The following is a 57,671-nucleotide window of genomic DNA, read 5'->3' on the forward strand; positions in this document are numbered from 1 at the left end:
GTGGCGCAATCCATGTGCGCAGAAGTGCGGGATAGGTTGGCGGAGTACCGACTCCAGTCGCGTACGCTCCAGCCCAATGATCTGCATCCCAGTGTGACAGTATAATTGGCGGGCAGAGTGTAAAGCAGAAAAGCAGGGGAGTCGGCGTTGTGTGCTTGTTACGATATACCCCAGCACCAAGGTCAAAGTAGAGCGACGGCAGCGGATGACAAGTGATGTCTGAATTCGCATTGAGTAAAGCGTTTGCGTTTCCCTGCCCAACATCGTAGACAGCGAGCATGTCTGCGCGAGTTCCCTTGAGAGTAGCTTGAAGACAAGCTCTCGATATTTTTGGGAAATGCTGCAACGAAAATATTCCTGCCAGAGCATTGGCGTGAACAGGTGTCGGCATCGTTCCCTGAACAAACGCGGAAATTGGCGGGGCGAACAAGCCCGGATAGATTAGCGCAGGCGTGAAGCCTTTACGGTGGGTTGCAGACACCTCGAACTTAAACCATGCGCTCTCTAAAGCCTGCGAACCCGTGTTCGTATTTAGTCCGTCATAGTCAGGCAAGAATGGCAGTCCAAATGGGTTTGTTCTGGCATCTAATTCTACTTCAATGCGAAATAGTGGGGCGCTTTCAAAGATGCTCGGAGTTCCGGGTGTTGGGAAGCCTTTGCTCTTCCAAGCCCCAACCGCTTTTATAGGACTATTGATGTCAAATCGCGGGTCTTGTTTTGCCTGGTCGTTCAGCCACTTGACGTCAATTGCATCAACTGCAATTAGCACAATGTTGGCCGGAGGCCCTGACGTAACGACATGGTCTACCCGCCCAAATACACTTTGTGGCAATTTGACACGGTCGTCAAAGTCCCTTTTGAAATGGCGATTCATACGCCTCCCTTTTTAAGAATTGTTGAGTCATCTAACAGTGGCGGACATATTATGTTATGTGTGCCGTACGACTTCATTTGATAAATGTAAACGGGCCAGGCTTGTTGCCGCGCAATTAGCATAGGGCTGTATCAGGCAAGGTTAGCTTTAATGCCCTAGATAACGACCTCTATTGCGGCAAACGTGAAGTGTACGAACGTCCGGTACTGTTGCATAGAATAACTTCCAGTAAGCCGATATTCGCAAACGACTGGAATCGCCGCATACCTTCCTTCTAGTGGAACAATCTTAAAAACCGCAATCAGGCTGGCTCGGACATTCAGGCCTTGAATGCGAGTTCCCGTGGTTGGCGGATGTGTGACACTATGCGTTGACCATAAACCCGATTACACTCCGTTACAATGCTATTCTTGCTGCCATGCATTTCTACAAGGGTATTTTTCATGGTATTGAGTAGTGTGTGGTTTTCATGGTATTGTTTTATAATGATTTTTTATTGTTATTGGTAATTGAGTGGGAGTAAATATCCCTTCGCGTCGCTGACGCGTAGTCGACAAAACCCTCTGTTTATACAGGGGGTTTTTTGTTTTATCCGGGCGAAAAAAATACCAGATGGCGTCTGTCTGGAAATAAAGGATTAACGTTGAGCAGGCGTTTCGACAGAGAGACTGGACTGTTGCGCGTCTTTTTTGTCCTGATGATGATGCCAGGCACCGATAGAAGAGTAGACAAAGCGTCCAAAAAAGAAGATAAAGCTGATAAGCAATACGATACGGGTCATGCGACTGTTAAATCGATGTCGTTTTCGCATACTGGTTGCCTGACTCACAAAAGGTTCCTTAAGAGATGCCCATTCGGGCGATAAGTACATTAAGGCACACTGTGTCGGACGGGTCAATTACTGATTATGTAAAATTGCGTCAGTTGATTCATATCCAGGTGTTATGGAAATTAATTACATTATTTACATTAATAATGTGAAAATGATAACGCAGCGAAATAAAAGTAATAATTGATTAATGGGGACTAAAATATTTGATATACGTCAAAATTTACTTTCCGTTGATAACTAAAATCGGTGCGACATGTATGGTGAGTTTTTCATCTTAATTTGACGTCAGGTGGGATGCCTGTCTGATACACCCCCTTCAGGATTCTGGGGGGTCCGCTGAGCATCTATGCGACTGAATAAAAACTATATTGCAATCAGAGATAAGTGGTGGGGACTCCCTCTGGTTTTACCTTCCCTGTTTTTACCGCTTGTGAGCCATACGAATACCTATGCGCATGTGGCCACCGGGGACGTTATCCTTTTCTTCTTACCGTTATCACTCATGATGAGCCTGATGATTTTTTTCGGTTGGGCTGCATTACCCGGAATTATTCTGGCTATTTTTATTCGCAAATATTCCCAGGTCGGGTTGGCGGAAACGCTGCCCATTATTGTGCATTTTCTTATTGCTATTGTGCTCAGTTGGGGCGGTTACCGCGTCTTTACGCCCCGGCGTAATAACATTTCTCATGGCGAGGCGCAGCTGGTTTTCCCCCGCATTTTTTGGCAAGTTTTTTGTCCTGCGACGTTATTTTTGGTGCTTTTCCAGTTTGCCGCCTTTGTGGGGATGTATGAAAGTAAGCTGAGCTTAATGGGAGCAACACCGTTTAACATCAACGCATTAATAAACTACCAGGGCATTCTGGTGGGGAATTTGATTGGTGTGCCGCTCTTCTATTTTATTATTCGCGTCATTCGTAATCCGTTACATTTGCGCAGCTATTATTCACAGTTAAAATTACAGTTTGATGCCAAAGTCTCACAAAAAGAGGTCATTATTTGGCTGCTGGTATTGTTCGCATTAATGTCTTTGCTTTGTATGCCATTGAATGAAAATAGTTCAATATTCAGTACAAACTATACGATGTCGTTATTACTCCCGGTCATGTTATGGGGAGCAATGCGTTATGGTTATCGTTTCATATCGCTGCTGTGGGCACCGGTTTTAATTATTGCGATTCATAATTACAAAAGTTATACGCCATTTTATTCGGGTTACGATGTGCAACTGGCGATTACCTCTTCCAGTTTTCTGGTTTTTTCTTTTATTGTGAATTACATGGCGGTACTGGCGACGCGCCAGCGGATTGTGAGCGGACGTGCCCGCCGCCTTGCGTTTCTTGACCCTGTGGTCCATCTTCCCAATCTGCGCGCACTCAATCGCGCGCTGAGAAGTACACCCTGGTCAGCACTGTGCTTTCTGCGCGTTCCTGAACTGGAATTTCTTGTAAAAAATTACGGAATTATGCTGCGAATTCAGTACAAGCAGCAATTATCCCACTGGATAGCCGAAAAGTTGGGGCCAGATGAACATGTTTATCAAATGTCCGGGCCTGACCTGTTGCTGCGCTTGAATACGGAGTCGCATCAGCAACGTATTGAAGCGTTGGATGAGCATATCAAGAAGTTCCGGTTTGTCTGGGATGGTATGACGTTCCTGCCACAGGTGGGAATGAGCTATTGTTACGTGCGTTCTCCGGTCAATCACATCTACTTGTTGCTGGGTGAGTTGAGCACCATTGCTGAGTTGTCCATTATGACCAATACGCCGGAGAATTTAGAGCGTAGTGGTGCCATGAATATGCAGCGCAATCTGAGAGACAAAGTCGCGATGATGAACCGGCTGCAGCATGCGCTGGAGCATGACCGTTTTTGTCTGATGGCGCAGCCAATCGAAGGGCTTCGCGGCGATGTTTATCACGAGATTTTACTGCGATTGCTGGACGATGACGGTGGCATGATTAACCCTGACACTTTCCTGCCCGTCGCGCACGAATTTGGTCTCTCCTCCAGAATCGATCTCTGGGTTATCGAACACACGTTACGCTTTATGGCGGAGAATCGTGCGCAGATGCCCGCTCGTCGCGTTGCACTTAATTTGTCGGCGTCCTCTGTCTGTCGGGCCAGGTTTGCGCAGGACATCAGTAAACTACTGAGCAAATACCAGATCGAAGCATGGCAATTGATTTTTGAAGTGACGGAAAGTCAGGCGTTGATGAATGCCGGACAGGCGGAAACTACGCTGCAAAACCTGCAGCAGTTGGGCTGCCAGATTGCCATCGATGACTTCGGCACGGGTTACGCCAGCTATGCAAGGCTAAAAAACGTTGACGCCAATATTCTGAAGATTGACGGTAGCTTCATCCGTAATATTGTTTCGAATAGCCTCGACTATCAGATAGTAGCCTCGATCTGTCATCTGGCACGAATGAAGAAAATGCAGGTGGTCGCTGAGTTTGTCGAAAGCGAAGAGATTCGCCGCGCGGCAATTTCGCTGGGGATTGACTACATGCAGGGATATTTAATCGGCGTGCCGCAGCCGTTAAGCGAGACGTTGAAAGAGCAGGTGCCAGTTACTGGCACCTGAGTGTGCTTCACGCAGCGATTTCCGGTGAGCGTTCTTCTTCGATTTTCAAACGCCAGCCGGTCACGGCTTCCCAGTACTGCTGTTCTTTTTCCAGATCGAGCAGAACCAGCGCGTTCTGGCTGAACCAGTCATGAGGGAAACGCAGGGTCCAGTGGTTGTCGTCGGTGATGAGCGTCAGCGTGGGAGGCGTGGTTGTGGCCTGACGCTGGTTGTTCAGCAGCACGCCAAGACGTAGCAGTTGAATGAGCGGCAGGAACTGCTTCTTCTTAAACAGCGTAAAGCGCGGGAGATCGTCCAGCTTAACCGCTTTACGATGATAGCGAACCAGCGTGGCCATCATGGTTTGCTGCTCCTGATTAAAGCCGGGTAGATCGCTGTTTTGCAGAATATACGCCGAGTGGCGATGCAGGCCGCTGTGATTGATGTTCAGCCCAACCTCATGCAGCATTGCCGCCCATTTCAGCAGCGCCTCGAGCTGCGGATGCGCCAGCTTCGGCTGCTGTTCCTGCCATTGCTCATACATTTGCATGGTAGTTTCCAGCACGCGTCGAGCCTGCTCGCTGTCGATATTGTACTGATTCGCCAGGCTGCTGGCGGTGCGGCTGCGAACATCCTGATGACGGAAGCGACCTTCCATTTCGTACAACACGCCTTCGCGTAATGCACCATCGGAAAGGCGTAACTCGCGGATCGCCAGCGCATCAAAGACACCGCACAAAATTGCCAGCCCCGGAACAAAGACCGCTTTTCGCTCCTCAGATAAACCCGGCAGGCTTAGCGCCTCGAAACTACGGTGTTGCAGCAGTTCGGCAACCAGCCTGTCCAGACGCTCAGGCGTGATGAAGCCGTCTTTCTCGCCCATTGCCAGGAGCACTTCATGCGCGGCTTTGATGGTGCCGGAGGCCCCTAATGCAACGTTCCAGCCCTGAATACGGAATTGCCAGGTCAAGGTTTCAAGCTTCTGCGCCGCCGCCATTCTGGCGCGCTGGAAGTTTTCCTGGCTAATAACCCCGCCGGGGAAATAGATCTGCGCAAAGCTGACGCAGCCCATACGACGGCTTTCAACCAGCTTCGGTTCAAAGTTTTCGCCAATGACCAGTTCCGTCGAGCCGCCGCCAATGTCGATAACCAGCTTGCGGCCTTTCTCCGGTTGCGTATGCTCAACGCCCATAAAGATCAGGCGCGCCTCTTCATTGCCGGAAATGATTTCGATCGGATAAGGGATCACCTTTTCCGCGCGTTTGAGAAAATCGGTGGCGTTTTGCGCCTGACGAAGCGTATGCGTCCCGACGATACACACGCTGGAGGGGGCGAACCCCTGAAGGCGTTCAGCGAACAGCGACAGGCAGCTTAAGCCACGCTCCATCGCCTCTTCGCTCAGCATGTTGTCTTCGCCGAGACCATCCGCCAGATGCACGCGCTGCTTCAGACGGCCAATAATCTGCATGGCGCCATCCACCACACGGGCAATCACCATGTGAAAACTGTTTGAACCGAGGTCGACCGCCGCAAACTCCTGCGGTCGTGGGGTCTTATCATGTATTGGCATAGCGTTAGTCAGATTGTTCGAGTGATTTGATATAGTCGTAAATAGCCAACTGCGACTGCACTTTGCGGCGGTTTCCACGCGGCACGTAGCGATTGCTCAGTTCTTTATCGATGTAGCGGGCTTTTACCGTATCGCTGAACAGGATGTCAACAATATCCAGCACCTGCTGCTTCAGACGTGGGTCGAGCAGCGGCGTCGCTACCTCAATGCGGTAGTCGATATTACGCGTCATCCAGTCCGCGGAGGAGAGATAGACCTGCTTATCGCCGCCGTTCTCGAAGATGTACACCCGGTCATGCTCAAGATAACGGTCCACAATACTGATGACGCGGATATTATCGCTGATACCTTCCAGATTCGGAATGAGTGAGCACATGCCGCGAATCAACAGATTCACCGCCACACCGGAGCTGGATGCGGCATACAGTCGATCGACCAGCCCTTTATCCACCAGGTTATTCAGCTTCAATGTGATGCCGGAGGGCAGTCCCTGCTGGGTGTTGGCGATTTCACGATCGATCATTTCATACAGCAGGCGGCGCGAGTTCTGCGGCGAGACCAGCAGATAATCAAACGTCACCGGGCGATACGGGTTCTCGATGAAATTGAACACCCGGCGGACTTCGTTAGTGATCCGCGCATCGGCGGTCAGCAGCGAATAGTCGGTATACAGGCGGGCGGTTTTTTCGTTGAAGTTACCGGTGCCGATATGGGCGTAACGCACGACCTCTTCGCCTTCTTTACGCGAAATCAGGAACAGCTTGGCGTGAATTTTTAAGCCTGGCGCAGAGAAGATCACGTGAACGCCCGCTTCCGTCAGACGCTTCGCCCAGTGGATGTTAGCCTCTTCGTCAAAACGTGCCTGCAGTTCCACCACCACAGTGACTTTTTTACCGTTATGGGCGGCGTGGATCATGGCGTCGATAATGCGCGAGTCTTTCGCGACGCGGTAGATATTGATTTTGATCGCCAGCACGCTGGGGTCAAACGACGCCTGACGCAACAGTTCCAGTACGTGCTCAAAGGTATGATACGGATAGTAGAGCAGCACATCGCGCTCGCGAATGGCGTCAAATCCGTTACGGAATTTTTCTTTATCGAACCAGATGTGACGCAGACGCGGGAGCGGCTTATTCACCAGATTCGCTTTGCCCACATTGGGAAAATTAATGAAATCTTTAAAGTTGTGATAGCGCCCGCCGGGAACGATAGAGTCGTAGCGTGAAATCGTCAGCTTCTCGCGCAGCACTTCAACTAGCGCATTAGGCATGTCGCGCTGATAGACAAAACGCACGGGCTCGGCGGTCAGACGCTGTTTCAGACTGGAGGACATTAGCTCCATCAGGCTGGATTCCATCTCGTGGACCAGATCGTACTCGGCATCACGGGTCATTTTCATGGAATAGGCATTCAGCGCGTCATAATCAAAGAAGCCCTTAAAGATATCGTCCAGGCAGTAGCGCAGAATGTTGTCCAGCAAGATCATCGGCTTGCGGCGACGCGGGGCTTCCGGCGGCAGATTCACAAAGCGAGGAACCTTGTCAGACGGAATTTCCAGCAGCGCATAGCGAATTGTGTCACCGCGGATAATTTCGACTGCCAGATAGGTGTAATCATCCTTCAGGAACTGCACCAGATCCGTTTCGCGGTTAATTAAAATCGGGGTGATGTGCTGGCGCAGATACTGTTTGAAGTAGTGGCGCAACCAGCTTTGTTGATTGACCGACAGCTGACGCTCGTTAATCAGGAAGATCTGATTACGCGCCATCTCCAGCAGCAGTTCGTTATACAAGCCATCGAATTCCTGGTCGGCTTTCAGCACGCGGGACTGGATTTTGCCTAACAGGTGGCGAGAATGCGAATTTGAACCCTGTTCTTCACTGATAATGATGCGGCGTTTGAGTTCTGCGAAGCGAACTTTGTAGAATTCATCCAGGTTATTGGAATAGATGCCTAAGAAACGCATCCGTTCGATCAGCGGGTTTGATTTATCCGCAGCTTCCTGAAGCACACGTTCGTTGAACGCTAACCAGCTCAGCTCTTTCTCGATGTATAGCTTTTCCTGACCCATTAATACTTATACTCCGTTTTATTCACGGGACACTGCCTGATTATTATGGCGAGCATTGCGCTCAGATGTCCAACTGTGCCAGAAAAGTATGACAATAAACCGTCCGATCGCAAAGAGGAAGGGGGATTGGGGGGGTGAAGAGAACAGCAGGCCGGATAAAGGATGACGTTCGATATCCGGCTCGGTTTTATTCGTCGGCAGCGTAGCCCTGTGGCGGCAGGCGAACACCGTCCAGCCAGGCGGCGTTATCGTGCATTTTCAGTCGCCCGTCCACAAACCAACTGACCACCAGTGGATAAATGGCGTGTTCCTGTACCTGAACGCGAGCGGTGATTTCATCCTCGTCATCGCCTTCAAAGACCGGGACTTTGGACTGCAAAATGACCGGTCCGCCGTCGAGTTCGTCAGTCACAAAGTGGACCGACGTGCCGTGTTCCTCATCGCCATTTTCCAGTGCCTGACGGTGGGTGTGTAAACCGGGGTATTTGGGCAGCAGGGAAGGGTGAATATTCAGCAACCGTCCGTTGTAGTGTGCGACGAACGCCGGGCTCAGAATGCGCATGAAACCGGCCAGCACCACCACGTCAGGCGCATAAGCGTCGATCTCAAGGATCAGTTCGCGGTCAAACGCTTCACGGCTGGAAAACTGGTCAGCCGTCAGCGTATGGGCAGGGATTGCCGCTTTTCTGGCTCGCTCAAGGCCGAACGCGTCGGCCTTGTTGCTGAATACTGCCCGCAGGGTGCCGTTGATTTTCTTCGCTTTGCAGGCATCAATAATCGCCTGCAAATTGCTTCCGTTACCGGAAATAAGCACCACAATATTCATTATTCAATAACCACACGCTGCGCGGAGTCAGACGCTTTGATGACGCCGATTTTCCACGCGTCTTCACCTTTTGCTTTAAGCAGGGCAAGGGCGTTGTCCACTTCCGCCGCGGGCAGGGCAATGACCATGCCGACGCCGCAGTTAAAGGTACGATACATTTCATGCTGGCTGACGTTACCGGCCTGCTGCAGCCAGTTAAAGACCGCTGGCCACTGCCAGGAGGACTCATCGAGCACCGCCTGCGTGTTGTCCGGCAGGACGCGCGGAATGTTTTCCCAGAAGCCGCCGCCGGTCAGGTGCGCAATAGCGTGCACATCAACCTTCTCGATCAGTTCCAGAATCGATTTCACGTAGATACGGGTCGGCGCCAGCAGGTGATCGGCCAACGGTTTGCCTTCCAGATCCGTCGTTTGCGGATCGCAACCGCTGACGTCCACAATTTTACGCACCAGTGAGTAACCGTTGGAGTGCGGGCCGCTGGAACCCAGCGCAATCAGCACATCGCCATCGGTCACTTTGGAACCGTCGATGATTTCTGATTTTTCTACTACGCCGACGCAGAAACCGGCGACATCATAATCTTCACCGTGATACATCCCCGGCATTTCCGCCGTTTCCCCGCCAACCAGCGCGCAGCCGGACTGCAGACAACCTTCTGCGATACCCTGAATCACGCTGGCTGCGGTATCCACATCCAGTTTACCAGTGGCATAGTAGTCGAGGAAAAACAGCGGTTCAGCACCCTGAACCACCAGATCGTTGACGCACATCGCCACGAGATCGATGCCGATGGTATCGTGACGTTTCAGATCCATTGCCAGACGCAGTTTTGTCCCTACGCCATCAGTGCCGGAAACCAGTACCGGTTCACGATATTTTTGCGGCAATGCGCACAGCGCACCGAAGCCACCCAGACCACCCATTACTTCCGGGCGGCGAGTTTTCTTCACTACGCCTTTGATTCGATCCACCAGAGCATTACCCGCGTCAATATCAACACCGGCATCTTTGTAGCTAAGAGAGGTTTTATCGGTCACTGCCTGGTTCCCCACGTTTTCTTACGGTAAAAGTAAAATTCGGCGCAATTCTAACAGGGAAAGCAAACGTTTGCGAGCCTGCGTTACATCCGTTTTTATCTGTCGATTTTTGCTGCATTTTCTCTGCGATGGCTCGTTTTTATGACCTGACCCACGAAAATGAAACCGGGTTCAGTTTCCTCCTTGAAAGCATTGAAGGGATTGCTCAGTATCTTACTGAAACCGGTTTCTGTTTTGCCATTGCGAATCAACGAGGGAAACTATGTCTGGATTTAATGCGAATTTCATGTGGGGTGGGGCGGTTGCGGCTCACCAACTCGAGGGCGGTTGGCAGGAAGGGGGAAAAGGCGTCAGCGTTGCCGACGTCATGACGGCGGGGGCTCACGGCGTGGCGCGTGAAATCACCGATGGCGTGCTGCCAGGGAAAAACTATCCTAACCACGAGGCGATCGATTTCTATCACCGCTACAAAGAGGACATCAGGCTGTTCGCGGAAATGGGCTTTAAATGTTTTCGCACCTCCATTGCCTGGACGCGTATTTTCCCGCGCGGGGATGAAACGCAGCCAAACGAGGCCGGACTGCAATTTTATGATGACTTGTTTGATGAATGCCTGAAGTACGGCATTGAACCGGTGATTACCCTGTCGCATTTCGAAATGCCCTACCATCTGGTGACGGAGTATGGCGGCTGGCGCAACCGGAAGCTGATCGACTTTTTTGTCCGCTTCGCAAAAGTGGTCTTTACCCGCTATCAGCATAAAGTGAAGTACTGGATGACCTTCAATGAGATCAACAACCAGGCCAATTTCCATGAGGACTTTGCGCCGTTTACGAACTCTGGTCTGAAGTATCAGCCTGGCGAAGATCGTGAACCCGTGATGTACCAGGCCGCGCACTACGAGCTAGTGGCCAGTGCGCAGGCGGTGAAGGCCGCACGAGACATTAACCCGTCGTTACAGATAGGCTGCATGATTGCCATGTGCCCAATCTACCCACTGACCTGTGCGCCGAATGACATGATGATGGCGATGAATGCCATGCACCGCCGCTACTGGTTTACCGACGTGCATGTGCGGGGGAAATATCCGCAGCATATCCTCAACTATTTTGCGCGCCGCGAGTTTGACCTTGATATTACTGAGGAAGACCGCGTTGCCCTGTCTGAAGGCTGTGTGGATTACATCGGCTTCAGCTACTACATGTCGTTTGCTACCAAAGCGACGGACGATAATCCACAGCTCGATTATGACGAGAGTAAAAGCCTCGTTTCCAACCCCTACGTACAGAAATCGGACTGGGGCTGGCAGATTGATCCGGTGGGGCTGCGCTATTCGCTGAACTGGTTCTGGGATCACTACCAGCTACCGTTGTTTATCGTTGAGAACGGGTTTGGCGCGATTGATGTTCAGCAACCGGACGGCACCGTGGACGACAGTTATCGTATTGAGTACATGGCCGCGCACATTCGCGAGATGAAAAAAGCGGTCGAAGAGGATGGCGTGGACCTGATGGGTTATACCCCATGGGGATGTATCGATCTGGTCTCTGCGGGAACGGGTGAAATGAAAAAACGCTACGGGTTTATCTACGTCGATAAAAATAATGACGGTAGCGGGACGCTGGCACGGCGGCCTAAAAAATCTTTCGCCTGGTATCAGCAGGTGATAAAAAGCAACGGTGAATCCCTCTGATTTCAGCCACTTGACACCCAGCCCCGCACAGAATGCGGGGCGTGTTTTATACTCATCACCCAAACGTATACCACTTTGCTTGATCCAGGTCATGCATACGTTATGTTGCGCCAGAGAGGAAAAGCGGTATAATCCGGCGATTTTTTTGTGGTTGCCACTCGTCTGAGGAAAGGAGAAGAGTATGAAGATCGTGGAAGTCAAACACCCACTCGTCAAACACAAGCTGGGTCTGATGCGTGAGAACGATATCAGCACCAAACGCTTTCGTGAACTCGCCTCGGAAGTAGGCAGTCTGCTGACCTACGAAGCGACTGCGGGCCTGGAAACTGAAAAAGTGACCATTGAAGGCTGGAATGGTCCGGTCGAAGTGGATCAAATCAAAGGCAAAAAAATTACCGTCGTGCCTATCCTGCGTGCAGGCCTGGGGATGATGGACGGCGTGCTGGAAAACGTGCCAAGCGCGCGTATCAGCGTGGTCGGCATGTACCGTAACGAAGAGACGCTGGAGCCGGTCCCGTATTTCCAGAAGCTGGTTTCTAACATTGACGAGCGCATGGCGCTGATCGTCGACCCGATGCTGGCGACCGGGGGTTCCGTTATCGCAACCATCGATCTGCTGAAAAAAGCGGGCTGCAGCAGCATTAAAGTGCTGGTGCTGGTGGCGGCACCGGAAGGCATCGCCGCGCTGGAAAAAGCGCATCCGGATGTGGAACTGTACACCGCATCGATCGACCAGGGCTTAAACGAGCACGGATACATTATTCCGGGGCTTGGTGATGCTGGCGATAAGATTTTTGGTACCAAGTAAGTGAATAACTAATAAATAGCCGACTTTAAGAGTCGGCTTTTTTTTGAATAAAACAACTCAACGACTCATAACAAACACACTCAGAGGAAAACACTATGACGCGCCGTGCTATCGGGGTGAGTGAAAGACCGCCGCTTTTACAGACAATCCCGCTTAGTTTGCAACACCTGTTCGCCATGTTTGGCGCAACCGTGCTGGTGCCAGTTCTGTTTCATATTAACCCGGCCACCGTTTTGTTATTCAACGGGATCGGGACATTGCTATATCTCTTTATCTGTAAAGGAAAAATCCCGGCCTATTTAGGCTCAAGCTTCGCCTTTATCTCACCGGTTTTGCTACTGCTGCCGTTGGGATATGAAGTGGCGCTGGGCGGCTTCATCATGTGTGGCGTGCTGTTCTGCCTGGTGTCTTTCATTGTGAAGAAAGCCGGTACCGGCTGGCTAGACGTTATGTTTCCTCCTGCGGCAATGGGCGCAATCGTTGCCGTCATCGGTCTGGAACTGGCAGGCGTTGCCGCCGGAATGGCCGGGCTGCTGCCTGCGGAAGGACAAACTGCGGACTCAAAGACCATCATTATCTCGATGGTGACGTTGGCGGTTACCGTGTTCGGCTCGGTGCTGTTCCGCGGTTTCCTCGCGATCATCCCTATCCTGATTGGGGTACTGGCAGGTTATGCGTTGTCATTTGCGATGGGCGTGGTCGATACCACACCGATTGCCGAGGCGCACTGGTTTGCACTGCCGACCTTCTACACTCCTCGCTTTGAGTGGTTCGCTATTCTGACCATTCTGCCTGCGGCGCTGGTGGTGATTGCCGAACACGTTGGTCACCTGGTGGTGACAGCGAATATCGTCAAAAAGGATCTGGTTCGCGATCCGGGCCTGCATCGCTCGATGTTTGCTAACGGTCTGTCGACGGTGATTTCCGGCTTCTTTGGCTCCACGCCGAACACCACTTATGGTGAGAACATTGGCGTAATGGCGATCACGCGTGTTTACAGCACCTGGGTGATCGGCGGTGCGGCGATTTTTGCCATTCTGCTCTCCTGCGTCGGCAAACTGGCGGCAGCTATCCAGATAATCCCACTGCCGGTTATGGGCGGGGTGTCATTGCTGTTGTACGGAGTGATCGGCGCGTCCGGTATCCGCGTGCTGATTGAATCGAAAGTGGATTACAACAAAGCGCAGAACCTGATCCTGACCTCTGTTATCCTGATCATCGGCGTCAGCGGGGCGAAGGTACACATTGGTGCGGCGGAGCTGAAAGGGATGGCGCTGGCGACAATCGTTGGGATCGCGCTGAGCCTGATCTTCAAGCTGATCTCTGTCCTGCGTCCGGAAGAAGTGGTGCTGGACGCGGAAGATGCGGATACGCCGCAGCAGTAACATGGGATCCGGGCAGTGATGCTGCCCGGTTCTAACACGACAGAATTCTGTGATAAACTCATCGCGATTGAATGAAATCTGGATTGAGGTCTCTCTGAACACACCGGCACAGCTCTCTTTGCCACTTTATCTTCCTGACGACGAAACTTTCTCAAGTTTCTGGCCGGGGGATAACGCCTCTTTACTGGCTGCACTGCAAAACGTGCTGCGCCAGGATCATAGCGGATACATCTATCTCTGGTCGCGTGAAGGCGCGGGCCGTAGTCATTTACTGCACGCCGCGTGCGCTGAACTGTCTCAGCGTGGTGATGCGGTGGGCTTTGTGCCGCTGGACAAACGCACCTGGTTTGTCCCGGAAGTGCTCGACGGGATGGAACATCTGTCATTAGTCTGCATCGACAATATCGAATGCGTCGCCGGGGACGAACTGTGGGAGATGGCCATTTTTGATCTCTACAACCGCATTCTGGAATCTGGAAAAACGCGGTTGCTGATCACCGGCGATCGTCCGCCGCGTCAGTTAAACCTCGGTCTGCCCGATCTGGCCTCGCGTCTGGACTGGGGACAAATCTACAAGCTGCAACCTCTGTCGGATGAAGACAAACTGCAGGCGCTGCAGTTGCGCGCGCGGCTGCGTGGATTTGAACTCCCGGAAGACGTGGGACGCTTCTTGCTCAAGCGACTCGACAGGGAAATGCGCACGCTGTTTATAACGCTCGATCAGCTTGATCATGCGTCCATCACCGCGCAGCGCAAATTAACCATCCCGTTCGTGAAAGAGATCCTGAAGCTGTAGCCGGAATACAAGGTTACGTATCACAGTAGGCCTGATAAGCGTAGCGCCATCAGGCATCCGCTGCCGAACAAACGCCGTAACGCCGGGGTTTACTTCTCAACTGCCAGCTCGTTGAACAAATGCTGCATCAGCAGTGGAATGGGCCTGCCCGACGCCACGCTTTTCCCTCCTTCGCGCCACAACGCCGTACCGCTGACGTCGAGATGCGCCCACGGGATAGTTGGCGGACAAAAATGATGCAACAGCCAGGCCGCTGACGCGCTGATCGCGGCATTGTTCGTGGGCGTATTACAGAGATCGGCAATCGCGCTTTCGGTTTGTTTCTGCAAGCGCGCGTCCAGTGGCAAAGACCAGACTTCATCGCCACATTTTTTCCCTGCCCGGGTGAGATTATCCCGTAGCGACTCATCCTGTGTCATCAGCCCGCTCAGTTCGTATCCCAGTGCTTTCACTACCGCGCCGGTTAAGGTCGCCATATCGATGATATAACGCGCCTGCGGATGGCGTTGGCTGGTCCAGGCGATGGCGTCAGCGAGCACCAGTCGCCCTTCGGCATCGGTATTATTAATCTCCACCGTCATACCGTTGCAGGCGCGCGCCACATTGCCCGGTTGCATCGCATTCGGCCCGATGGCATTTTCAGCCAGTGCCAGTACGCCCATCATGCGCACCGGCAAATTTAACTCTGCTGCGCTAAGCAGCAGACCCAACACATTTGCCGCGCCGCACATATCGTATTTCATGGTGTACATGCCTGCGCCTTCTTTCAGCCAAAGTCCTCCTGTATCGAAGGTGATGCCTTTTCCGACATAGCAGCGGACAGGGCCGTCGGCTGCGCCATCGTAATGAATGGCAACCAGACGCGGGGGGCATGCCGCGCCTTTGCCAACCGCATGTAACAATCCGAGGCCCTGCTCAACAATCTGCTGCTCATTCAGCACTTCGCAACGCAGAGTGGGGAAGGCGGCGCAAAGCGCTTGCGCCTGGTCGGCGACAAACTGTGGCGTACAGCAGTCGGATGGGGTGTCGGCAAGACGGCGGGCGGCGACCATTCCGTTGGCAATGGCCTGCTGTTGACGAAAAATTATCTCTAATGCTTCCTGCTGCCCGGGTAAACAAAGCGCGTCGATGTGGGAGAGTCGCACCGTCGCGTTGTCTGCTGTTTTCAGCTGTAGATCATTCAGGCGATAAACCTGATTGAACAGAAAACGCAGAACCTGAAGCAGCACGGCTTCGTGAATGTCGCGGATATCAATAATCACGCGGGCACTGGCCGGCGTGGCGAACAGTGGACGCAGGGCCTTCAGTAAACCGTCAGTCAGGTTGTCCTGCCACAGCGCTGGCGGAATAAGGGTAATACGTTTGAAGGGGGCGCAGCCGAAACAGGCATCTGCTATGTTATCCGTTGCACGCATTTCGTTTATCAGCGTGCTGTCCGGTAACGGTTGGCTTGTGGACGGAGCAATCAGGTGCGCGTTGGGTTGCGCCTCTGAAAGGGAATGAATCAACTGATAGGTAATCATTATTCTTCCTCTATTGGCGCACGGATCCGTGCCGCATAGGCCTGCATCCAGGCCTCATCGACAGGCTGGTAGTGGGTCTTTTCGTGTCGACGTTCAGCGAGATAAACGGTGAGCGGCTGGCTGGCTGTGGCAACGGTAAACGTGAAGGTTTTGATATTGGTCGCCGCGCCAAACTCTCCCCGGTTGTTCATACAAACGACAGACAAATCGCCCACCCGACCAAAGCGGGACATCAGGTTGTCTTCAAGTTCAAAAACCACCGAGTCCGCTGCCTGCTGCGGCGTCATGCCTTGCGCCATACGGCGAACGATCTCGTAACTGGTGCAGCCCTTCATCAGGTCTTCGCCGACGCCCGTGGCGGTTGCGGCGCCGATTTGACTATCACAGTAGAAACCGGAGCCAATAATCGGTGAGTCCCCCAGACGACCGCGTTTTTTCATAAACAGACCGCTGGTGGAGGTAGCCACGCTCATCGAACCGTGTGCGTCCAGCCCGATGATTCCGACGGTATCGTGGCCGTCATAAGGACTTAGCCCTTTATCCAGCGTTTCGCGACAGCGTTTGCGATAGTGCTGGATGGAGCGATCGGTAAGCATGGTTTTTTCAGCAAACCCCTGGCTTAGCGCCCATTCGCGAGCGCCCTCGCCAACAAGCAGGCTGTTATAGCGCTGGCGGCTCAGGGCGTGCGCTACGCGTACCGGATTCGCGATGTCCATGAGATTTCCCACGGCGCCGAACGCCAGCGTGTCGCCATCCATAAACGCGGCATCCAGTTCTACCTCACCATTTTCTGTTGGTAGCCCGCCGTAGCCAACGGACTTGTACAATGGGAAGTCCTCAACAGCGGCAACGGCATCCACCACCGCGCGGGCAGTCGGTTGTCCTGCAGACAGCGCAGAAGCGGCCTCCGTAACGCCTTCAAGCGCCATTCGCCAGGTGGCGATAATTCCCCACATGTTTTACTCCTGTTTAACGGGTGTGCTCTCGTTTTGTGTCAGTGTGGCGATTTCCGCCGCGCGGTATTGTTTATCGACAATGCGCATGAAGGGCAGATAGAGCATTGCGCCAATCAGTAAATTAATGATTTGCATGACGCTGCCGCTGAGATGGCCTGTGACGATAAAACCACTGATAACCGGCGGCAGTGTCCACGGGATGAACACCCCGGTAGTGACGGCGACAGCCCCGATTTTCATTGCGACGTACTGGATGGTGACTAACACCAGAGGCACCAGGTTGAACGGGATAAGCATGATAGGGTTCATGATAACCGGCAGACCGAACAGAATGGGTTCATTAATATTGAAAATCGATGCGCCGGCTCCCAGTCGGGCTACTTCCCGCATATTTTTACTGCGAGCAAAAATCAGCATCGCGATGACCAGCGATAAGGTTGCGCCAGCCCCGCCCATCCAGATCATGTCAAAAAACTGCTCGGTGATAATATGCGGCGGCGTAACGCCCGCCTGAATCGCGGCGATGTTATCCGTTTGGTTTTCCATCCACAATGGACGAATAATGCCATTGATCATCGACCCGGAGTTGATGCCCACCGACCATAAAATGGTGATGCTGAATACGGTCATCAACGCGCCAAAATAAGAGGTGCCATAGTGGCGAACCGGCGTCGCAACCACGTCGTAGATAAACCGGTGAATGGTCTGGTAGTGAGTATTTTCAAACAGGATGCGAATGACCAGCACCAGGATCATCACTAACAGGGCCGGGATCAGCGCGGCGAACGATTCCTGTACGGCAGGCGGAACCCCTTCGGGCATCTTGATGACCAGCTTTTTGCGTTTCAGCCAGCAGAACAATTCCGTCCACAGCAACGAGCCAATCATCGCAACGAACAGCCCTTTAGTGCCGATCCACTCCACAGGTATCACGGTGATACCGCCGTTATCCGCAACTTTGATAAACGGGGTGAGGATCAAAAAGCTGACCAGCGCCAGAATGCCGCAGGAGATACGGTCTTCACCGTAGTGTTCCGCCAGACGGTAGGCAACCAGGAAACTGATAAACAGTGACATTGTTGAGAACACCGCGTTGAACGGGATCTCAATAATGCTGCTCCAGCTTTCGCCAAACGCGCCAGACATAAATTGCTGATAGGTCTGGTTCGGAAAAGAGGAGATAACCAACAGAATGGAGCCGACGATAATGAACGGCATAAAGGAAACATAGGCACCGCGGATCGCACCCAGGTGACGCTGCTGCGCCGTTTTGGCCGCAAGCGGCATCAGTTTTGCTTCAAGAAATCCCAGAACATTGTTCATTGTGAACTCCGTACAAGATCGGCTGAGGGTAGTTGTGTTATGCCAATGGATTATCAGTGAAGGTCGTTAACCGAAAGGTGAATCTGGTCACAATGTGTTCGCTGTATGAATATAAATCTCATATGATTAGTTTTTTTTGAAACGGGAATCTGGCGATGGAAATAAAACTGCATGCCAATGCCACTACCACTCCGCGCATCCGTCGTTATCTGCAACAGTCTGATAAAAGCGACAGGGAGTTAGCCGCCGAGTTAGGGATTTCGGTCACCACGGTCAGGCGCTGGCGTCAACGTGAGCAGACGGTCGATCGGCAAACCACCCCGAAAGTGATACATAAAGCAATGAGACAGGAACAAATTGCGCTGGTTAACGGACTGCGGGATGCCACCGGCGCGCCGTTAGATGAACTTCTGTTGCTGGTCAATGAGGGACTGGGAATTCGCGTCTCCCGCGCAACGCTAAATCGTTATCTTAAACCTGCGATGGTGCAGCGTCAGGGGGCGTGTTTGCAGGGGAAAAAAGCACTGAAGGCCGGGCAGTTCCCTCATTTGCTTGAGGTACGCCATCTCCCGCTGTCATTGCATATGGAGGATGGCGGGGAGCATCATCTGCTCTGGGCTCGCGAACCGGTGAGCGGCTGGTGTTATGCGCGTTTGTATGCGGGGATTTCGTCGCATCTGGTCATGAAATGGCTGGATGCACTACTGGCGGCCTGTCCTGTTGATATACAATCTATTGAGACTTTCATTACTGACGCGAATTGCGTTGGGCTGGAACAGAGGCTGATAGCGCGGGGGATAACGCACAAAATAAACCGGAACGTGCAGAATGCTGTCCAGGTCAATCTTCCGCTGGCGGCGATCGTTCCACGGGTAAAGGATGTATCGGCCAGTCGGCTGCTGACAGAGATTAGCGAAAGTTACAATACTGGCAAGGCGCAAAAAAAACTGGGGGAGATGACGCCGCAGGCTTTTCTTGAAGCGCTACGGCGTAGTGATTAGCCGATAATGTCCAGTACCTGCTCCGGCGGACGGCCGATGCGCGCCTGGCCGTTCGCAACGACAATGGGGCGCTCCATCAGTTTCGGGTTTTCCACCATTGCCTGAATCAGTTCCTCTTCGCTCAGGCTGCTGTCTGCCAGGTTGAGCGATGCATAGAGATCTTCTTTCCGGCGCATCAGTTCCCGGGCGCTGGACATACCCAACATCTTCAACAGCTGACGCAGCGTTGCGGCATCTGCGGGCGTTTCCAGGTAAAGCACCACTTCCGGTTCCACCCCGTGCGATTGCAGCAGATTCAGCGTTTCGCGGCTCTTTGAGCAACGCGGGTTATGGTAGATTTTTACGGCCTTTGACATGGTAAGTCCTTATTACATTTTCGTGTACGGCTTAAAGCGTTCCTGCAACTGGCGTAACTGGTCGATGCGCGCATCGTAACGTGCCTGCTGTTGGCTACCCAGTTTCACCTGCGAACTGGCACTGCTCAGTAACGAAATGGCCTGATCGAGACGGCCCGCCAGCGCATACCCTTCCGCACGGGCGGCCAGTTCCTGATCGCGGTTAAACAGCGCCGCTTCCGCCTGTGCCAGCAGATCCCAGCCGTTGGCGTCGTCTTTGTTAGTAAACGTATAGCGGTTGAGGATGGTCGCCGCTTCTTGTGGCTGACCGCCCTGCAGCAGGGCGTTTGCAAGGTTGAGTTGCAGGACCGGGTTGACGCGCAAATCACGCGCCTTTTTCAGTCGGGCAATGGCGTCGTTGGTTTTCTTCTGTCCGAGGTCGATATCGGTTGCCAGATCCAGATACCAGGCGTTATTCGGTTCTGCAGACAGCAGCGGTTGCAGCGCTTTGCGAGCGTCGTCGTATTTACTGGCTTCCATCGCCTGTAACGCACGACCATACTGCGCCGCGCGCTGTTGTCGGACATTCCCTTTTGCCCACTCGTCCAGCATGTCGCTGGTCAGTTGGTTGCGCCCGGAATTATACATTCCCAGCGTTCGCGCTTTCGCCAGGTAGAAATCTTCAGAGGATTGCACGACCACCGGACGCATCTGGTTTGCGCGGTTGCGGGTATCCGAGAGACGGCTTTCTGGCAGGGGGTGGGTCAGCAAAATTTCAGGCGGACGAGAGGAGTAACGCGCCTGGTCGAGCAGTTTTTCCAGGAAGGTTGGCATTGCCTGCGGATCGAATCCGGAACGTTGTAAGACCTGAATGCCGATACGGTCGGCTTCCTGTTCGTTCTGCTGGGTAAAACTGATCATCCCCTGACGACTTCCCGCCAGCGTACCGGTGAGTGCGGCCATCCCGGCCTGTGGGTTAGCCATCGCTAACAGAATGGAGCCTAGTGCGCCAACCCAGGTCAGCGGTGCGTTGCGTTTCTGATCTTCCATGGCGCGCGCCAGGTGGCGCTGGGTGACGTGTGAGATTTCGTGCGCCATGACGGAGGCGAGCTGACTTTCGTTGTCGGAATAGCGAAACAGCGCGGAGTGCAGCACGACGTTACCGCCAAAAAAAGCAAAGGCGTTGATTTCATCGTTATTGATCAAAAAGAAATGGAAAGGCGTCTTAACCGAATCGGCGTGTGAAACCAGACGCATACCTAAGCTATTAATGTACTGAACCAGTAGCGGATCGTTAATCAGCGGCGCGCTGCCGCGCAACTGGCGTACATAATAATCTCCCATCTGCATTTCCTGCCCGATGGAGAGCGTGCTGGCCGCCGAGGTTCCCATGTCCGGCAGGTTGTCCGCGGAGTCTGCGAACGCGGGAGCCACCTGACCCAGGGTCAGCGCGGCAATGAGGGTCGCCACCAGGTTTTTCTTGAACTGCCTGAACATAACCTCTGTCCTGTTTTCTTTGAGATAGTCATTTGACCGATGCCGGGCTGTATCGTTCCGTTTAGCCGACACAGGCAGTGTAACGGCGAAATTTGTCGATGAATACCCTGAACAAATGACTTTTCAGTTTCCAGAATCAGCAATAAAAAGCGAAGTCTTTTTTGTGACATTTCGATACAATTCGGGATCGCAATCCCGCTATTGAGGTTCAGGGAAGGTTTTATGCTCGAAATGTTGATGCAATGGTATCGCCGTCGCTTTAGCGACCCCGAGGCGATTGCCTTGCTGGTTATTCTGGTCGCCGGGTTTGGCATTCTTTTCTTTTTTAGCGGATTACTGGCGCCGCTGCTGGTCGCCATTGTGCTGGCTTATCTGCTGGAATGGCCAACGGTGCGTCTCGAAGCCATCGGCTGCTCGCGCCGCTGGGCGACCTCTCTTGTGCTGATTGTATTTGTCGGCATTCTATTGCTCATGGCCTTTGTGGTGATGCCAGTGGCATGGCAACAGGGGATCTTACTGATTCGCGACATGCCCGGCATGTTGAATAAACTGTCGGATTTTGCCGCCACCCTGCCGCGTCGTTATCCGGCCTTAATGGATGCGGGCATCATCGATGCCATGGCGGAAAACATGCGCACTCGCATGCTGACGATGGGCGATTCGGTGGTGAAGTATTCGCTGGCCTCTCTGGTCGGCTTGCTGACTCTGGCAGTTTATCTGGTGCTGGTGCCGCTAATGGTGTTCTTTCTCGTTAAAGACAAAGATCAGATGTTGAACGCCGTGCGTCGCGTGCTACCGCGCAATCGCGGTCTGGCAGGACAGGTCTGGAAGGAGATGAACCAGCAAATTACCAACTATATTCGCGGTAAAGTGCTGGAGATGATGGTGGTGGGCGTGGCCACCTGGCTTGGTTTCCTGCTGTTTGGCCTGAACTACTCGCTGCTGCTGGCTGTGTTGGTAGGGTTTTCTGTGCTCATCCCCTATATCGGCGCTTTTGTGGTGACCATCCCAGTGGTTGGCGTGGCGCTGTTCCAGTTTGGTCTGGGGACCGAATTCTGGAGTTGTTTCGCCGTCTATTTGATTATCCAGGCGCTGGACGGCAACCTGCTGGTGCCGGTGCTGTTTTCTGAAGCGGTCAATCTGCATCCGCTGGTGATTATCCTGTCGGTAGTGATCTTTGGCGGACTGTGGGGATTTTGGGGGGTTTTCTTCGCTATTCCGTTGGCAACTCTCATCAAGGCCGTTGTCCATGCCTGGCCGGATGCGCAGGTTGTTGACGAGTCGTAATGCGCTCCGGGCGAAAGATAAACGGATGGTGCGAGATAAAAAGGCGTGCGTAAAAAGGACGTTTGAACAGGCAGCAAATTACCCGGCCTACAAACTGTAGGCCGGACAGAACGTTAGCCGTCATCCGGCAGCGCGAAAATCAGGCGTTTTCTTTCAGCCAGTTCAGCACCACATCGTGGTGATTGCTGGTTTTGAAATCATCGAAAACGTGTTCAACCTTGCCGTTCGCGTCAATCAGGAAGCTGATGCGATGGATCCCGTCATAGGTTTTCCCCATAAAGGATTTCTCGCCCCAGACGCCAAACTGCTCGCAGACCTGATGATCCTCGTCGGACAGCAGGGTAAAGTTAAGCAGCTCTTTTTCGGCAAAACGGGAAAGCTTTTCAGGTTTATCCGTGCTGATACCCAGCACGTCCACACCCGCTTTTTTCAGCTCATCCATGTTATCTCGCAGGCCACAGGCCTGAACGGTACAGCCTGGCGTCATGGCTTTCGGATAGAAATAGACCAGCACACGCTGTCCCTGGAAGTCGGTCAAATTTACTTGTTCCCCGTCTTGATCCGGCAAGCTAAATTTCGGTGCGATGTCACCGGCTTTCAGTGGATTCATTACTTAACTCCATCCTGTTCATCATGTTGTGAATAATTAACAACGTTAATACTGCCTTGTGCATTGAGTTCTGTACATAGTGCTTTGAAGGCCTGCTCAATATTTGCAGCATCATCTGACGCCGGACTGTGGGCGGTAATCTGGATGTATAACTGCGCCACCTTATCATTTTCAGCAGGTTGCGTGCGCGAAACCAGTTCCGCGATGTTCATACGATGGTTATCGAACAGGGCCGTAAATCGTTCAATTAAATGTGGCGAATCCGGCACATCAACCTGTACCCATACCGTTGCCGGCATTGGCGGGCGGGGATGCGCCGTCGTACGTTTCATCACAATCAGTAAATCCAGCTCTGCACCTTTCAACGGCAGGGTCGATTCGATCAGGGTGATGGCATTCCAGGTACCCGACAGCAGCATGATAAACGTAAACTCATCGCCCAACATGGCCAGGCGACTGTCTTCGATATTACAGCCGCAACTGCTGACATGGCGGGTGATCGTGTTCACAATTCCCGGGCGATCGGCACCCAGCGCAGTAATAACCAGGTAATGTTGCGATGAAGGTGTCAAACCTGTTCTTCCTTTGAGAGGTGGGGTAATCATAAGGAAAGCATAAAAAAAACCTGCATACAACAATCAGAAGGGCTCTCGTCGCTTGCTTTTATTGTCGTACCAAACGTAACATTGAGACACTTGTTTGCACAGAGGATGGCCCATGTTCACGGGAAGTATTGTCGCGCTTGTTACACCGATGGATGAAAAAGGTAATGTCTGCCGGTCAAGCCTGAAAAAACTGATTGATTATCATGTCGCCAGCGGCACCTCGGCGATCGTTTCTGTTGGCACCACCGGTGAGTCTGCCACGCTGAGTCATGACGAACATGGCGACGTGGTGATGATGACGCTGGAGCTGGCTGATGGACGTATCCCGGTGATTGCCGGAACGGGCGCAAACGCGACCGCAGAAGCCATTAGTCTGACGCAGCGTTTCAATGACAGCGGGATTGTCGGCTGTCTGACGGTGACGCCTTACTATAACCGTCCGACTCAGGAAGGTCTGTTCCAGCATTTCAAAGCCATCGCTGAACATACTGACCTGCCACAAATTCTGTATAATGTGCCATCCCGTACCGGTTGCGATATGCTGCCGGAAACCGTTGGCCGTCTGGCGGAATTAAAAAATATTGTCGCAATTAAAGAGGCGACAGGGAACTTAAGTCGGGTTCACCAGATCAAAGAGCTGGTTTCAGATGATTTTCTGCTGCTCAGCGGCGATGACGCGACCGCGATGGATTTTATGCAGTTAGGCGGTCATGGCGTGATCTCCGTGACGTCTAACGTTGCGGCGCGTGACATGGCGGAAATGTGCAAACTGGCAGCGGAAGGGCACTTTGCCGAGGCGCGTGCCATTAACCAGCGTCTGATGCCGTTACATAACAAACTGTTTGTCGAACCCAACCCTATCCCAGTGAAATGGGCATGTAAGGCGTTGGGCCTTGTGGCGACCGATACGCTGCGCTTGCCGATGACACCGATCACGGACAATGGTCGTGAAATTGTCAAAGCGGCGCTCAAGCATGCCGGTTTGCTGTAAAGTTTAGGGAGATTTGATGGCTTACTCAGTACAAAAGTCGCGCCTGGCCAGGGTTGCGGGTGTTTCGCTTGTTTTGCTGCTCGCGGCCTGTAGTTCTGACTCGCGCTACAAGCGCCAGGTGAGTGGTGATGAATCCTATCTGGAAGCCGCACCGCTTGCTGAACTTCATGCGCCTGCCGGTATGATTTTGCCGGTGACCACGAGCGACTACAACATTCCGGTCACCAACGGCAGTGGTGCGGTAGGAAAAGCGCTGGATATCCGTCCGCCGGCACAGCCGCTGGCGCTGGTCTCCGGGGCCCGGACCCAGTTTGCGGGCGATACTGCAACGCTGCTGGTGGAAAATGGGCGTGGAAATACGTTGTGGCCGCAGGTGGTCAGCGTGATTCAGTCTAAAAACTACACGATTGAAAAACGTGATGATGCCAGCCAGACGCTGACGACAGACTGGATTGACTGGAACCGTCTGGACGAAGACGAGCAGTATCGTGGTCGTTATCAAATCTCGGTTAAACCGCAGGGCTATCAGCAGGCGGTGATGGTGAAACTGGTGAACCTTGAGCAGGCTGGTAAGCCTGTTGCGGACGCCGCTTCACTGCAGCGTTACAGCACTGAGATGATGAACGTGATTTCTGCGGGGCTCGATAAGACCGCGACAGATGCCGCGAATGCCGCGCAGAACCGTTCTACCGCTACGATGGACGTGCAGAGCGCCGCCGATGACACCGGTTTACCGATGCTGGTGGTGCGTGGTCCGTTCAACGCCGTTTGGCAGCGCCTCCCGGCAGTACTGGAGAAAGTCGGTATGAAAGTGACCGACAGCACGCGTTCGCAGGGGAGCCTGGCAGTAACCTACAAACCGCTGTCCGACAGCGGCTGGCAGGAACTGGGCGCTCGCGATCCTGGGCTCTCTTCCGGTGACTACAAACTGCAGGTCGGTGATTTAGATAACCGCAGCAGCTTGCAGTTTATCGATCCGAAGGGGCATACCCTGACGCAGAGCCAGAACGACGCGCTGGTTGCTATCTTCCAGGCAGCGTTTAGCAAGTAAAAAAACAGGGCTGGAGAAATCCGGCCCTTTTTATTTCCGTGCTACGCAAACGTGTGCGTGGCATAATATTCCCCGTTTTGAATACAAATGATCACACCCAGGAGTAATGAAGATGCAAAAGCAAGCTGAGTTGTATCGTGGTAAAGCGAAGACCGTATACAGCACGGAAAACCCGGACCTGTTGGTGCTCGAATTCCGCAATGATACGTCAGCAGGGGATGGCGCACGCATTGAGCAGTTTGATCGTAAAGGCATGGTAAATAATAAGTTTAATTATTTCATCATGACCAAACTGGCCGAAGCGGGTATCCCGACGCAGATGGAGCGACTGCTTTCCGATACCGAATGTCTGGTGAAAAAGCTGGATATGGTGCCGGTCGAGTGCGTGGTGCGTAACCGTGCGGCAGGCTCTCTGGTTAAACGTCTGGGTATTGAAGAGGGCATCGAACTGAATCCGCCGTTATTCGACCTGTTCCTGAAAAACGATGCAATGCATGACCCGATGGTCAACGATTCCTACTGCGAAACCTTTGGTTGGGTGAGCAAAGAGAATCTGGCACGAATGAAAGAGCTGACCTATAAAGCGAATGACGTGCTGAAAAAACTGTTCGATGACGCGGGGCTGATCCTCGTCGACTTCAAACTGGAGTTCGGTCTGTACAAAGGCGAAGTGGTTCTCGGTGATGAATTCTCTCCGGACGGCAGCCGTCTGTGGGATAAAGAGACCCTCGAAAAAATGGACAAAGACCGTTTCCGTCAGAGCCTGGGTGGCCTGATTGAAGCCTATGAAACCGTCGCACGTCGTCTGGGTGTGAATCTCGACTAACTCGCCTTTCGGGCCGGGGAACATTCTCCGGCCTGCTCTGCGCACTTCAATCGCGCTTTCCTGTGGTAATCTTGCGCTGAACCGCCTACGATCATCATCATAACGAATATATTGTTGAGGTGAGTATGCGCTGGCAAGGGCGTCGTGAAAGTGACAATGTGGAAGACAGGCGCAGCAACTCGGGTGGCGGTCCTTCTCTGGGCGGGCCAGGGTTTCGTCTGCCGAGCGGCAAAGGCGGGATTATTCTGCTCATCGTCGTGCTGGTTGCCGGGTATTACGGTGTCGATTTAACGGGACTGATGACGGGACAACCGGTCTCACCGCAGCAGTCTTCGCGTTCCATTAGCCCGAATGAAGACGAAGCGGCAAAATTTACCTCGGTGATTCTGGCGACAACGGAAGACTCCTGGGGTCAACAGTTTGAAAAAATGGGCCGCACCTACCAACCGCCAAAACTCGTGATGTACCGTGGGGCGACGCGTACCGGTTGCGGTACCGGACAATCCATTATGGGACCGTTTTACTGCCCGGCGGATGGCACGGTCTATATCGATCTCTCCTTCTACGATGACATGAAAGAAAAACTGGGCGCGGAGGGGGATTTCGCTCAGGGCTATGTGATTGCTCACGAAGTGGGACATCACGTCCAGAAACTGCTGGGCATCGAACCGAAAGTACGTCAGATGCAGCAGAACGCTTCGCAGGCGGAAGTCAACCAACTCTCTGTGCGTATGGAACTGCAGGCGGACTGCTTTGCTGGCGTCTGGGGTAACAGTATGCAGCAGCAGGGCGTTCTGGAGTCTGGCGATCTGGAAGAGGCGCTGAATGCCGCCGAAGCGATTGGTGACGATCGTCTCCAGCAGCAAAGTCAGGGCCGCGTCGTTCCGGACAGTTTCACCCATGGAACGTCAGAGCAGCGCTATAGCTGGTTTAAGCGCGGTTTTGATAGCGGCAACCCGGCGCAATGTAATACCTTTGGCAAAGGTTTTTAACTTCTGAGGCAGGGATGTCTGGTTATACCGCGCTGAATGCGTTAACCGCACAAATGACCCGGGAGGGGATTCGTCGTCTGCTGGTGCTGAGCGGCGAGGCGTCCTGGTGTCATGAACAGGCGCAGCGCCTGCGTGACACATTACCCGGCGACTGGCTATGGGTTTCCCCTGATGCGTCCGCTGAACCCTGCTGCACGCCGCTGGCGCTGCAAACGCTCCTGGGGCGCGAATTCCGCCATGCCATCTTCGATGCGCTGGCAGGGTTTGATGCGGCGGCCTTTGCCGCGTTAAGCGGAACGCTGCGAGCGGGCAGTTGGCTGGTGCTAGTCGCGCCGCCACTGGCGCGCTGGCATCACTGTCCTGATACGGATTCGCTGCGCTGGAGCGACTGCGCGCAACCTATTGCGACTCCCCATTTTATCCATCACATCCGTCGACTCATTGCGGCGGATGAGCAGACGCTGTGCTGGCAGCAGTCTCAGCCGTTTTGTGTACCCCATTTTCCTGAACGTCCCCACTGGCAGTCCGCAACCGGTGCGCCGCTGCCTGAACAGGCGGCTATTCTGGCGCAGTTGTTACAGATGCCCGAAGGGATCGCCACGGTCACCGCCGCGCGTGGGCGCGGTAAATCGGCGCTGGCGGGGCAGTTGATTTCGCGCATCAAGGGCAGCGCTATCGTGACCGCGCCGGCAAAAGCGGCAACGGACGTGCTGGCTCAGTTTGCCGGCGACAACTTCTGCTTTATGGCACCGGATGCGCTGCTGAGTACGGAGGTGCGCGCCGACTGGTTGGTGGTAGACGAAGCCGCGGCGATCCCCGCGCCGCTCCTTCTGCGCCTTGTTTCCCGTTTCCCGCGCACTCTGTTGACCACAACGGTACAAGGCTACGAAGGTACCGGACGCGGCTTTTTGTTGAAGTTCTGCGCCCGCTTTCCAAAACTACAGCGTTATGAACTCCGGCAACCCGTTCGCTGGGCGCAGGGCTGCCCGCTGGAGAAATGGGTCAGCGACGCGCTGGTTTTTGATGATGACCGTTTTGCGGCCACGCCGCAGGGCAGCATTACGATTGCCCCTTTCGAACAGGACGCCTGGCATACAAGGCCGGAAATGCCTCTGGCGGTCTATCGACTGCTTTCCGGGGCGCATTACCGCACCTCTCCACTGGATCTACGCCGAATGATGGATGCGCCGGGCCAGCATTTTTTCAACGCCGCCTGTGAGGGGCAAATCGTCGGGGCGCTTTGGCTGGTTGAGGAAGGCGGCCTTGCTCCCGAACTCAGCCAGGCCGTCTGGGCGGGATTTCGGCGACCTCGGGGGAATCTTGTCGCGCAGTCGCTGGCGGCGCACGGCGGCGATCCGCTGGCGGCTACCTTGACTGGTCGTCGGATCAGCCGCATCGCCGTCCATCCGGGACGTCAGCGCGAGGGTATTGGACAGCAGCTGATCGCGCAGGCTCATGCGGCAAACTGTGACTACCTTTCCGTTAGCTTTGGCTATACGCCTGAGCTGTGGCGCTTCTGGCAGCGCTGCGGTTTCATCCTGGTGCGCGTAGGGAATCACAGGGAGGCCAGCAGCGGCTGCTATACCGCAATGGCACTCCTGCCGCTAAACGCGGCGGGAAGACGTCTGGCTGAATATGAGCATCACCGCTTACGTCGCGATGCCGACATGCTTGCGCGGTGGAATGGGGAGGCGATTCCGGTTGAGCCGTTGAAAACGACTACGCTTAATGAAGATGACTGGCTGACGCTGGCGGGGTTTGCCTTCGCACATCGTCCGTTGTTGACCTCGCTTGGCGGTTTGAGCCGCCTGCTGGCGACCAGCACGCTGCCGTTACCGGCGCTGCGGGGCAGCCTGCAAGCGCGGCTTAGCGATGCAGAGCTCTGTCTGACGTTGTGCCTTTCAGGGCGTAAAGCACTGTTGAAGCGTCAGCGAGAAGAGGCGACGCAGGCGTTAACCGCGCTGGACCCCGAGCGGACCGATCATGACCGTAATCGCATTCTGCAATGGCAATTTTTTCACTAACTCCTTCAATTTTCTGGCATGGTCATTGCGATTGAGCAGCGTAGAATTAACGGCATCAGTTAAGGAGACCGCCATGAAACATGACCATTTTGTTGTTCAAAGTCCGACCCAACCTGCTCAACAGCTGTTGCTGCTGTTTCATGGCGTGGGCGATAACCCCGTCGCAATGGGTGAGATCGGTTCGTGGTTTGCCCCTCTCTTCCCGGACGCGCTGGTGGTCAGCATCGGTGGCGTTGAGCCAAGCGGTCCGGCATCCGGGCGTCAGTGGTTTTCAGTGCAAGGGGTGACGGAAGAGAATCGCCAGGCGCGGATTGACGCGATCATGCCGGTGTTTATCGAAACGGTGCGCTACTGGCAAAAACAGAGTGGCGTAGGGGCAAATGCCACGGCGCTGATTGGTTTCTCTCAGGGGGCGATTATGGCGCTGGAGAGCATCAAAGCCGAGCCGGGCCTTGCCTCGCGGGTGATTGCGTTTAACGGACGCTATGCCAGCCTGCCGGAAACCGCGCCGACCGCCACCACTTTCCATCTGATCCACGGTGGTGAAGATCGGGTGATTGAACTTTCGCATGCGGTGGCCGCTCAGGACGCGCTGTTAAGTGTAGGCGGAGATGTCACGCTGGATATCGTGGAAGACCTCGGTCACGCGATAGACGACCGTAGCATGCAGTTTGCCCTCGATCATTTGCGCTATACCGTGCCGAAGCACTACTTTGATGAAGCGCTCAGCGGCGGTACGCCAAACGATGATGACGTGATTGAGATGATCTAAAAGACAAGGCCGGAAGGGATCCCTTCCGGCCTTTGGTTATTTCTTCGGTTGGTCTTTCTTCGGCCAATCGTCGTCGTCATCCCACTTATCGTTAAAGTCACGATGCGGAGGAAGTTCCGGCTTATTGGCGAGGAATTTTTTGTGGTCGACGCGTTTGAGATCCTTGATCACGTTCAGCAGCACACCTACCAAAAACACCAACACCAGAATCCACCAATATTTTGCCAACCAGTCCATGCGCGTTACCTCTTGCAGGAACCTCGTCAGGCGACGAGTTGTTCCATAATACGTTGATACATACGGGCAAGTAGCTGCAGGTCGGCGGCGTTCACGCATTCATTGATTTTATGAATAGTGGCATTCACCGGACCCAGCTCCACGACCTGTGCTCCCATGCGAGCGATAAACCGTCCATCAGACGTACCGCCCGTGGTCAGCAACTGCGGTTTAATTTCATTATAGTGCTCGATGGCGTTCACGACGGCATCCACCAGCTTCCCGCGATCGGTCAGGAACGGCTGACCGGAGAGCCACCAGTCTACCGTATAGCGCAACTGATGTTTTTCGAGCAGCGCGTGCACCCGCGCTTTGATCATCTCATCGGTCAGTTCGGTACTGAAACGGAAGTTGAACTGCACGAACAGTTCCCCGGGGATGACGTTATTGCTACCGGTGCCAGCCTGGACGTTGGCAATCTGCATACTGGTGGCCGGGAAAAATTCATTGCCCTGATCCCACTCAATGTTTACCAGCTCATTGAGCATTGGCGCGGCGCGGTGTACCGGGTTATCCGCCAGATGCGGATAGGCGACGTGCCCCTGCACGCCATGAATGGTCAGGTTGCAGGTCAGCGAGCCGCGACGACCGTTCTTGACGACATCACCAACCACTTCGGTGCTTGAGGGTTCGCCGACCAGGCAGTAATCCAGGCGCTCATTACGCGCCATCAACGCCTCGACCACCTTGACGGTGCCGTTTTTTGCGCTGGCCTCTTCATCTGAGGTTATCAGAAACGCCAGACGCCCTTTGTGGGTCGGGTGCTGAGCGACAAAGCGCTCAGCCGCCACCACCATGGCCGCCAGCGAACCTTTCATGTCCGCCGCGCCGCGACCGAACAACATCCCGTCGCGAATGGTTGGCTCGAAAGGCGGATTGATCCAGCGATCGGCATCGCCCGCTGGCACAACGTCGGTGTGGCCGGCAAACGCCAGCGTCTCACCCTGTCCGCGCCATGCCCAAAAATTCTGTGTATCCGCAAAATCCATACGCTCAACGGTAAAACCGAGCGCGCGCAGGCGTTCAATCATCAACGCCTGACATCCCGCATCATCCGGGCTCAGGGAAGGGCGGCGAATAAGCTGCTGTGTCAGCTCAATAACCGGGCACGACATAGACTACACCTCGTCAAAAAACTGCTGATAACTGGATTCACTAAAACCCAGCAGCATAGGCTTACCGGGCGCGCAGAGCAATGGGCGTTTGATGATCGCCGGCATTTCAGTCATTAATGCGGCGGCAGACGCTGCATCGGTGATGTGACTGCGCGTGGTTTCGTCCAGCTTGCGCCACGTTGTTCCACGGGTGTTGAGAAGCGACTCCCAACCTAATTCATTGATAAATGAAGTGAGAAGTGTGTTGTCCAGACCATCGACACGATAATCGTGAAAACGGTAGTCAATGCCACGCGCTTCCAGCCAACGGCGGGCCTTTTTAATGGTGTCGCAATTTTTAATACCGTAGAGGGTAATCATTTGCATCCTTATTAACGTAAATTGACTATATAGTCATCAATATCGTTACGTCCGATAATACATTTTGTCATTTAATCGTGATCGGTAAATATAACATTGTTGAAGTAATGTGAATAATAATTCCTGAATCCGGGGAGATTTACGGCTTAATCAAAATTCGGAATTTCCCACTTGCAGCCACCTGTTTTTTAATCAAAATTGAAGGAGTACCAGATAACGTATGATTGTGTCGAATTATTGCTGTATGTCACATAAAATTTATGGGTAGCGCGCCATAGTGATGACATTACCCCACACCCCGGAGGATGTAATCACAGCAATTGGTTAATTTGTCTTCACCAGGAGATAATATTTTTGTAGAATGCCCATAATAAAAAGCAGAGGTTGTTATGATTGAACGCGAACTGGGGAACTGGAAAGATTTTATTGAAGTGATGCTTCGCAAATAAATTTCTGGAAGGATGACCAAATAACAGAACATACCGTGTGAGATTCATCACACAGAAAGGGCGACCCGTTGGCAGGTCGCCTTTTTTTATCGCTTATTCCTGGCGCGGTTTCAATGGGAAACGGCGACGGACCAGGACGAAGAACAGTGGCACAAAATAGATAGCCAGCACCGTTGCCGAGATCATCCCGCCCATGACGCCCGTCCCGACGGCGTGTTGACCGCCGGAACCTGCCCCGTTGCTGATAGCCATCGGCAGCACGCCGAAGATAAACGCCAGCGAGGTCATCAGGATCGGACGTAAGCGCTGCCGACAGGCGTGCAGCGTCGCATCCAGAAGATCGTGTCCTTTCTCGTTCATCTCATTGGCAAATTCAACGATCAGAATGGCGTTTTTGGCGGAGAGACCAATGACCGTCAGTAGCCCGACCTGGAAATAGACATCGTTTTCCAAACCGCGCATCCAGGTAGCGAGCAGCGCACCAATGACCCCCAGCGGCACCACCAGCATAACCGAGAACGGTACCGACCAGCTTTCATACAGCGCGGCCAGGCACAGGAATACCACCAGCAGAGAAATGGCATACAGGGCCGGTGCCTGCGCCCCGGAGAGCCGCTCCTGGTAGGACATGGCAGTCCATTCCAGACCAAATCCGGTTGGCAACTGACGCACCAGCGACTCCATCACATCCATCGCCGTCCCGGTGCTCACACCGGGCGCAGCTTCACCGACAATCTCGATGGCAGAATAGCCGTTGTAGCGCTCCAGGCGCGGAGAACCGGTCTCCCAGCGTGAGGTGGCGAAGGCAGAGAAAGGCACCATGCCGCCGCTGTTATTGCGCACGTACCACAGGTTGATATCGTCTGGCAGCATGCGGTATTTCGCAGCAGCCTGGACGTAAACCTTCTTCACGCGGCCGCGATCCATAAAGTCGTTGACGTAGCTCGACCCCCAGGCGGTCTGCAACGTATCGTTGATATCGTCAATGGATACGCCCAGCGCCTGGGCTTTGCGCTGGTCGACATCAATTTGCAACTGTGGGCTGTCGTCCAGACCGTTGTGGCGCACACGGGTCAGGGCGCTATCCTGCGACGCCAGACGAATCAACTGGTCGCGTGCGGCCATTAAGGCGTCATGACCGGCACCGGCGTGATCCTGCAGTTCCATGTCAAAGCCTGCGGAACTGCCGAGACCGCTGATGGCTGGCGGGCTGCTGGCGAATACGCGCGCCTCTTTGATTTTGTTAAAAGCCTTCGTCGCACGTTCGATAATGGCAAACGAGGTGCCGGTGGTGGAGTCGCGTTCGCCCCAGTCTTTCAGGCGTACGAACATACGCGCCACGTTCTGACCGTTGCCACCCGGCCCGGAACCGACTGTCGCAAACACGGACTGGACGTTATCTTTTTCGTGGGTGGAGTAATATTTCTCGACTTCCTGCACCACTTTTAAGGTTTGCTGCTGCGTAGAGCCACTCGGCAACTGAATCGACGTGGTAAACATGCCGCGGTCTTCCAGCGGCAGGAACGAGGTTGGCAGACGCAGGAACAGAACCACCATCGCGCCAAGCAGCAACACATAGATCAGGATCCAGCGCAGGCTGCGATGCAGAATTTTGGCTACGCCTTTCTCGTAACGCTCGGCGTTACGGTTGAAGGTGCGGTTAAACCAGCCGAAGAAACCGGTTTGCCCGTGATGCTCGCCTTTGTGCAGCGGTTTAAGCAAGGTGGCGCACAGGGCAGGGGTGAGGATCATCGCCACCAGAACGGAAAGCACCATTGCCGCCACAATGGTAATGGAGAACTGACGATAGATTGCCCCGGTGGTCCCGCCAAAGAAGGCCATCGGCACAAAGACGGCTGACAGCACCATCGCGATACCGACCAGCGCGCCCTGAATTTGTCCCATCGATTTTCGTGTCGCCTCGCGCGGCGTGAGACCTTCCTCACTCATAATACGCTCGACGTTTTCCACCACCACGATGGCGTCATCCACCAGCAGTCCAATCGCCAGTACCATCGCAAACATGGTCAGGGTGTTGATGCTGTAACCGAAGGCATAGAGCACCGAGAAGGTGCCCATCAGCACCACCGGTACGGCAATCGTCGGGATCAATGTGGCGCGGAAATTTTGCAGGAACAGGTACATCACGAGGAATACCAGCGCGATGGCTTCCAGCAACGTTTTCACCACGTCTTCAATGGAGGCTTTAACGAAAGAGGTGGTTTCATAGGCCACCTTGTACTCCAGACCGTGCGGGAAGTATTGCGCCAGCTCATCAAGGCGCTTAATCACCTGCGTCGCGGTGGACATTTCGTTGGCTCCCGACGCCAGTTTAACCCCAAGCCCGGACGCCGCATTGCCATTGAAGCGGCTGAGATAGTCATACTTCTCAGCCCCCATTTCGACGGTGGCGACATCGCCCAGGGTCACTTCTGAACCATCCTGATTGACGCGCAGCGTAATGGCGCGAAACTGTTCCGGCGTTTGCAGCAGCGACTGGGCGTTAATGGTGGCGTTCAGCGCTTGGGTATCAATGGAAGGGGTTCCACCTAACTGTCCGACGGCGATCTGCGCGTTTTGCGACTCAATGGCGTCAGTGACATCTTTCGCGGTCATCTGGAAACTGTTGAGCCTGGCCGGATCCAGCCAGATGCGCATGGAATATTGCGAGCCGTAGGCATCGATATCGCCGACGCCGTTCACCCGGCTGAGTGGATCCTGAATATTACTGGCAACGTAGTCCGCAATATCCTGCTTATCCATCGAACCGTCAGTGGAGACAAAGGCAATCGTCAGGATGTTGGTATCCCCGGTCTTACGTACCGTCACGCCCTGGTTCTGTACCGCCTGCGGTAGTTTACGCATCGCTGACTGCAGCTGATTCTGGACCTGCTGTACGGCTTCATCCGGATCGGTGCCGGCAACGAAGCTCAGCGTCACCGACGCTTGTCCAGTACCGCTGCTTTGCGATGACATGTACATCAGATTATCGAGGCCGGTCATGTTCTGTTCAATGACCTGGGTGACGGTGTTTTCCAGCGTTTGCGCGGAGGCACCGGGATAGTTCGCGGTGATGCGCACGTTTGGCGGCGCCAGATCCGGATATTGTTCCACCGGCAACGAGAAAATAGCCAGGGTACCTGTCAGACACAACAGGATAGCCAGCACCCAGGCAAATATGGGGCGATCGATAAAGAAATTCGCCATCAGAAAGAGGACCTCATTATTCTACATATCTTTATAGGTATGACTTGCTTCACTGTAGCGGGAAGGTACGAGCCAAACGTGGAGAAAAAAAGGAGATAATGTAAATTATCATGCCTGATTACAGCGTTTGTCAGCTTCCCGCACGCTCACGTCCGGTTTTGTGCGAATTTATGTCAGATGACTCGCGTCCTCTTCTGATTCCGTCGAGCGAAAGCTAATGCTCACTAACGTCCCGCCGCCGGAAGGCTGCGAGAAACTTAATGTACCGCCAAGACGTTCCGCACGCTCGCGCATAATGTTCAGGCCATAATGCCCCGCAGGTTCGTTAGGCTCGCCGATGCCCACTCCGTTATCGCGGATATACACCGTGTGATTACCATCAGGTGCCGTCACACAGCTGACGGCAATCTCACTGGCATTGGCGTGCTTCATCGCGTTGAGCACCGCTTCACGGATAATCTGCAATAAATGGACCTGCATCTGCGCGTCGAGAGCCAGTGTCGGCAGGCGGCAGTCCAGAGAGAGTTTAGCCGCAGTCTGTCCCTGCAGCGCTTCGAGCATCTCATGCAGGGCAGAAGGTAAATCAGCCTGCTGTAACGTCAGGCGGAAGGTGGTCAGCAGTTCTCGCAACTGACGATAGGCATCGTTCAGCGCCCGCGAGAAATCATCCATAATGGCCTGCGCCGGGGCGTTATCTTCCGGAATGGCGCGTTTGAGCAGCGTCAACTGAATGCGCAGATACGAGAGCACCTGCGCCAGCGAATCATGCAGCTCGCGGGCAATGGTGGCGCGTTCCTCCATCAGCAACAGTTGCTGGAAGTGTTTCTGCGCGTGGTTGAAGTACAGGCCGCGGCCCAGCATTGTCGATACGCTATTTAACAGCGGGATCGCGCTGGCGACATGCTGACTTTGCCAGTGCAGCTCGCCGTAGACCGTCTCCTGCATGGTTACCGGCAGGATTTGCATGGGCAGGTTGGTCTGTTTTTCGCCCTCGCTGATGCGCCAGTTTTCACCGACGGTAAGTTCGAGGAATTGCGCCGCTTCGTTATCACGGACAATCTGCAAAATATGACGGAAGCAGTGCACATCAATCTGACTGGTATTCAGCGCCTGAGAGCACTGGTACAGCACTTCCAGACGACGTTTGGCTTCATGGAGATCGTGGGTCTTTTCTTCGACCGTTGCTTCCAGCGAGCGATACAGCTTGTGCAGTTCGCTCGACATCTGATTAAAGGTTTTTGCCAGCAGCCCCAGTTCATTGGGGAGGTGCGTGTCCAGCGGCGGTGAATCAAACTGACCGTGTTCAATGCGCTGACTGGCCATTACCAACTGATTAAGCGGGCGCACAACCTGATGACGAATACTTCGCAGGGTGAAGAAGACGAGGGTAAAGATCCCGAAACCGCCCGCCAGCGAGATCCCCACCACCAGCATCACTTTGCGTTCGGCATAGTGTTGCAATGCCAGCACGAAGAGATCGATCTTATCGACGTAGGCGTTAATGTTGTCCTGATACCACTGCAGGTCGCCGTCGATCAGGCGGTTGTTCATTTCCAGCCAGTTGGCATGCAGTTGCGCGTAGCGTCCTTTCACCGCCTGAGGCACATACCAGGCATTCAAATTGTTTAATGCCGGTGAGTTTAATGCCTGCTGAAAGAGTTGACGATGGGCGTTTAACTGCGGGCTTTGGCTTTGCAGATCGTACCCCAGACGATAGCTCTGCATGCGCAAAGAACCCGCCACGTTAATGGCTTCGGCATCCCGCAAGCTGCTTGCCAGCGTCAGTAGCGCAACGCCGGTCGAGAGAATCGAGAGCAGGACAATGTAAAAAAAGGCCCGGGCCAGACTGGCCGAGACAGGGCGTTTGACGATCACACGCGTAATTTCCTTTAAAAGTGCTTACGGTGAAAATCCCTCGCAGATCTGAAACGTAATTTCACCTGGGCTGAAATAAATTGATCTGCCACAGGTTCTGTAGAAATAGTTGCGCTTCCTGGGCAAATGAACATTGCCGACGTGTGGTCAGTCGGTTAATAACAACACTTATATAAAGAATAAGGTTTTTACAACCAAAAAAGAAGGTCGCCATGAACCGTTTTATTATGGCCAACAGCCAACAGTGCCTGGGATGCCATGCCTGTGAAGTGGCTTGTGTCTTGGCCCACAATGAAGAGCAACATGTCCTTAGCCAACGTCACTACCAGCCCCGGATCACTGTCATCAAGCATCAGCATCAGCGGAGTGCGGTGACCTGCCACCATTGCGAAGATGCTCCTTGCGCCCGCAGTTGTCCGAATGGGGCAATAAGCCACGTCAACGACAGCGTGCAGGTTAATCAGCAAAAGTGTATCGGCTGTAAATCCTGCGTAGTGGCCTGTCCGTTTGGCACGATGCAGATAGTCCTGACGCCCGTCGCCAAAGATCAGGTCAAAGCGACGGCGCATAAATGCGACCTCTGTCAGGGGCGGGAAAATGGACCGGCCTGTGTGGAAAACTGTCCTGCTGACGCGCTGCAACTGGTGACGGAAGGGACGTTAACCCGACTGGCAAAAGCGCGACGTTTACGTACAGCCCGGCAGGAGAATCAGCCCTGGCATGCGGATGCGACGGCGACGGCCTCCCCCGGGATGAGCAAAATTGAGCAAATGCACGCGACGCCTGCGCGCGGGGAGCCGGATAAACTGGCTATCGACGCGCGAAAAGTCAGCTTTGACGAAATCTATCTGCCCTTTCGTACGGCTCAGGCGGAACAGGAGGCCTCTCGCTGCCTGAAGTGCGGTGAACACAGCATTTGCGAATGGACCTGCCCGCTGCATAACCACATCCCCCAGTGGATTGAACTGGTGAAAGCCGGGAATATTGATGCGGCGGTAGAACTGTCTCACCAGACGAACTGCTTGCCGGAAATTACCGGGCGCGTCTGTCCGCAGGATCGACTGTGCGAAGGGGCCTGTACGGTGCGCGACGAGCATGGAGCGGTGACGATCGGTAACATTGAACGCTACATCTCTGACCGTGCGTTGGGTAAAGGCTGGCGCCCGGATCTGAGCCATGTCCAGAAGGTTGATAAGCGCGTGGCGATTATTGGTGCCGGCCCGGCAGGGCTTGCCTGCGCGGATGTGCTGGCGCGTCACGGCGTCAGCGCCACCGTTTTTGACCGCCACCCGGAAATCGGCGGGCTGCTGACCTTTGGCATCCCGGCCTTCAAACTGGATAAATCACTGCTGGCGCGCCGTCGGGAAATCTTCAGCGCAATGGGGATCCATTTTGAGCTGAACTGTGAAGTGGGCAGCGACGTGAAAATGGAGGCGTTGCTGGAAGATTACGACGCCGTGTTTGTCGGCGTAGGAACCTATCGTTCGATGAAGGCTGACCTGCCCAATGAGGATGCACCGGGCGTCTACGACGCGCTGCCGTTCCTGATTGCCAATACCAAACAGGTGATGGGGCTGGACGAACATCCAGAAGAACCGTACATCGACACCGCCGGACTCAACGTGGTGGTGCTGGGCGGCGGTGATACGGCGATGGACTGCGTGCGTACCGCGCTGCGTCATGGCGCAAGTCAGGTAACCTGCGCCTATCGTCGCGATGAAGCCAACATGCCGGGTTCGAAAAAAGAGGTGAAAAACGCGCGCGAAGAAGGGGCTAACTTCGAGTTCAACGTGCAACCGGTCGATCTGGAACTGAGCGCGGACGGGCGCGTTTGCGGCATTCGTTTCCTGCGTACGCAATTAGGTGAGCCGGATTCCCAGGGACGCCGCCGTCCGGTGCCGATCGCAGGCAGCGAGTTTGTGATGCCGGCAGACGCCGTGATCATGGCGTTTGGTTTCCATCCGCACGGGATGCCGTGGCTGGAGACCCACGGTGTCCAGGTGGATAGCTGGGGACGCATCGCGGCAAACGTCGAGAGCGCGTACCGGTATCAGACCAGTAACCCGAAGATCTTTGCCGGTGGCGATGCGGTTCGCGGCGCCGACCTGGTGGTTACGGCAATGGCGGAAGGACGTCATGCCGCGCAGGGCATCATCGACTGGCTGGGCATTAATTCGGTGAAATCTCACTAACCAAAACCGGCTTCACGGCGTAGTATGATTTCTCTTCTTACGCTGTGGAGCCGGTATGTCGCAAAAAATCACCCTGGTTAAAGACAAAGTCCTTTCTGATAATTATTTCATCCTGCGCAATATCACTTACGATCTCACCCGCTCGAACGGCGAGGTCATCCGCCACAAACGCGAAGTGTACGATCGCGGCAATGGGGCAACGATTCTGCTGTATAACGCAGAGAAAAAGACCGTCGTGCTGATTCGTCAATTCCGCGTAGCGACATGGGTGAACGGTAACGAAAGCGGGCAGTTGATTGAAACCTGCGCCGGATTACTGGACAACGATGAACCCGAAGCCTGCATTCGCAAAGAGGCCATTGAAGAGACGGGCTATGAAGTGGGCGAGGTGCGTAAGCTCTTTGAGCTATACATGTCCCCCGGCGGCGTGACGGAGCTGATTCACTTCTTTATTGCCGAATACAGCGAAAGTCAGCGCGCCAGTGCAGGTGGCGGCGTTGAAGATGAAGATATTGCCGTGCTGGAACTGCCGTTTACCCAGGCGCTGGAGATGATTAAAACCGGTGAGATACGAGACGGTAAGACCGTGTTATTGCTCAACTATTTGCAATCCTCTCATTTAATGGATTGATAAATAAGGTTTATATTTCTTTACGAATTATTGAATCTATCCGACAAATCCGATTGAGCATGGTGAACAGCACAACGAAGATACGACCTGTGTTGTTCGTTTGACTTCTGGGGTTATTACCGTCCATGCGCTATCGCGTTATTTTCCTTTTCCTGCTCGGTCTGATTCCGGCCAGCTTGCTGTGGGCCGCGCCCGCGCAACAGGCCTTTTCTGACTGGCAGGTAACCTGTAATAACCAGAATTTTTGCGTCGCGCGTAACACCGGGGAACACGGCGGGCTGGTGATGACCCTGAGTCGCAGCGCCGGGGCGCATACCGATGCTGTCCTGCGCCTCGATCTTGGCGGATTGACCGCGCCGTCCAATGAAGCGGACATTGCGCCCCGTCTGTTGCTGGACGGCAAACCGCTGGCGCTGAGCCCGGAACACTGGCGAATAACGTCGTGGCACCTGATGACGGACGACACGACAACCATTGCAGAATTTCTGGCGACGATTCAGGACGGGAAGGCAGTCACCCTGCAAAAGGGCAATCAGATAATTTCGCTGGCCGGGCTGAAAGCCGCGCTGTTGTTCATCGACGCGCAGCAAAAGCGGGTAGGCAGTGAAACGGCGTGGATTGAGAAAGGTAACGATCCACCGCTCAGCGTTCCGCCCGCCCCGGCGCTGAAAGGCGTAGCCGTCGTTAACCCGACGCCAACACCGCTCTCCCTCGACGAACGCAACGACCTTCTTGATTACGGCAACTGGCGAATGAACGGCATCAAGTGTTCACTCGATCCTTCACGCCGCGAGGTGCGGGTGACCGCCCTTACTGATGACAAAGCCTTGCTGATGATTGCCTGTGAAGCCGGGGCGTATAACACTATCGATCTGGCGTGGATCGTGTCGCGTAAAAAACCGCTGGCCTCACACGCCGTGCGGCTGCGTTTACCGTTCAACAGCGGTGCGGAAAGCAATGACATGGAGTTGATGAACGCCATGTTTGATGAGAAGTCGCGCGAACTGGTCACTCTGGCAAAGGGGCGGGGATTAACGGATTGTGGCATCCAGACGCGCTGGCGTTTTGACGGCCAGCGTTTTCGTCTGGTGCGTTATGCCGAAGAGCCGAGCTGTGATGGCTGGCATGGGCCAGATGCCTGGCCCACGCTATGGATCACGCGTTGATTTTCTGTCGGATGGCGACTGCGTCTTATCCGACCTACAGATAGCTTTTCGTAGGCCGGATAAGACGCGTTAGCGTCGTCATCCGGCGTTGCATACATCAGGCGTTCAAAACCTTGTGTGCTTTCTCGACAATGTTCTCAACGGTAAAGCCGAAGTAAGGGAACAGCTTCTCTGCCGGCGCAGATTCACCGTAACCGGTCATGCCGACAATCGCCCCTTTTAAGCCCACATATTTGTACCAGTAATCGGCGATACCGGCTTCAACCGCGACGCGCGCGCTGACGTTCGACGGCAGAACCGACTCGCGGTATGCCTCGTCCTGGGCATCGAAAATATCCGTTGAGGGCAGGGAAACCACGCGGACATTGCGCCCTTCACCGGTGAGTTTCTCTGCGGCCAGCAGGGTTATCTCCATTTCCGAACCGGTGGCTATCAGGATGATATCTGGTTTACCGCCGCCATCTTTGAGCACATAACCGCCGCGGGCGATCGCGTTCACCTGCTCCGGCGTGCGTTCAACCTGTGCCAGGTTCTGTCGTGACAGGATCAGCGCCGTTGGGCCATCATGACGCTCGACGGCCAGCTTCCAGCCCACCGCCGCTTCAACCTGATCGCATGGTCGCCAGGTGCTGAAATTGGGTGTCAGACGCAGGCTGGCCAGTTGTTCCACCGCCTGGTGCGTCGGGCCATCTTCCCCCAGGCCGATAGAGTCATGGGTATACACCATAATCTGCCGCGCCTTCATCAGCGCCGCCATGCGCGCCGCATTGCGCGCATATTCGACGAACATCAGGAAGGTGGCGGTATAGGGCACGAATCCACCGTGATGGGCGATGCCGTTGGCGATGGCAGTCATGCCAAATTCACGCACGCCATAGTGAATGTAATTACCCGCCAGATCCTCTTTCAATGAGGTCGAACCTTTCCAGATTGTCAGGTTACTCGGCGCAAGGTCCGCCGAACCGCCTAACAGTTCCGGCAGGAGCGGACCGTAGACGTTGAGGGCATTTTGCGATGCCTTGCGGGTGGCGATTTTGGCAGGATTCGCCTGAAGTTCGTTGATGTATTTCTGCGTGGTCTTTTCCCACGCCTCGGGCAGACCGCCGGTCATGCGGCGCGTGAACTCGGCGGCCAGCTCCGGATGCGCTTTCTGATAAGCGGCGAATTTTTCATTCCAGTGCTGCTGCGCTTTCTCGCCTTTTTCACGGGCGTCCCAGGCGCGATAAATCTCTTTTGGGATCTCAAACGCCGGGTGGTGCCAGCCCAGTTTCTGTCGCGTCAGCGCTACTTCCTCTTCGCCCAGCGCTGCGCCGTGGGATTCCTCTTTGCCCGCTTTGTTCGGCGAGCCAAAGCCAATCACCGTCCGGCAGATTATCAGCGAGGGTTTGTCCTTCACGCTCTGCGCTTCCTGAATCGCTTTCTTCACCGCTTGCGGGTCATGACCGTCGATGTCGTGGATGACGTGCCAGTGGTAGGCCTCAAAGCGTTTGCCCGTGTCATCGGTAAACCAGCCGTCGGTTTCACCATCAATGGAGATACCGTTGCTATCGTAAAAGCCGATCAGCTTGCCCAGTCCCAGCGTTCCCGCCAGCGAGCAGACCTCATGCGAAATGCCTTCCATCAGGCAGCCGTCGCCCATAAACACATACGTGAAATGATCGACAATCTCGTGACCCGGCTGGTTGAACTGCGCCGCCAGCGTGCGTTCGGCAATGGCTAAACCGACGGCGTTCGCCAGCCCCTGACCCAGTGGCCCGGTCGTGGTTTCCACCCCCGGCGTATAGCCGATTTCCGGGTGCCCCGGCGTTCTGGAATGTAACTGGCGGAAGTTTTTCAGCTCTTCAATCGGCAGATCGTAACCTGTCAGGTGCAGCAGGCTGTAGAGCAGCATTGAGGCATGACCGTTAGAGAGAATAAAACGGTCGCGATCGTACCAGCTCGGATCGGTCGGGTTGTGGCGGAGGAAGTCGTTCCACAGGACTTCGGCGATATCCGCCATTCCCATCGGCGCGCCGGGATGGCCGGAATTGGCTTTCTGAACAGCGTCCATACTGAGCGCACGAATGGCATTAGCAAGGTCTTTACGGGACATAGAACACTCCGTGGCAAGATTTAGAGTTTGGCTGCAAGCAGGTCTTCCAGTTTGCGTTGGTCAACGGCGAACAGACGGATACCGTCAGAGAGTTTCTCCACCGCCATCGCATCCTGGTTATGCTCCCAGCGGAATTCGGCTTCACTCATGGGGGCGGGGCGATGGAAGGTTTGTGAAGACGGCACCAGCTTGCGCACGACCGATTCTTCTTTTTCCTGCAGTTCTTTCAGGAGATTGGGGGCGATCGTCAGGCGATCGCAGCCGGCCAGCGCGAGGATCTGTTCAGTGCGGCGGAAACTGGCACCCATGACAATCGTCTCATAGCGATGCTGTTTGAAGTAATCGTAGATGTTGCGCACCGACTTCACGCCCGGATCTTCCTCTACAACGTACGGATCCATGGGGCTGCGCGCCTGATACCAGTCATAAATACGCCCGACAAACGGGGAGATCAAAAAGACGCCCGCTTCGGCGCAGGCGCGGGCCTGAGCAAAGGAAAACAGCAGCGTCAGGTTGCAGTTAATTCCCTCTTTCTCTAACGCTTGCGCTGCGCGAATGCCTTCCCAGGTGGAAGCCAGCTTAATCAGAATACGGGATTTATCGATTCCCTGCTGCTGGTACAAATCCACCAGATGGCGGGCCTTTTCGATGCTCTTTTGTTGATCGAAGGAGAGGCGGGCATCCACTTCGGTCGACACCCGGCCCGGAATGCTTTTAAGAATTTCCGCACCAAAATTCACCGCCAGTTTGTCACAGGCTTCGACAACCTGCTGTTCCTGGGTTTTCCCCTGTTTCTTCCCCCACTGGAGAGCATCGTCAATCAGATGCGCGTAATGCGCCAGTCCGGCAGCCTTCAGCAGCAGGGAGGGATTGGTGGTGGCATCCTGGGGTTGGTAATGACGAATAGACTCAATATCACCGCTATCGGCCACGACAGTGGTGAATTGTTTGATGCCGTCTAACTGGTTCATAGGAAATACTCCTTGAAAAGTAACGTGTTAGGTGAGTGCTTAACATCACACTTCTGAGAGATTCATGAGGTGCACCACAAAAAAGCATAGCAGACAGGCATGGTAATGCTGGCTCAGGGAGGTAACATGGTTGTTATGAGTTGATTACGAAATCTTTATTTAAGTCGTGATAGTTTGGGGACCTTCAAAGTTTGCGTCCCGCAGTGCGGTGATAATGTGCGACGCACCTGGCTGCGCGTGACTTTTTTGAACGATACGTGAAAGGAACAACAAGATGGATGACCAGTTAAAGCAAAGCGCCCTTGATTTCCATGAATTCCCGGTACCTGGTAAAATCCAGGTTTCCCCGACGAAGCCCCTTGCCACGCAGCGCGATCTGGCGCTGGCCTACTCGCCGGGCGTTGCAGCGCCGTGTCTTGAAATCGAAAAAGACCCGCTGGCTGCGTATAAATACACCGCGCGTGGCAACCTTGTTGCCGTTATCTCTAACGGGACGGCGGTGCTGGGCTTAGGCAATATTGGCGCGCTGGCCGGTAAACCGGTCATGGAAGGCAAAGGCGTTCTGTTTAAGAAATTCGCCGGTATTGATGTGTTCGATATCGAAGTCGATGAACTCGACCCGGACAAATTTATTAACGTCGTTGCCGCGCTGGAACCGACGTTCGGCGGGATCAATCTGGAAGACATCAAAGCGCCAGAGTGTTTCTACATCGAGCAGAAACTGCGCGAACGGATGAATATTCCGGTGTTCCATGACGATCAGCACGGCACTGCGATCATCAGTACCGCCGCCATTCTTAACGGCCTGCGGGTAGTTGAAAAAAATATCTCCGACGTGCGGATGGTGGTATCCGGCGCGGGGGCGGCGGCGATCGCCTGCATGAACCTGCTGGTGGCGTTGGGGATGCAGAAGCACAACATCGTGGTCTGTGACTCCAAAGGCGTCATCTACAAAGGTCGCGAGCCGAATATGGCCGAAACCAAAGCGGCCTACGCGGTAGAAGATGACGGCAAACGGACGCTGGATGACGTTATCGACGGTGCGGACATTTTCCTCGGTTGTTCAGGTCCGAAAGTGCTGACCCAGGAGATGGTCAAAAAGATGGCCCGCGCGCCGATGATTCTGGCGCTGGCTAACCCGGAACCGGAAATCCTGCCGCCGTTGGCAAAAGAGGTGCGTCCGGACGCCATCATCTGTACGGGTCGTTCCGACTACCCGAACCAGGTCAACAACGTCCTGTGCTTCCCGTTCATCTTCCGTGGCGCGCTGGACGTCGGCGCGACGGCGATCAACGAAGAAATGAAGCTGGCTGCGGTCCATGCGATTGCCGAACTGGCGCATGCCGAGCAGAGCGAAGTGGTGGCCTCGGCCTATGGTGACCAGGATCTGAGCTTCGGCCCGGAATACATCATTCCAAAACCGTTCGACCCGCGCCTGATCGTCAAAATCGCGCCCGCGGTTGCCAAAGCGGCGATGGATTCCGGTGTGGCGATGCGCCCGATTGCTGACTTTGACGCTTATATCGACAAGCTGACGGAGTTTGTCTACAAAACCAATCTGTTCATGAAACCTATCTTCTCGCAGGCGCGTAAAGCACCGAAACGCGTCGTGCTGCCGGAAGGGGAAGAGGCGCGCGTCCTGCACGCCACGCAGGAGCTGATCACGCTGGGTCTGGCGAAGCCGATCCTGATTGGTCGCCCAAGCGTGATCGAAATGCGCATTCAGAAACTGGGGCTGCAGATCAAAGCGGGCGTCGATTTTGAGATCGTCAATAATGAATCCGATCCGCGCTTTAAAGAGTACTGGAGCGAGTACTACCAGATCATGAAGCGTCGTGGCATTACCCAGGAGCAGGCGCAGCGTGCGGTGATCGCCAACACCACGGTGATTGGCGCGATCATGGTACAGCGCGGCGAAGCGGATGCGATGATCTGCGGCACCATTGGCGACTACCATGAACACTTCAGCGTGGTGCAAGAGGTGTTTGGCTACCGTGAAGGCGTCCATACCGCCGGGGCGATGAACGCCCTGCTGCTGCCAAGTGGTAACACCTTTATTGCCGATACCTACGTCAATGACGATCCTGAGCCGGAAGAACTGGCAGAAATCGCCGTGATGGCGGCGGAAACCGTGCGTCGGTTTGGTATCGAACCGAAAGTGGCGTTGCTGTCGCACTCTAACTTTGGTTCATCTAACTGCCCGTCTGCCGGCAAAATGCGTGCCGCGCTGGAGATTATCAAAGCACGTGCGCCTGACCTGATGATTGACGGTGAAATGCATGGCGATGCCGCGCTGGTGGAAAGCATCCGTAACGATCGGATGCCGGACAGTCCGCTGAAAGGGTCGGCCAATATTCTGGTGATGCCAAATATGGAAGCCGCACGCATTAGTTATAATTTGCTGCGCGTCTCCAGTTCAGAAGGTGTTACGGTTGGCCCAGTCCTGATGGGCGTGGCAAAACCGGTTCATGTATTAACGCCGATTGCCTCTGTTCGTCGAATCGTGAATATGGTGGCGCTGGCGGTCGTTGAGGCACAAACACAACCGCTGTAATTTCACTTTAATTAATTCCGGCGCGGGTTTCTCCCGCGCCTTTTTATTTTCCCATTCTTAGTGATCCAACTCACCTTTTAAATCTCTTTGCCGAATTTTGTTATTTACCCTGACAAAAAATTGCCACGATAAGCCCTGTCTTAACACAGGCGGTGAGCAATGGATAAAGAACGCATTATTCAGGAATTTGTGCCGGGCAAACAGGTCACGCTGGCGCATCTCATTGCGCATCCTGGTGAAGAACTGGCGAAAAAGATCGGCGTTCCCGAAGCAGGTGCCATCGGCATTATGACCCTGACGCCGGGAGAAACCGCAATGATTGCCGGCGATCTGGCGATGAAGGCTGCCGACGTACACATCGGTTTTCTCGACAGATTCAGCGGCGCATTGGTTATCTACGGCTCGGTTGGCGCAGTAGAAGAGGCCTTATTGCAAACGGTCAGTGGGCTGGGGCGTTTATTAAATTTCACACTCTGCGACCTGACAAAAAGCTAATTCTGAGGTGCTTATGAAACGTATTGCGTTTGTTGGCACTGTCGGTGCGGGAAAAACAACGCTTTTTAATGCGTTACAGGGAAATTATACCCTCGCCAGAAAAACGCAGGCCGTGGAATTTAATGAAAATGGCGATATCGATACTCCTGGGGAATATTTCAGTCACCCCCGTTGGTATCACGCCTTAATTACCACGCTGCAGGACGTTGATACGTTGATTTATGTCCATGCAGCCAATGACAAAGAAAGTCGCTTACCTGCCGGGCTGTTAGATATCGGCGCCAGTAAACGACAAATCGCCGTGATCAGCAAAACGGATATGCCAGATGCTGACGTGACCGCAACGCGGGAATTACTGCGCGGAATTGGGTTTCAGGAGCCGATTTTCGAACTCAATAGCCATGACCCGCAAAGCGTGCAGCGCCTGGTGGATTATCTGACTGAGCTCAGCCAAAAGGAGGAAGGGGCAGGTGAAAAAACTTATCACAGCTAACGATATACGTGCGGCGCACGCACGGGGCGAACAGGAAATGTCGGTGGTGCTGCGCGCCAGCATCATCACCCCGGAAGCCCGTGAAGTCGCGGAGCTACTGGGCATCACGATTGTGGAGTGCGAGGGTGCCGCCCCGACGGCAACGAATTGCGCGGACGAGGCTAAATCTGAAACGCAGCGCATTCGCGAAACCATCATCGCGCAACTGCCGGAAGGGCAGTTTACCGAGAGTCTGGTCTCGCAGTTGATGGATAAAGTGCTGAAGGAAAAACAGTCGCTGGAGCAGGGCGGGATGCAACCGGGTTTTCATTCGGTGACCGGCAAAGGCGGTATCAAAGTGATCGACGGCAGCAGCGTTAAGTTTGGCCGCTTCGACGGTGCGCAGCCGCACTGCGTGGGCCTGACCGATCTCGTCACCGAGCAGGATGGCAGCAGCATGGCCGCCGGGTTCATGCAGTGGGATAACGCCTTTTTCCCGTGGACGCTGAACTACGACGAAATCGACATGGTGCTCGACGGTGAACTGCATGTGCGCCATGAAGGCGAAACGATGATCGCCAAAGCCGGGGACGTCATGTTTATCCCGAAAGGCTCAAGCATTGAATTTGGCACGCCGACGACCGTGCGCTTTCTGTACGTTGCGTGGCCTGCGAACTGGCAATCGGTATGAAAGATTTCATCACCGAAGCATGGCTCAGAGCGAACCATACGCTCAGCGAAGGGGCGGAAATCCATCTCCCTGCTGACGCTCGCCTGACGCCCTCTGCCCGCGAACTGTTGGAAGGCCGTCATCTGCGCATCAAGTTTCTGGATGAGCAGGGCAGTCTGTTTGTCGACGACGAGCAACAGCAGCCGCAACCGGTGCACGGGTTAACCAGCAGCGATACGCATCCACAGGCCTGCTGTGAACTGTGTCGCCAGCCGGTGGCGAAAAAGCCCGATACGCTGACCCACCTGACAGCGGACAAAATGGTCGCCAAAAGCGACCCGCGTCTGGGCTTTCGCGCCGCGCTGGACAGCACCATCGCGCTGGCGGTGTGGCTGCAAATCGAACTGGCGGAACCGTGGCAGCCGTGGCTGGCGGACATCCGTTCACGGTTGGGCAACATTATGCGCGCCGATGCCATGGATGAACCGCTGGCGGCACAGTCTATCGTTGGGTTGAACGAAGATGATCTGCACCGCCTTTCCCATCAACCGTTGCGCTATCTGGATCACGATCATCTGGTACCCGAAGCCAGTCATGGTCGCGAGTCCGCGTTGCTGAACCTGCTGCGAACCAAAGTCCGCGAGACGGAAACGATCGCCGCCCAGGTCTTCATCACCCGCGGTTTTGATGTCCTGCGTCCGGATATTTTGCAGGCGCTGAACCGGCTCTCCAGCGCGGTCTACGTGATGATGATTCTGTGTGTCACCAAACGTCCACTCACCGTCAGCCAGATTCAACAGCGACTGGGAGGTGAACAATGATCATTGAACGCGCCCGTGAACGGGCTCAGCAATCCCCGGCTCGGGTGGTCTTCCCGGATGCGTTAGACGAACGGGTGCTGAAAGCCGCGCACTACCTGCAACAGCACGGTCTGGCGCACCCCATTCTGGTGGCCAGTCCGTTTGCGCTGCGCCAGTTCGCGCTCACACATCGGGTCGCGCTGGACGGTATTCAGGTTATTGACCCACACAGCAACCTGGCGATGCGTGAAGCGTTCGCTCAGCGCTGGCTCGCCCGGTCCGGGGAGAAAACGCCGCCGGATGCCCTTGAAAAGCTTAATGACCCGCTGATGTTTGCCGCGGCGATGGTCAGCGCGGGCCAGGCGGATGTCTGTATCGCTGGCAACCTCTCTTCCACGGCCAATGTGCTGCGCGCGGGCTTACGCATTATCGGCCTACAGCCGGGGTGTAAAACGCTGTCGTCTCTCTTCCTGATGCTGCCGCAGTACGTCGGACCGGCGTTAGGGTTTGCTGATTGCAGCGTGGTGCCGCAGCCGACGGCAGCGCAACTGGCGGATATCGCGATCGCCAGCGCTGACACCTGGCGCGGCATCACTGGCGAGGAGCCGCGCGTGGCGATGTTGTCGTTCTCCAGTCAGGGCAGCGCGCGTCACCCGTGTGTGGCTAACGTACAGCAGGCAACGGAGATCGTTCGTGAACGCGCGCCTGAACTACTGGTGGATGGCGAACTGCAGTTTGACGCCGCTTTTGTACCGGAGGTCGCCGCGCAAAAAGCACCTGCCAGTCCGCTACGAGGCAACGCCAACGTGATGGTTTTCCCATCACTGGAGGCGGGCAATATTGGCTACAAAATCGCCCAGCGTCTGGGCGGATATCGTGCTGTCGGGCCGCTGATTCAAGGGCTTGCCGCACCGCTTCATGACCTCTCGCGAGGCTGTAGCGTACAGGAAATTATCGAACTGGCGTTGGTGGCAGCCGTGCCGCGCCAGACTGACGTGAGTCGCGAACGTGACTCACAAACCCTGGTTGTATAAATGGTCCCGTTCTGGACCCCATGAGAGGAAAACATAATGGAAGCTTTAGGAATGATTGAAACCCGGGGCCTGGTTGCACTGATTGAGGCCTCTGATGCGATGGTAAAAGCCGCACGCGTGAAGCTGGTTGGTGTGAAACAGATTGGTGGCGGTCTGGTGACTGCGATGGTTCGTGGCGATGTTGCGGCCTGCAAAGCGGCAACGGATGCTGGTGCTGCCGCCGCGCAGCGTATCGGCGAACTGGTCTCCGTTCACGTGATCCCGCGTCCGCATGGCGATCTGGAAGAAGTGTTCCCGATCAGCTTCAAAGGCGACAGCAACATCTAAGCAGGACTGGGGCCGGATGGCGCTGCGCTTATCCGGCCTACAGGACAGCAGCAAAACTTAACCCACGGAGGCGGGTATGAAACTGGCAGTCGTCACAGGACAAATCGTTTGTACCGTACGCCATCAGGGACTGGCACACGACAAATTGTTGATGGTGGAGATGATCGATGCCCAGGGAAATCCCGACGGGCAGTGCGCCGTCGCCATTGACAGCATCGGGGCGGGAACCGGGGAGTGGGTGCTGCTGGTTAGCGGTAGTTCTGCTCGCCAGGCGCATCGCAGCGAAGCGTCCCCTGTCGATCTGTGCGTGATTGGTATCGTCGACGAAGTGGTGGCTGGCGGTCAGGTGATATTCCACAAATAGGACTGAACATCATGAATCAACAGGATATTGAACAGGTGGTGAAAGCGGTACTGCTGAAAATGAAAGACAGCAGCCAGCCAGCGACCGCCGTTCATGAAATGGGCGTCTTTGCCTCCCTGGATGATGCGGTGGCGGCAGCAAAAGTCGCTCAGCAGGGGCTGAAGAGCGTGGCGATGCGTCAGCTTGCCATTGCGGCTCTACGTGAAGCAGGCGAAAAGCACGCCAAAGAATTAGCGGAACTTGCCGTCGCAGAAACCGGCATGGGACGTGTTGACGATAAATTTGCCAAAAACGTGGCGCAGGCGCGCGGTACACCGGGCGTGGAGTGTTTATCGCCACAGGTATTGACCGGCGATAACGGCCTGACGCTGATCGAAAATGCGCCGTGGGGCGTTGTCGCGTCGGTGACGCCATCCACAAACCCGGCGGCAACGGTGATTAACAACGCCATTAGCCTGATTGCGGCGGGAAATAGCGTCGTGTTTGCTCCCCACCCCGCGGCGAAAGGGGTTTCACAACGTGCGATTACGCTGCTTAACCAGGCGGTGGTTGCAGCGGGTGGCCCGGAAAATTTACTGGTGACCGTTGCGAATCCGGATATTGAAACCGCGCAGCGGCTGTTTAAGTACCCAGGCATTGGCCTGCTGGTCGTGACCGGCGGTGAAGCGGTGGTCGACGCCGCGCGCAAACACACTAATAAACGTCTGATTGCCGCCGGTGCCGGTAACCCGCCGGTCGTCGTCGATGAAACCGCAGATCTGGCACGGGCTGCGCAATCCATCGTCAAAGGCGCGTCGTTTGATAACAACATCATTTGTGCTGATGAGAAGGTGCTGATTGTTGTCGACAGCGTAGCGGATGAGTTGATGCGCCTGATGGAAGGTCAGCAGGCGGTGAAACTGAGCGCCGCGCAGGCCGAACAGCTCCAGCCGGTACTGCTGAAAAATATCGATGAACGCGGCAAAGGTACCGTCAGCCGTGATTGGGTCGGACGCGACGCGACCAAAATCGCCGCCGCTATTGGTCTGCACGTCCCGGATCAAACCCGACTGCTGTTTGTTGAAACGCCAGCCACGCATCCCTTTGCCGTCACTGAATTGATGATGCCGGTTCTGCCGGTGGTACGGGTGGCAAATGTCGACGAGGCTATCGCGCTGGCGGTGCAACTGGAAGGCGGCTGTCACCATACCGCCGCGATGCACTCGCGCAACATCGACAACATGAACCAGATGGCAAACGCCATTGATACCAGCATCTTCGTCAAGAACGGACCGTGCATTGCCGGACTGGGGCTGGGCGGTGAAGGCTGGACCACCATGACCATCACCACGCCAACCGGGGAAGGGGTGACCAGTGCGCGCACGTTTGTGCGTCTGCGTCGCTGTGTTTTGGTGGATGCGTTTCGCATCGTTTAAGTGCCTCAGGCCAACGGAGAGAAAGAGAGATGGCGCACGACGAAGAAAGTTGGCTCACCCCAAGACTGCAAAAAGCAGCCGACCTGTGTAATCAGGTGCCTGCAACGAGCGATTCCCCACTGTGGCTGGGCGTTGACCTGGGCACCTGTGATGTGGTGTCGATGGTTGTCGACGGCGACGGACAGCCGGTTGCGGTGTGTCTTGACTGGGCTGACGTCGTGCGCGACGGCATCGTCTGGGATTTCTTTGGTGCGGTCACCATCGTGCGTCGCCATCTCGATACGCTCGAACAGCAACTCGGCAGTCGGTTTACCCACGCGGCGACCTCGTTCCCGCCGGGCACCGACCCGCGCATCTCCATCAACGTGCTGGAGTCTGCCGGGCTGGAAGTCAGTCATGTGCTGGATGAACCGACCGCCGTTGCCGACCTGCTGCAACTGGATAACGCCGGCGTTGTGGATATCGGTGGCGGCACGACCGGGATCGCCATCGTTAAGCGGGGCAAGGTGGCGTTCTCGGCGGATGAAGCGACGGGCGGTCACCATATTTCTCTGACTCTGGCCGGAAATCGTCGTATCCCACTGGAAGACGCCGAGCAGGTCAAGCGCAGCAACGCGCAGGATATCTGGCCGGTGGTGAAGCCGGTCTACGAAAAAATGGCGGAGATCGTTGCCCGCCATATCGAAGGACAAGGAATAGCCGATTTATGGCTGGCGGGCGGCTCTTGTATGCAGCCGGGCGTGGAGGCGTTGTTTCGCCAGCGCTTCCCGGCACTCCAGGTGCATCTGCCCCGGCACAGCCTGTTTATGACACCGCTGGCGATCGCAAACAGCGGGAGAGAGAAAGCGGAGGGAATCTATGCAAGCTGAATTGCAGACGGCGCTCTTTCAGGCATTCGATACCCTGAATCTGCAACGCGTGAAAACGTTCAGCGTACCGCCGGTCACGCTGTGCGGGCTCGGGGCGCTCAGTTCCTGCGGACAAGAAGCGCAATCACGAGGCTTAAGCCATCTGTTCGTGATGGTCGACAGTTTCCTGCATCAGGCGGGAATGACCGCGTCGTTAGAGCGCAGTCTGGCGATGAAAGGCGTGGCGATGACGGTCTGGCCGTGTCCGATGGGCGAGCCATGCATCACCGACGTCTGCGCGGCGGTAGCCCAACTGCGTGAGTCAAAATGCGACGGCGTCGTCGCCTTTGGCGGTGGTTCGGTGCTGGATGCGGCAAAAGCGGTCGCGCTGCTGGTAACCAATCCGAATCAGACGCTGGCGGAGATGACGGAATACAGCGCGTTACGTCCTCGTCTGCCGCTGATTGCCGTGCCGACGACGGCCGGAACCGGATCGGAAACCACCAACGTGACGGTGATTATCGACGCGGCGACGGGACGCAAGCAGGTACTGGCGCATGCGACGCTGATGCCGGACGTGGCGATCCTCGACGCCGCGCTGACCGAAGGGGTACCGCCTCATGTGACGGCAATGACCGGGATTGACGCGCTGACGCATGCGGTTGAGGCCTACAGCGCGCTGAATGCGTCACCGTTCACCGACAGCCTGGCGATTGGCGCGATTGCGATGATCGGCAAATCGCTGCCGAAGGCGGTGGGCTACGGTCACGACCTCGCGGCGCGGGAGAGCATGCTGCTCGCCTCCTGCATGGCGGGGATGGCGTTTTCCAGCGCCGGACTGGGACTGTGCCATGCGATGGCGCATCAACCGGGCGCGACATTACACATTCCGCACGGCCAGGCTAACGCCATGCTGTTGCCGACGGTGATGGGCTTTAACCGCATGGTATGTCGGGAACGCTTCAGCCATATCGGGCGGGCGCTGACCAATAAGAAATCAGACGATCGCGATGCGATCAATGCGGTCAGTGAACTGATTGCTGAAGTGGGCCAGAACAAACGGCTCGCCGACGTCGGCGCAAAACCAGAACACTACAGCGCCTGGGCGCAAGCCGCGCTGGAGGATATTTGTATTCGCAGTAACCCACGCACCGCTACGCAGAGCGACATTATCGATTTGTACGCGGCGGCACAATAAAAGCATACCAGGACGTAGGCCGAATAAGGCGTTCGCGCCGCCATCCGGCAAAACGCGGCATCATTGCCTGATGGCGCTGCGCTTATCAGGCCTACGAAGACCCTGGCAAATGGAGACAAGGGTATGGGAATTAACGAAATCATCATGTACATCATGATGTTCTTTATGCTGATTGCCGCCGTTGACAGGATCCTGTCACAGTTCGGCGGGTCAGCGCGCTTCCTTGGAAAGTTCGGCAAAAGCATCGAGGGATCCGGCGGTCAGTTCGAAGAAGGGTTTATGGCGATGGGCGCCCTGGGGCTGGCGATGGTCGGTATGACCGCGCTGGCACCGGTGTTAGCCAAATTGCTCGGGCCAGTGATTATTCCGCTGTATGAAATGCTGGGCGCAAACCCGTCCATGTTCGCCGGCACGCTGTTGGCGTGCGATATGGGCGGTTTCTTCCTCGCCAAAGAACTGGCGGGTGGCGATATCGCGGCGTGGCTCTACTCCGGGCTGATTCTGGGGGCAATGATGGGGCCAACCATCGTCTTCTCTATCCCCGTTGCGCTGGGCATTATTGAACCGTCTGATCGCCGTTATCTGGCGCTTGGCGTGCTGGCAGGTATTGTCACCATACCTATCGGCTGTATCGCTGGCGGTCTGGTCGCGATGTACTCGGGGGTTGAGATCAACGGGCAGCCCGTCGAGTTCACCTTCGCGCTGATCCTGATGAACATGATCCCGGTGATCATCGTCGCCGTGCTGGTGGCGCTGGGGCTGAAGTTCATCCCGGAAAAAATGATCAGCGGCTTCCAGATCTTCGCGAAATTCCTTGTTGCGCTGATCACCATTGGCCTCGCGGCGGCAGTCATCAAGTTCCTGCTGGGTTGGGAACTGATCCCCGGTCTTGACCCGATCTTCATGGCGCCTGGCGACACTCCCGGTGAAGTGATGCGCGCTATTGAAGTCATCGGTTCCATCTCCTGTGTGCTGCTCGGGGCGTATCCGATGGTGCTGTTGCTGACCCGCTGGTTTGAAAAACCGCTGATGCGCGTCGGCAGCCTGCTGAAAATTAACAATATGGCGGCAGGCGGCATGGTCGCGACGCTGGCGAACAACATCCCGATGTTCGGCATGATGAAGCAGATGGATACCCGCGGCAAAGTGATCAACTGTGCTTTCGCCGTCTCTGCGGCCTTCGCGCTGGGTGACCACTTAGGCTTCGCGGCCGCCAACATGAACGCCATGATCTTCCCAATGATTGTCGGCAAATTGATTGGCGGTGTGACGGCGATTGGCGTGGCCATGATGCTGGTGCCAAAAGATGAAAACGTTCCGGCAGAAACGGAAGTGGAGGCGCAATCGTGAACACCCGCCAGCTACTGAGCGTCGGTATCGATATCGGCACCACGACCACTCAGGTGATCTTCTCGCGCCTGGAACTGGTTAACCGTGCGGCAGTGTCGCAGGTGCCCCGTTACGAATTTATTAAACGCGACATTAGCTGGCAAAGCCCGGTCTTCTTTACTCCCGTCGATAAGCAGGGCGGGTTACGGGAGGACGAACTTAAAGCGCTGATCCTTGCACAGTATCAGGCGGCAGGGATCGCCCCGGAATCGGTCGATTCAGGCGCGATCATCATCACCGGCGAGAGTGCGAAAACCCGCAACGCGCGTCCGGCGGTGATGACACTCTCTCAGTCGCTCGGTGACTTTGTGGTCGCCAGCGCTGGACCGCATCTGGAATCGGTGATTGCCGGTCACGGCGCCGGGGCGCAGACCCTGTCTGAGCAGCGGATGTGCCGGGTACTGAATATTGACATCGGCGGTGGCACCTCGAATTACGCCCTGTTCGATGCCGGAAAGGTGAGCGGCACCGCCTGCCTGAACGTTGGCGGACGTCTGCTGGAAACCGACGGTCAAGGGCGCGTCGTGCATGCCCATCAGCCCGGACAGCAGATTGTCGACGAGGTGTTCGGTGCTGGTACCGACGCCCGTTCGTTGACCGTCTCGCAGTTAGGGCAGGTTGCGCAGCGGATGGCGAGTCTGATCGTGGAAGTGATCGACGGTACGTTGTCGCCGCTGGCGCAAACGCTGATGCAAACCGGGTTACTGCCGACGGGCGCGAAGCCGGAGGTTATCACCCTGTCCGGCGGCGTGGGGGAGTGCTATCGCAACCTTCCTGCCGACCCGTTCTGTTTTTCTGATATTGGGCCGCTGTTGGCGACGGCGCTGCATGAGCACCCGCGTTTGCGCGAAATGAACGTGCAGTTCCCGGCGCAAACCGTGCGCGCCACGGTGATTGGCGCGGGGGCGCACACGCTTTCACTCTCCGGCAGCACCATCTGGCTGGAAGGGGTTCAACTGCCGCTGCGCAATCTGCCGGTGGCGATCCCGGTGGATGACGCTGATCTGGTGAACGCGTGGCAACAGGCGTTGATACAGCTCGATCTGGATCCACAGACTGACGCATACGTACTGGCGCTTCCCGCCTCGTTGCCGGTGCGTTATGCCGCATTACTCACGGTCATCGACGCGCTGCTCGCGTTTATCGCGCGTTATCCGAATCCGCATCCCCTGCTGGTGGTGGCCGAGCAGGACTTTGGTAAAGCGCTGGGCATGCTGTTGCGCCCACAGTTACAGCAACTCCCGCTGGCGGTCATTGACGAAGTGATTGTCCGGGCGGGCGACTATATCGACATTGGTACGCCTTTATTTGGCGGATCGGTTGTGCCGGTGACGGTGAAATCACTCGCATTTCCTTCCTGAGGGAACGACTTATGAAACTAAAGACTACATTGTTCGGCAATGTTTATCAGTTTAAGGATGTAAAAGAGGTGCTGGCAAAAGCCAACGAACTGCGTTCGGGGGATGTGCTGGCCGGCGTCGCGGCGCAAAGTTCGCAGGAGCGCGTGGCGGCGAAACAGG

51 protein-coding genes and 1 pseudogene (2 of these 52 cut by a window edge) are annotated in these 57,671 nt (G+C 55.1%); 32 read left to right on the top strand and 20 right to left on the bottom strand.

All coding sequences use genetic code 11. The annotated features are described in order from the left end of the window. Positions 1 to 874: the 5' portion of a ComEC/Rec2 family competence protein gene (locus ACERJC_RS19205; protein WP_373672271.1), read on the bottom strand. It extends 677 nt beyond the left edge of the window; only the first 874 of its 1,551 coding nucleotides appear in the window; it begins with the start codon at positions 872 to 874; the stop codon falls past the left edge of the window. A 637-nt stretch (positions 875 to 1,511) separates the two neighbouring features. After that, entirely contained in the window at positions 1,512 to 1,703 is a 192-nt protein-coding gene (locus tag ACERJC_RS19210; protein WP_012906630.1) for a YfgG family protein, read from the bottom strand. Between the two features lie 40 nt (positions 1,704 to 1,743). Between ACERJC_RS19210 and ACERJC_RS19215 the strand changes: the two are divergent. Both ACERJC_RS19215 and ACERJC_RS19220 read left to right on the top strand, forming a co-directional pair. Beyond that, positions 1,744 to 1,890: pseudogene (locus ACERJC_RS19215) on the top strand (hypothetical protein). Between the two features lie 162 nt (positions 1,891 to 2,052). Next, a complete protein-coding gene (locus tag ACERJC_RS19220; RefSeq protein ID WP_373672272.1) occupies positions 2,053 to 4,293 on the top strand; it encodes a bifunctional diguanylate cyclase/phosphodiesterase in 2,241 nt (746 codons plus the stop codon). Positions 4,294 to 4,300: 7 nt separating this feature from the next. Here the strand turns inward: ACERJC_RS19220 and ppx are convergent, their stop codons facing one another. From ppx to purM, 4 genes are all read right to left on the bottom strand, one after another. Further along, entirely contained in the window at positions 4,301 to 5,842 is a 1,542-nt protein-coding gene (gene ppx, locus ACERJC_RS19225) for an exopolyphosphatase (RefSeq protein WP_152402971.1), read from the bottom strand. 4 nt (positions 5,843 to 5,846) lie between these two features. Next, on the bottom strand, positions 5,847 to 7,913 hold the full coding sequence (gene ppk1, locus ACERJC_RS19230; RefSeq protein WP_373672273.1) for a polyphosphate kinase 1: 2,067 nt from the start codon (positions 7,911 to 7,913) through the stop codon (positions 5,847 to 5,849). A 187-nt stretch (positions 7,914 to 8,100) separates the two neighbouring features. After that, the gene (purN, locus tag ACERJC_RS19235; RefSeq protein WP_286632766.1) at positions 8,101 to 8,739 is read right to left on the bottom strand and encodes a phosphoribosylglycinamide formyltransferase; all 639 of its coding nucleotides are present in this window, start codon (positions 8,737 to 8,739) and stop codon (positions 8,101 to 8,103) included. Next, the gene (gene purM / locus ACERJC_RS19240) at positions 8,739 to 9,776 is read right to left on the bottom strand and encodes a phosphoribosylformylglycinamidine cyclo-ligase (RefSeq protein ID WP_373672274.1); all 1,038 of its coding nucleotides are present in this window, start codon (positions 9,774 to 9,776) and stop codon (positions 8,739 to 8,741) included. Before purM ends, purN begins: the two co-directional genes overlap by 1 nt. A gap of 262 nt (positions 9,777 to 10,038) precedes the next feature. On the opposite strand from purM, the gene ACERJC_RS19245 reads away from it, so the two are divergent. The 4 genes from ACERJC_RS19245 (at position 10,039) to ACERJC_RS19260 (ending at position 14,458) form a co-directional block, all read left to right on the top strand. Continuing rightward, on the top strand, positions 10,039 to 11,469 hold the full coding sequence (locus ACERJC_RS19245) for a 6-phospho-beta-glucosidase (RefSeq protein WP_373672275.1): 1,431 nt from the start codon (positions 10,039 to 10,041) through the stop codon (positions 11,467 to 11,469). Between the two features lie 181 nt (positions 11,470 to 11,650). Next, the gene (gene upp / locus ACERJC_RS19250) at positions 11,651 to 12,277 is read left to right on the top strand and encodes a uracil phosphoribosyltransferase (RefSeq protein WP_103775515.1); all 627 of its coding nucleotides are present in this window, start codon (positions 11,651 to 11,653) and stop codon (positions 12,275 to 12,277) included. Between the two features lie 95 nt (positions 12,278 to 12,372). After that, the gene (gene uraA, locus ACERJC_RS19255) at positions 12,373 to 13,662 is read left to right on the top strand and encodes a uracil permease (RefSeq protein ID WP_046484976.1); all 1,290 of its coding nucleotides are present in this window, start codon (positions 12,373 to 12,375) and stop codon (positions 13,660 to 13,662) included. Between the two features lie 94 nt (positions 13,663 to 13,756). Continuing rightward, positions 13,757 to 14,458, top strand: coding sequence for a DnaA inactivator Hda (locus tag ACERJC_RS19260; RefSeq protein ID WP_373672337.1), 702 nt, complete (start codon positions 13,757 to 13,759; stop codon positions 14,456 to 14,458). 89 nt (positions 14,459 to 14,547) lie between these two features. Here ACERJC_RS19260 and ACERJC_RS19265 read toward each other — a convergent pair whose 3' ends face one another. From ACERJC_RS19265 to celB, 3 genes are read right to left on the bottom strand one after another with little or no spacing between them, the layout of a single operon-like run. Beyond that, a complete protein-coding gene (locus tag ACERJC_RS19265; protein WP_373672276.1) occupies positions 14,548 to 15,981 on the bottom strand; it encodes a leucyl aminopeptidase family protein in 1,434 nt (477 codons plus the stop codon). Continuing rightward, complete coding sequence (locus ACERJC_RS19270) at positions 15,981 to 16,937, bottom strand: glycosylasparaginase (RefSeq protein WP_373672277.1); 957 nt, start codon at positions 16,935 to 16,937, stop codon at positions 15,981 to 15,983. Before ACERJC_RS19270 ends, ACERJC_RS19265 begins: the two co-directional genes overlap by 1 nt. Positions 16,938 to 16,940: 3 nt before the next feature. Next, complete coding sequence (celB, locus tag ACERJC_RS19275; protein ID WP_178828016.1) at positions 16,941 to 18,260, bottom strand: PTS cellobiose transporter subunit IIC; 1,320 nt, start codon at positions 18,258 to 18,260, stop codon at positions 16,941 to 16,943. 155 nt (positions 18,261 to 18,415) lie between these two features. On the opposite strand from celB, the gene ACERJC_RS19280 reads away from it, so the two are divergent. Next, a complete protein-coding gene (locus tag ACERJC_RS19280; RefSeq protein ID WP_373672278.1) occupies positions 18,416 to 19,261 on the top strand; it encodes a helix-turn-helix domain-containing protein in 846 nt (281 codons plus the stop codon). On the opposite strand, the gene arsC is transcribed toward ACERJC_RS19280, so the two are convergent. Together arsC and bepA are read right to left on the bottom strand one after the other, a co-directional pair. After that, positions 19,258 to 19,617 (bottom strand): arsenate reductase (glutaredoxin), encoded by a 360-nt coding sequence (arsC, locus tag ACERJC_RS19285; RefSeq protein WP_094465615.1) that lies wholly within the window; start codon positions 19,615 to 19,617, stop codon positions 19,258 to 19,260. The genes ACERJC_RS19280 and arsC overlap by 4 nt on opposite strands. Before the next feature lie 12 nt (positions 19,618 to 19,629). Next, the gene (gene bepA, locus ACERJC_RS19290; RefSeq protein WP_152402995.1) at positions 19,630 to 21,093 is read right to left on the bottom strand and encodes a beta-barrel assembly-enhancing protease; all 1,464 of its coding nucleotides are present in this window, start codon (positions 21,091 to 21,093) and stop codon (positions 19,630 to 19,632) included. Positions 21,094 to 21,315: 222 nt separating this feature from the next. Here bepA and ACERJC_RS19295 point away from each other — a divergent pair, with 222 nt between their 5' ends. Next, positions 21,316 to 22,380, top strand: a complete 1,065-nt coding sequence (locus tag ACERJC_RS19295; protein WP_152402997.1) for an AI-2E family transporter — start codon at positions 21,316 to 21,318, stop codon at positions 22,378 to 22,380. Positions 22,381 to 22,519: 139 nt separating this feature from the next. Here the strand turns inward: ACERJC_RS19295 and bcp are convergent, their stop codons facing one another. Together bcp and ACERJC_RS19305 are read right to left on the bottom strand one after the other, a co-directional pair. Continuing rightward, positions 22,520 to 22,990, bottom strand: coding sequence for a thioredoxin-dependent thiol peroxidase (gene bcp / locus ACERJC_RS19300; protein WP_046484951.1), 471 nt, complete (start codon positions 22,988 to 22,990; stop codon positions 22,520 to 22,522). After that, positions 22,990 to 23,562 (bottom strand): glycine cleavage system transcriptional repressor, encoded by a 573-nt coding sequence (locus ACERJC_RS19305; protein WP_199800599.1) that lies wholly within the window; start codon positions 23,560 to 23,562, stop codon positions 22,990 to 22,992. The genes bcp and ACERJC_RS19305 overlap by 1 nt, the downstream gene beginning before the upstream one ends. 145 nt (positions 23,563 to 23,707) lie before the next feature. Here ACERJC_RS19305 and dapA point away from each other — a divergent pair, with 145 nt between their 5' ends. The 6 genes from dapA to ypfH all read left to right on the top strand — a co-directional run bounded on the left by dapA (position 23,708) and on the right by ypfH (position 30,251). Next, on the top strand, positions 23,708 to 24,586 hold the full coding sequence (gene dapA, locus ACERJC_RS19310; protein ID WP_042317631.1) for a 4-hydroxy-tetrahydrodipicolinate synthase: 879 nt from the start codon (positions 23,708 to 23,710) through the stop codon (positions 24,584 to 24,586). A 16-nt stretch (positions 24,587 to 24,602) separates the two neighbouring features. Continuing rightward, entirely contained in the window at positions 24,603 to 25,637 is a 1,035-nt protein-coding gene (bamC, locus tag ACERJC_RS19315) for an outer membrane protein assembly factor BamC (protein WP_371894512.1), read from the top strand. A 112-nt stretch (positions 25,638 to 25,749) separates the two neighbouring features. After that, on the top strand, positions 25,750 to 26,463 hold the full coding sequence (gene purC, locus ACERJC_RS19320; RefSeq protein ID WP_152403001.1) for a phosphoribosylaminoimidazolesuccinocarboxamide synthase: 714 nt from the start codon (positions 25,750 to 25,752) through the stop codon (positions 26,461 to 26,463). 125 nt (positions 26,464 to 26,588) lie between these two features. Beyond that, positions 26,589 to 27,455, top strand: a complete 867-nt coding sequence (gene ypfJ, locus ACERJC_RS19325; RefSeq protein WP_152403003.1) for a KPN_02809 family neutral zinc metallopeptidase — start codon at positions 26,589 to 26,591, stop codon at positions 27,453 to 27,455. A 14-nt stretch (positions 27,456 to 27,469) separates the two neighbouring features. Then, on the top strand, positions 27,470 to 29,479 hold the full coding sequence (locus ACERJC_RS19330; RefSeq protein ID WP_373672279.1) for a tRNA(Met) cytidine acetyltransferase TmcA: 2,010 nt from the start codon (positions 27,470 to 27,472) through the stop codon (positions 29,477 to 29,479). 73 nt (positions 29,480 to 29,552) lie between these two features. Next, a complete protein-coding gene (gene ypfH / locus ACERJC_RS19335) occupies positions 29,553 to 30,251 on the top strand; it encodes an esterase (protein ID WP_371894514.1) in 699 nt (232 codons plus the stop codon). 36 nt (positions 30,252 to 30,287) lie between these two features. Here the strand turns inward: ypfH and ACERJC_RS19340 are convergent, their stop codons facing one another. Genes ACERJC_RS19340 through ACERJC_RS19350 form a run of 3 tightly spaced genes read right to left on the bottom strand, consistent with a single transcriptional unit; the run spans position 30,288 to position 32,002 of the window. After that, a complete protein-coding gene (locus ACERJC_RS19340; protein WP_012906607.1) occupies positions 30,288 to 30,488 on the bottom strand; it encodes a YpfN family protein in 201 nt (66 codons plus the stop codon). Between the two features lie 26 nt (positions 30,489 to 30,514). Continuing rightward, the gene (gene dapE / locus ACERJC_RS19345; RefSeq protein ID WP_373672280.1) at positions 30,515 to 31,642 is read right to left on the bottom strand and encodes a succinyl-diaminopimelate desuccinylase; all 1,128 of its coding nucleotides are present in this window, start codon (positions 31,640 to 31,642) and stop codon (positions 30,515 to 30,517) included. Between the two features lie 3 nt (positions 31,643 to 31,645). Further along, positions 31,646 to 32,002, bottom strand: a complete 357-nt coding sequence (locus ACERJC_RS19350) for an ArsC family reductase (RefSeq protein WP_061074938.1) — start codon at positions 32,000 to 32,002, stop codon at positions 31,646 to 31,648. A gap of 389 nt (positions 32,003 to 32,391) precedes the next feature. Between ACERJC_RS19350 and ypfM the strand changes: the two genes are divergently transcribed. Further along, on the top strand, positions 32,392 to 32,451 hold the full coding sequence (ypfM, locus tag ACERJC_RS19355; protein WP_001386977.1) for a protein YpfM: 60 nt from the start codon (positions 32,392 to 32,394) through the stop codon (positions 32,449 to 32,451). 93 nt (positions 32,452 to 32,544) lie between these two features. Here ypfM and acrD read toward each other — a convergent pair whose 3' ends face one another. Both acrD and narQ read right to left on the bottom strand, forming a co-directional pair. Beyond that, positions 32,545 to 35,658, bottom strand: coding sequence for a multidrug efflux RND transporter permease AcrD (gene acrD, locus ACERJC_RS19360; RefSeq protein ID WP_373672281.1), 3,114 nt, complete (start codon positions 35,656 to 35,658; stop codon positions 32,545 to 32,547). 168 nt (positions 35,659 to 35,826) lie between these two features. Further along, positions 35,827 to 37,533, bottom strand: a complete 1,707-nt coding sequence (narQ, locus tag ACERJC_RS19365; RefSeq protein WP_373672282.1) for a nitrate/nitrite two-component system sensor histidine kinase NarQ — start codon at positions 37,531 to 37,533, stop codon at positions 35,827 to 35,829. A 212-nt stretch (positions 37,534 to 37,745) separates the two neighbouring features. Here narQ and aegA point away from each other — a divergent pair, with 212 nt between their 5' ends. The 3 genes from aegA (at position 37,746) to ACERJC_RS19380 (ending at position 41,522) form a co-directional block, all read left to right on the top strand. Next, on the top strand, positions 37,746 to 39,725 hold the full coding sequence (gene aegA / locus ACERJC_RS19370; protein ID WP_373672283.1) for a formate-dependent uric acid utilization protein AegA: 1,980 nt from the start codon (positions 37,746 to 37,748) through the stop codon (positions 39,723 to 39,725). A gap of 55 nt (positions 39,726 to 39,780) precedes the next feature. Then, a complete protein-coding gene (nudK, locus tag ACERJC_RS19375) occupies positions 39,781 to 40,356 on the top strand; it encodes a GDP-mannose pyrophosphatase NudK (protein WP_152403019.1) in 576 nt (191 codons plus the stop codon). Between the two features lie 125 nt (positions 40,357 to 40,481). Continuing rightward, the gene (locus tag ACERJC_RS19380) at positions 40,482 to 41,522 is read left to right on the top strand and encodes a DUF1176 domain-containing protein (protein ID WP_373672284.1); all 1,041 of its coding nucleotides are present in this window, start codon (positions 40,482 to 40,484) and stop codon (positions 41,520 to 41,522) included. A 97-nt stretch (positions 41,523 to 41,619) separates the two neighbouring features. Here the strand turns inward: ACERJC_RS19380 and tkt are convergent, their stop codons facing one another. Continuing rightward, positions 41,620 to 43,614: a transketolase gene (gene tkt, locus ACERJC_RS19385; RefSeq protein WP_373672285.1), complete on the bottom strand. Its 1,995-nt coding sequence runs from the start codon at positions 43,612 to 43,614 to the stop codon at positions 41,620 to 41,622. A 20-nt stretch (positions 43,615 to 43,634) separates the two neighbouring features. After that, entirely contained in the window at positions 43,635 to 44,585 is a 951-nt protein-coding gene (gene tal / locus ACERJC_RS19390; RefSeq protein ID WP_373672286.1) for a transaldolase, read from the bottom strand. 274 nt (positions 44,586 to 44,859) lie between these two features. On the opposite strand from tal, the gene maeB reads away from it, so the two are divergent. The 14 genes from maeB to eutB all read left to right on the top strand — a co-directional run. After that, positions 44,860 to 47,139, top strand: coding sequence for an NADP-dependent oxaloacetate-decarboxylating malate dehydrogenase (gene maeB / locus ACERJC_RS19395; RefSeq protein WP_373672287.1), 2,280 nt, complete (start codon positions 44,860 to 44,862; stop codon positions 47,137 to 47,139). Positions 47,140 to 47,298: 159 nt separating this feature from the next. Next, positions 47,299 to 47,634, top strand: coding sequence for an ethanolamine utilization microcompartment protein EutS (gene eutS, locus ACERJC_RS19400; protein ID WP_042317647.1), 336 nt, complete (start codon positions 47,299 to 47,301; stop codon positions 47,632 to 47,634). 13 nt (positions 47,635 to 47,647) lie between these two features. Next, entirely contained in the window at positions 47,648 to 48,127 is a 480-nt protein-coding gene (gene eutP / locus ACERJC_RS19405; RefSeq protein WP_371894518.1) for an ethanolamine utilization acetate kinase EutP, read from the top strand. Beyond that, positions 48,105 to 48,797, top strand: a complete 693-nt coding sequence (eutQ, locus tag ACERJC_RS19410; protein ID WP_373672288.1) for an ethanolamine utilization acetate kinase EutQ — start codon at positions 48,105 to 48,107, stop codon at positions 48,795 to 48,797. The genes eutP and eutQ overlap by 23 nt, the downstream gene beginning before the upstream one ends. Beyond that, a complete protein-coding gene (gene eutT, locus ACERJC_RS19415) occupies positions 48,794 to 49,597 on the top strand; it encodes an ethanolamine utilization cob(I)yrinic acid a,c-diamide adenosyltransferase EutT (RefSeq protein WP_178825955.1) in 804 nt (267 codons plus the stop codon). Before eutQ ends, eutT begins: the two co-directional genes overlap by 4 nt. Then, positions 49,594 to 50,610: a phosphate acetyltransferase gene (gene pta / locus ACERJC_RS19420; RefSeq protein WP_152403036.1), complete on the top strand. Its 1,017-nt coding sequence runs from the start codon at positions 49,594 to 49,596 to the stop codon at positions 50,608 to 50,610. The genes eutT and pta overlap by 4 nt, the downstream gene beginning before the upstream one ends. Positions 50,611 to 50,646: 36 nt before the next feature. Next, complete coding sequence (gene eutM / locus ACERJC_RS19425; RefSeq protein WP_000387720.1) at positions 50,647 to 50,937, top strand: ethanolamine utilization microcompartment protein EutM; 291 nt, start codon at positions 50,647 to 50,649, stop codon at positions 50,935 to 50,937. A gap of 76 nt (positions 50,938 to 51,013) precedes the next feature. Then, complete coding sequence (gene eutN, locus ACERJC_RS19430) at positions 51,014 to 51,301, top strand: ethanolamine utilization microcompartment protein EutN (protein ID WP_042317652.1); 288 nt, start codon at positions 51,014 to 51,016, stop codon at positions 51,299 to 51,301. An 11-nt stretch (positions 51,302 to 51,312) separates the two neighbouring features. Then, positions 51,313 to 52,716 (top strand): aldehyde dehydrogenase family protein, encoded by a 1,404-nt coding sequence (locus ACERJC_RS19435; protein WP_152403038.1) that lies wholly within the window; start codon positions 51,313 to 51,315, stop codon positions 52,714 to 52,716. A gap of 29 nt (positions 52,717 to 52,745) precedes the next feature. Further along, complete coding sequence (gene eutJ / locus ACERJC_RS19440) at positions 52,746 to 53,585, top strand: ethanolamine utilization protein EutJ (RefSeq protein WP_373672289.1); 840 nt, start codon at positions 52,746 to 52,748, stop codon at positions 53,583 to 53,585. Further along, complete coding sequence (eutG, locus tag ACERJC_RS19445) at positions 53,575 to 54,762, top strand: ethanolamine utilization ethanol dehydrogenase EutG (protein ID WP_152403042.1); 1,188 nt, start codon at positions 53,575 to 53,577, stop codon at positions 54,760 to 54,762. Before eutJ ends, eutG begins: the two co-directional genes overlap by 11 nt. Before the next feature lie 123 nt (positions 54,763 to 54,885). Beyond that, positions 54,886 to 56,112: an ethanolamine utilization protein EutH gene (gene eutH, locus ACERJC_RS19450; RefSeq protein ID WP_286632791.1), complete on the top strand. Its 1,227-nt coding sequence runs from the start codon at positions 54,886 to 54,888 to the stop codon at positions 56,110 to 56,112. After that, on the top strand, positions 56,109 to 57,512 hold the full coding sequence (gene eutA / locus ACERJC_RS19455; RefSeq protein WP_373672290.1) for an ethanolamine ammonia-lyase reactivating factor EutA: 1,404 nt from the start codon (positions 56,109 to 56,111) through the stop codon (positions 57,510 to 57,512). Before eutH ends, eutA begins: the two co-directional genes overlap by 4 nt. Positions 57,513 to 57,523: 11 nt before the next feature. Then, a protein-coding gene (gene eutB, locus ACERJC_RS19460) for an ethanolamine ammonia-lyase subunit alpha (RefSeq protein WP_152403049.1) crosses the window boundary here: on the top strand, positions 57,524 to 57,671 show its beginning. 1,214 nt of this gene lie beyond the right edge of the window; 148 of the gene's 1,362 nt are visible here — the first part of the coding sequence; it begins with the start codon at positions 57,524 to 57,526; its stop codon lies off the right edge, out of view.

Origin of the sequence: Citrobacter telavivensis (genome assembly GCF_041807075.1) — a bacterium.
Lineage (GTDB): Bacteria > Pseudomonadota > Gammaproteobacteria > Enterobacterales > Enterobacteriaceae > Citrobacter_A > Citrobacter_A telavivensis.

What these genes read in the sequence shown, in the direction of transcription:
- ACERJC_RS19220 (WP_373672272.1), top strand. Translation starts at nt 2,053, where the DNA reads ATGCGACTGAATAAAAACTATATTGCAATCAGAGATAAGTGGTGGGGA.
- ppx (WP_152402971.1), bottom strand. Translation starts at nt 5,842, where the DNA reads ATGCCAATACATGATAAGACCCCACGACCGCAGGAGTTTGCGGCGGTC.
- ppk1 (WP_373672273.1), bottom strand. Translation starts at nt 7,913, where the DNA reads ATGGGTCAGGAAAAGCTATACATCGAGAAAGAGCTGAGCTGGTTAGCG.
- purN (WP_286632766.1), bottom strand. Translation starts at nt 8,739, where the DNA reads ATGAATATTGTGGTGCTTATTTCCGGTAACGGAAGCAATTTGCAGGCG.
- ACERJC_RS19245 (WP_373672275.1), top strand. Translation starts at nt 10,039, where the DNA reads ATGTCTGGATTTAATGCGAATTTCATGTGGGGTGGGGCGGTTGCGGCT.
- upp (WP_103775515.1), top strand. Translation starts at nt 11,651, where the DNA reads ATGAAGATCGTGGAAGTCAAACACCCACTCGTCAAACACAAGCTGGGT.
- uraA (WP_046484976.1), top strand. Translation starts at nt 12,373, where the DNA reads ATGACGCGCCGTGCTATCGGGGTGAGTGAAAGACCGCCGCTTTTACAG.
- ACERJC_RS19265 (WP_373672276.1), bottom strand. Translation starts at nt 15,981, where the DNA reads ATGATTACCTATCAGTTGATTCATTCCCTTTCAGAGGCGCAACCCAAC.
- ACERJC_RS19270 (WP_373672277.1), bottom strand. Translation starts at nt 16,937, where the DNA reads ATGTGGGGAATTATCGCCACCTGGCGAATGGCGCTTGAAGGCGTTACG.
- celB (WP_178828016.1), bottom strand. Translation starts at nt 18,260, where the DNA reads ATGAACAATGTTCTGGGATTTCTTGAAGCAAAACTGATGCCGCTTGCG.
- ACERJC_RS19280 (WP_373672278.1), top strand. Translation starts at nt 18,416, where the DNA reads ATGGAAATAAAACTGCATGCCAATGCCACTACCACTCCGCGCATCCGT.
- arsC (WP_094465615.1), bottom strand. Translation starts at nt 19,617, where the DNA reads ATGTCAAAGGCCGTAAAAATCTACCATAACCCGCGTTGCTCAAAGAGC.
- bepA (WP_152402995.1), bottom strand. Translation starts at nt 21,093, where the DNA reads ATGTTCAGGCAGTTCAAGAAAAACCTGGTGGCGACCCTCATTGCCGCG.
- ACERJC_RS19295 (WP_152402997.1), top strand. Translation starts at nt 21,316, where the DNA reads ATGCTCGAAATGTTGATGCAATGGTATCGCCGTCGCTTTAGCGACCCC.
- bcp (WP_046484951.1), bottom strand. Translation starts at nt 22,990, where the DNA reads ATGAATCCACTGAAAGCCGGTGACATCGCACCGAAATTTAGCTTGCCG.
- dapA (WP_042317631.1), top strand. Translation starts at nt 23,708, where the DNA reads ATGTTCACGGGAAGTATTGTCGCGCTTGTTACACCGATGGATGAAAAA.
- bamC (WP_371894512.1), top strand. Translation starts at nt 24,603, where the DNA reads ATGGCTTACTCAGTACAAAAGTCGCGCCTGGCCAGGGTTGCGGGTGTT.
- purC (WP_152403001.1), top strand. Translation starts at nt 25,750, where the DNA reads ATGCAAAAGCAAGCTGAGTTGTATCGTGGTAAAGCGAAGACCGTATAC.
- ypfJ (WP_152403003.1), top strand. Translation starts at nt 26,589, where the DNA reads ATGCGCTGGCAAGGGCGTCGTGAAAGTGACAATGTGGAAGACAGGCGC.
- ACERJC_RS19330 (WP_373672279.1), top strand. Translation starts at nt 27,470, where the DNA reads ATGTCTGGTTATACCGCGCTGAATGCGTTAACCGCACAAATGACCCGG.
- ypfH (WP_371894514.1), top strand. Translation starts at nt 29,553, where the DNA reads ATGAAACATGACCATTTTGTTGTTCAAAGTCCGACCCAACCTGCTCAA.
- ACERJC_RS19340 (WP_012906607.1), bottom strand. Translation starts at nt 30,488, where the DNA reads ATGGACTGGTTGGCAAAATATTGGTGGATTCTGGTGTTGGTGTTTTTG.
- dapE (WP_373672280.1), bottom strand. Translation starts at nt 31,642, where the DNA reads ATGTCGTGCCCGGTTATTGAGCTGACACAGCAGCTTATTCGCCGCCCT.
- ACERJC_RS19350 (WP_061074938.1), bottom strand. Translation starts at nt 32,002, where the DNA reads ATGATTACCCTCTACGGTATTAAAAATTGCGACACCATTAAAAAGGCC.
- acrD (WP_373672281.1), bottom strand. Translation starts at nt 35,658, where the DNA reads ATGGCGAATTTCTTTATCGATCGCCCCATATTTGCCTGGGTGCTGGCT.
- aegA (WP_373672283.1), top strand. Translation starts at nt 37,746, where the DNA reads ATGAACCGTTTTATTATGGCCAACAGCCAACAGTGCCTGGGATGCCAT.
- nudK (WP_152403019.1), top strand. Translation starts at nt 39,781, where the DNA reads ATGTCGCAAAAAATCACCCTGGTTAAAGACAAAGTCCTTTCTGATAAT.
- ACERJC_RS19380 (WP_373672284.1), top strand. Translation starts at nt 40,482, where the DNA reads ATGCGCTATCGCGTTATTTTCCTTTTCCTGCTCGGTCTGATTCCGGCC.
- tkt (WP_373672285.1), bottom strand. Translation starts at nt 43,614, where the DNA reads ATGTCCCGTAAAGACCTTGCTAATGCCATTCGTGCGCTCAGTATGGAC.
- tal (WP_373672286.1), bottom strand. Translation starts at nt 44,585, where the DNA reads ATGAACCAGTTAGACGGCATCAAACAATTCACCACTGTCGTGGCCGAT.
- maeB (WP_373672287.1), top strand. Translation starts at nt 44,860, where the DNA reads ATGGATGACCAGTTAAAGCAAAGCGCCCTTGATTTCCATGAATTCCCG.
- eutS (WP_042317647.1), top strand. Translation starts at nt 47,299, where the DNA reads ATGGATAAAGAACGCATTATTCAGGAATTTGTGCCGGGCAAACAGGTC.
- eutP (WP_371894518.1), top strand. Translation starts at nt 47,648, where the DNA reads ATGAAACGTATTGCGTTTGTTGGCACTGTCGGTGCGGGAAAAACAACG.
- eutT (WP_178825955.1), top strand. Translation starts at nt 48,794, where the DNA reads ATGAAAGATTTCATCACCGAAGCATGGCTCAGAGCGAACCATACGCTC.
- pta (WP_152403036.1), top strand. Translation starts at nt 49,594, where the DNA reads ATGATCATTGAACGCGCCCGTGAACGGGCTCAGCAATCCCCGGCTCGG.
- eutM (WP_000387720.1), top strand. Translation starts at nt 50,647, where the DNA reads ATGGAAGCTTTAGGAATGATTGAAACCCGGGGCCTGGTTGCACTGATT.
- eutN (WP_042317652.1), top strand. Translation starts at nt 51,014, where the DNA reads ATGAAACTGGCAGTCGTCACAGGACAAATCGTTTGTACCGTACGCCAT.
- ACERJC_RS19435 (WP_152403038.1), top strand. Translation starts at nt 51,313, where the DNA reads ATGAATCAACAGGATATTGAACAGGTGGTGAAAGCGGTACTGCTGAAA.
- eutJ (WP_373672289.1), top strand. Translation starts at nt 52,746, where the DNA reads ATGGCGCACGACGAAGAAAGTTGGCTCACCCCAAGACTGCAAAAAGCA.
- eutG (WP_152403042.1), top strand. Translation starts at nt 53,575, where the DNA reads ATGCAAGCTGAATTGCAGACGGCGCTCTTTCAGGCATTCGATACCCTG.
- eutH (WP_286632791.1), top strand. Translation starts at nt 54,886, where the DNA reads ATGGGAATTAACGAAATCATCATGTACATCATGATGTTCTTTATGCTG.